This is a genomic window from Arthrobacter sp. NPDC056727, assembly GCF_042790555.1.
Taxonomy (GTDB): Bacteria; Actinomycetota; Actinomycetes; order Actinomycetales; family Micrococcaceae; genus Arthrobacter.
Genome location: NZ_JBHTZA010000035.1, coordinates 1 through 41074 on the forward strand (window position 1 = coordinate 1; position 41074 = coordinate 41074).

36 protein-coding genes are annotated in these 41074 nt (G+C 67.6%); 25 read left to right on the forward strand and 11 right to left on the reverse strand.

Going from position 1 to position 41074, the window contains the following annotated elements; genetic code table 11:
* Positions 1–44: 44 nt before the first annotated feature.
* Complete coding sequence (locus ACFRAH_RS22585; RefSeq protein WP_003798723.1) at positions 45–431, reverse strand: DUF1844 domain-containing protein; 387 nt, start codon at positions 429–431, stop codon at positions 45–47.
* A 383-nt stretch (positions 432–814) separates the two neighbouring features.
* Here ACFRAH_RS22585 and infC point away from each other — a divergent pair, with 383 nt between their 5' ends.
* From infC to ACFRAH_RS22605, 4 genes are all read left to right on the forward strand, one after another.
* Entirely contained in the window at positions 815–1843 is a 1029-nt protein-coding gene (gene infC, locus ACFRAH_RS22590) for a translation initiation factor IF-3 (RefSeq protein WP_377993143.1), read from the forward strand.
* Between the two features lie 116 nt (positions 1844–1959).
* Positions 1960–2154, forward strand: a complete 195-nt coding sequence (rpmI, locus tag ACFRAH_RS22595; protein ID WP_076798109.1) for a 50S ribosomal protein L35 — start codon at positions 1960–1962, stop codon at positions 2152–2154.
* A 117-nt stretch (positions 2155–2271) separates the two neighbouring features.
* Positions 2272–2727, forward strand: coding sequence for a 50S ribosomal protein L20 (rplT, locus tag ACFRAH_RS22600; RefSeq protein WP_314195606.1), 456 nt, complete (start codon positions 2272–2274; stop codon positions 2725–2727).
* A gap of 53 nt (positions 2728–2780) precedes the next feature.
* A complete protein-coding gene (locus ACFRAH_RS22605) occupies positions 2781–3677 on the forward strand; it encodes a TrmH family RNA methyltransferase (protein WP_377993144.1) in 897 nt (298 codons plus the stop codon).
* A 177-nt stretch (positions 3678–3854) separates the two neighbouring features.
* Here the strand turns inward: ACFRAH_RS22605 and ACFRAH_RS22610 are convergent, their stop codons facing one another.
* A complete protein-coding gene (locus tag ACFRAH_RS22610; protein WP_377953849.1) occupies positions 3855–4130 on the reverse strand; it encodes a GlsB/YeaQ/YmgE family stress response membrane protein in 276 nt (91 codons plus the stop codon).
* Positions 4131–4361: 231 nt separating this feature from the next.
* Here ACFRAH_RS22610 and ACFRAH_RS22615 point away from each other — a divergent pair, with 231 nt between their 5' ends.
* Complete coding sequence (locus tag ACFRAH_RS22615; protein ID WP_377993145.1) at positions 4362–5315, forward strand: cation diffusion facilitator family transporter; 954 nt, start codon at positions 4362–4364, stop codon at positions 5313–5315.
* Between the two features lie 90 nt (positions 5316–5405).
* Here the strand turns inward: ACFRAH_RS22615 and ACFRAH_RS22620 are convergent, their stop codons facing one another.
* Positions 5406–6611 (reverse strand): MFS transporter, encoded by a 1206-nt coding sequence (locus ACFRAH_RS22620; RefSeq protein ID WP_377993146.1) that lies wholly within the window; start codon positions 6609–6611, stop codon positions 5406–5408.
* A gap of 127 nt (positions 6612–6738) precedes the next feature.
* On the opposite strand from ACFRAH_RS22620, the gene ACFRAH_RS22625 reads away from it, so the two are divergent.
* The 4 genes from ACFRAH_RS22625 (at position 6739) to ACFRAH_RS22640 (ending at position 9883) form a co-directional block, all read left to right on the forward strand.
* Positions 6739–7197, forward strand: coding sequence for a (deoxy)nucleoside triphosphate pyrophosphohydrolase (locus tag ACFRAH_RS22625; protein ID WP_377993147.1), 459 nt, complete (start codon positions 6739–6741; stop codon positions 7195–7197).
* Between the two features lie 144 nt (positions 7198–7341).
* On the forward strand, positions 7342–8322 hold the full coding sequence (locus ACFRAH_RS22630; RefSeq protein WP_377993148.1) for a methionine ABC transporter ATP-binding protein: 981 nt from the start codon (positions 7342–7344) through the stop codon (positions 8320–8322).
* Entirely contained in the window at positions 8319–9020 is a 702-nt protein-coding gene (locus ACFRAH_RS22635; RefSeq protein WP_377993149.1) for a methionine ABC transporter permease, read from the forward strand. The genes ACFRAH_RS22630 and ACFRAH_RS22635 overlap by 4 nt, the downstream gene beginning before the upstream one ends.
* A 59-nt stretch (positions 9021–9079) precedes the next feature.
* Positions 9080–9883 (forward strand): MetQ/NlpA family ABC transporter substrate-binding protein, encoded by an 804-nt coding sequence (locus ACFRAH_RS22640; protein ID WP_377993150.1) that lies wholly within the window; start codon positions 9080–9082, stop codon positions 9881–9883.
* A 95-nt stretch (positions 9884–9978) separates the two neighbouring features.
* On the opposite strand, the gene ACFRAH_RS22645 is transcribed toward ACFRAH_RS22640, so the two are convergent.
* Positions 9979–11223, reverse strand: a complete 1245-nt coding sequence (locus ACFRAH_RS22645; RefSeq protein WP_377993151.1) for an Rv2578c family radical SAM protein — start codon at positions 11221–11223, stop codon at positions 9979–9981.
* Positions 11224–11304: 81 nt separating this feature from the next.
* On the opposite strand from ACFRAH_RS22645, the gene pcp reads away from it, so the two are divergent.
* A complete protein-coding gene (pcp, locus tag ACFRAH_RS22650) occupies positions 11305–12000 on the forward strand; it encodes a pyroglutamyl-peptidase I (RefSeq protein ID WP_377993152.1) in 696 nt (231 codons plus the stop codon).
* A gap of 20 nt (positions 12001–12020) precedes the next feature.
* Here the strand turns inward: pcp and ACFRAH_RS22655 are convergent, their stop codons facing one another.
* Together ACFRAH_RS22655 and ACFRAH_RS22660 are read right to left on the reverse strand one after the other, a co-directional pair.
* Positions 12021–12683, reverse strand: coding sequence for an SIMPL domain-containing protein (locus ACFRAH_RS22655; protein WP_377993153.1), 663 nt, complete (start codon positions 12681–12683; stop codon positions 12021–12023).
* Positions 12676–13125: a hypothetical protein gene (locus ACFRAH_RS22660; protein WP_377993173.1), complete on the reverse strand. Its 450-nt coding sequence runs from the start codon at positions 13123–13125 to the stop codon at positions 12676–12678. Before ACFRAH_RS22660 ends, ACFRAH_RS22655 begins: the two co-directional genes overlap by 8 nt.
* Positions 13126–13519: 394 nt before the next feature.
* Here ACFRAH_RS22660 and pheS point away from each other — a divergent pair, with 394 nt between their 5' ends.
* Positions 13520–14581 carry a phenylalanine--tRNA ligase subunit alpha gene (gene pheS / locus ACFRAH_RS22665; protein WP_377993154.1) on the forward strand — a complete coding sequence of 354 codons (1062 nt, stop codon included), beginning with the start codon at positions 13520–13522 and terminating at the stop codon, positions 14579–14581.
* A gap of 2 nt (positions 14582–14583) precedes the next feature.
* On the forward strand, positions 14584–17127 hold the full coding sequence (gene pheT / locus ACFRAH_RS22670; protein ID WP_377993155.1) for a phenylalanine--tRNA ligase subunit beta: 2544 nt from the start codon (positions 14584–14586) through the stop codon (positions 17125–17127).
* A 112-nt stretch (positions 17128–17239) separates the two neighbouring features.
* On the opposite strand, the gene ACFRAH_RS22675 is transcribed toward pheT, so the two are convergent.
* The 3 genes from ACFRAH_RS22675 to ACFRAH_RS22685 form a co-directional block, all read right to left on the reverse strand.
* Complete coding sequence (locus tag ACFRAH_RS22675; RefSeq protein WP_377993156.1) at positions 17240–18589, reverse strand: M1 family metallopeptidase; 1350 nt, start codon at positions 18587–18589, stop codon at positions 17240–17242.
* Between the two features lie 47 nt (positions 18590–18636).
* Complete coding sequence (locus ACFRAH_RS22680; RefSeq protein WP_377993174.1) at positions 18637–22578, reverse strand: Pls/PosA family non-ribosomal peptide synthetase; 3942 nt, start codon at positions 22576–22578, stop codon at positions 18637–18639.
* A 149-nt stretch (positions 22579–22727) separates the two neighbouring features.
* The gene (locus tag ACFRAH_RS22685; RefSeq protein WP_377993157.1) at positions 22728–23693 is read right to left on the reverse strand and encodes a quinone oxidoreductase family protein; all 966 of its coding nucleotides are present in this window, start codon (positions 23691–23693) and stop codon (positions 22728–22730) included.
* A gap of 186 nt (positions 23694–23879) precedes the next feature.
* Here ACFRAH_RS22685 and argC point away from each other — a divergent pair, with 186 nt between their 5' ends.
* From argC to ACFRAH_RS22730, 9 genes are all read left to right on the forward strand, one after another.
* On the forward strand, positions 23880–24911 hold the full coding sequence (gene argC / locus ACFRAH_RS22690; protein ID WP_377993158.1) for an N-acetyl-gamma-glutamyl-phosphate reductase: 1032 nt from the start codon (positions 23880–23882) through the stop codon (positions 24909–24911).
* Positions 24908–26074, forward strand: coding sequence for a bifunctional glutamate N-acetyltransferase/amino-acid acetyltransferase ArgJ (argJ, locus tag ACFRAH_RS22695; protein WP_377993159.1), 1167 nt, complete (start codon positions 24908–24910; stop codon positions 26072–26074). The genes argC and argJ overlap by 4 nt, the downstream gene beginning before the upstream one ends.
* 30 nt (positions 26075–26104) lie before the next feature.
* Positions 26105–27064, forward strand: coding sequence for an acetylglutamate kinase (gene argB, locus ACFRAH_RS22700; protein ID WP_377993160.1), 960 nt, complete (start codon positions 26105–26107; stop codon positions 27062–27064).
* Positions 27061–28329 carry an acetylornithine transaminase gene (locus ACFRAH_RS22705; RefSeq protein WP_377993161.1) on the forward strand — a complete coding sequence of 423 codons (1269 nt, stop codon included), beginning with the start codon at positions 27061–27063 and terminating at the stop codon, positions 28327–28329. Before argB ends, ACFRAH_RS22705 begins: the two co-directional genes overlap by 4 nt.
* Positions 28326–29327 (forward strand): ornithine carbamoyltransferase, encoded by a 1002-nt coding sequence (gene argF, locus ACFRAH_RS22710; RefSeq protein ID WP_377993162.1) that lies wholly within the window; start codon positions 28326–28328, stop codon positions 29325–29327. Before ACFRAH_RS22705 ends, argF begins: the two co-directional genes overlap by 4 nt.
* On the forward strand, positions 29327–29863 hold the full coding sequence (locus ACFRAH_RS22715; protein WP_377993163.1) for an arginine repressor: 537 nt from the start codon (positions 29327–29329) through the stop codon (positions 29861–29863). Before argF ends, ACFRAH_RS22715 begins: the two co-directional genes overlap by 1 nt.
* A gap of 77 nt (positions 29864–29940) precedes the next feature.
* Positions 29941–31146 carry an argininosuccinate synthase gene (locus ACFRAH_RS22720; RefSeq protein ID WP_377993164.1) on the forward strand — a complete coding sequence of 402 codons (1206 nt, stop codon included), beginning with the start codon at positions 29941–29943 and terminating at the stop codon, positions 31144–31146.
* Between the two features lie 5 nt (positions 31147–31151).
* Positions 31152–32585: an argininosuccinate lyase gene (gene argH, locus ACFRAH_RS22725; protein ID WP_377993165.1), complete on the forward strand. Its 1434-nt coding sequence runs from the start codon at positions 31152–31154 to the stop codon at positions 32583–32585.
* A gap of 118 nt (positions 32586–32703) precedes the next feature.
* On the forward strand, positions 32704–33450 hold the full coding sequence (locus tag ACFRAH_RS22730; RefSeq protein WP_377993166.1) for a maleylpyruvate isomerase family mycothiol-dependent enzyme: 747 nt from the start codon (positions 32704–32706) through the stop codon (positions 33448–33450).
* 28 nt (positions 33451–33478) lie between these two features.
* Here the strand turns inward: ACFRAH_RS22730 and ACFRAH_RS22735 are convergent, their stop codons facing one another.
* Both ACFRAH_RS22735 and ACFRAH_RS22740 read right to left on the reverse strand, forming a co-directional pair.
* On the reverse strand, positions 33479–33988 hold the full coding sequence (locus ACFRAH_RS22735) for a methylated-DNA--[protein]-cysteine S-methyltransferase (RefSeq protein WP_377993167.1): 510 nt from the start codon (positions 33986–33988) through the stop codon (positions 33479–33481).
* Positions 33985–35616, reverse strand: a complete 1632-nt coding sequence (locus ACFRAH_RS22740; protein ID WP_377993168.1) for a DNA-3-methyladenine glycosylase 2 family protein — start codon at positions 35614–35616, stop codon at positions 33985–33987. Before ACFRAH_RS22740 ends, ACFRAH_RS22735 begins: the two co-directional genes overlap by 4 nt.
* Positions 35617–35726: 110 nt before the next feature.
* On the opposite strand from ACFRAH_RS22740, the gene ACFRAH_RS22745 reads away from it, so the two are divergent.
* The 4 genes from ACFRAH_RS22745 to tyrS all read left to right on the forward strand — a co-directional run bounded on the left by ACFRAH_RS22745 (position 35727) and on the right by tyrS (position 40663).
* A complete protein-coding gene (locus ACFRAH_RS22745) occupies positions 35727–36365 on the forward strand; it encodes a DNA-3-methyladenine glycosylase (protein ID WP_377993169.1) in 639 nt (212 codons plus the stop codon).
* Between the two features lie 9 nt (positions 36366–36374).
* Positions 36375–36932, forward strand: coding sequence for an adenine phosphoribosyltransferase (locus tag ACFRAH_RS22750; protein WP_377993170.1), 558 nt, complete (start codon positions 36375–36377; stop codon positions 36930–36932).
* Between the two features lie 86 nt (positions 36933–37018).
* Complete coding sequence (locus ACFRAH_RS22755; RefSeq protein ID WP_377993171.1) at positions 37019–39247, forward strand: HelD family protein; 2229 nt, start codon at positions 37019–37021, stop codon at positions 39245–39247.
* A 102-nt stretch (positions 39248–39349) separates the two neighbouring features.
* Positions 39350–40663, forward strand: a complete 1314-nt coding sequence (tyrS, locus tag ACFRAH_RS22760; protein ID WP_377993172.1) for a tyrosine--tRNA ligase — start codon at positions 39350–39352, stop codon at positions 40661–40663.
* The last annotated feature ends 411 nt before the right edge of the window (positions 40664–41074 follow it).

Here is a 41074-nt window from a genome sequence, read left to right on the forward strand (position 1 = left end):
GGCCGGCCCCGAGGAGCCGGCCCGCCGCCGTCGTAATTCAATCCTTAGTTCACTGCACCGGTGAACTTCTCACCGGGGCCCTTGCCCGGAGGATCCGGGATGATGGACTCTTCGCGGAAGGCGAGCTGCAGGGACCGCAGGCCGTCGCGCAACGGACCGGCGTGCTGCGAGCCGATCTCCGGGGCGGCTGCCGTGACCAGTCCGGCGAGGGCGGTGATGAGCTTGCGGGCCTCGTCCAGGTCCTTCAGCTCAGCGGCGTTCTCCTCGGCAGCCAGGCCGAGCTTGACGGCGGACGCACTCATGAGGTGCACGGCGGCGGTGGTGATGACCTCGATCGCGGGAACTTCGGAGATGTCGCGGATTTGCTGCGTGACGTCGTCCCCGGCGCCGGGCGCCTGGTAGACGTGTGAATTGCTGTCTGGAGTGCTCATACTGGTAAGCTTGTCACAGACCGACTGGATGTCGTTATTTTGCCGTGTATGAGACCCACTGCCGCGGATGTGCGGTAAGCGGGTATCTTTCTGTAGAATTGATACTCAGTTCGCAAGCGGAGTTCTCTCCCACCCGCGTCAGCCGTTTTCCCTGGAAAGTTCAGGGCAGCAAGGTTGCCGGGTAACGGTCGGGCGGTTCCCCGGACACGAGTCCGGAGAAGTGCGTGCAGTCCCCGCGGGGAGGTGCACATCCGATCTTTGAGGCCTTCGATTGCTCCGGCAATTGGGGGCCTTCTCTATTTTGCCGGTGGAACACCCATCACAAACACAGGAGCTTTAACATTAGCGAGCCAAGAATCAATGAGCGTATCCGCGTCCCTGAGGTGCGGCTGGTCGGTCCTGCCGGCGAACAGGTAGGGATCGTCCGTATCGAGGATGCCCTGCGTCTGGCTGCCGAGTCCGACCTGGATCTCGTTGAAGTTGCACCGCAGGCCAAGCCTCCGGTGTGCAAGCTGATGGACTTCGGCAAGTACAAGTACGAAGCCGCAGTCAAGGCCCGTGAGGCCCGGAAGAACCAGACCAACACGGTTCTGAAGGAAATCCGGTTCCGCCTGAAGATCGACACCCACGACTACGAGACCAAGCGCGGCCACGCCCTGCGGTTCCTCGGAGCCGGGGACAAGGTCAAGGCCATGATCCAGTTCCGCGGCCGTGAGCAGCAGCGCCCCGAAATGGGCCTGCGCCTGCTTCAGCGTTTCGCTGAGGATGTGGCTGAAGTTGGTGTCGTGGAGTCAAGCCCGCGCATCGACGGCCGCAACATGGTCATGGTCATCGGTCCGCTGAAGAACAAGGCCGAGGCTAAGGCCGAAGCCCGCCGTGCGACCCAGCGCGCCGAGGCCAAGGCGCAGAACGAAGCCAAGGCCGCCGGACGCGTTGACGTCTCCGGTAAGGACCAGGCGCCGATGACGCAGTCGCTGGGCGACCTCCTCCCGGAGGGCTTCAAGGTTTCCGAGGACACCGCCGCTGAGGCACCGGAAGTTCCCGCTCAGGAAGCCCCCGCTGCGGAGGCTCCGGCGCAGGAAGCTCCGGTTGCAGAGGCTCCGGCCGCGGAGGCTCCCGTCCAGGAAACTCCGGTCCAGGAGGCTCCAGCGGCTGCAGCACCCGCCGAGGCGCCCGCGCCGAAGGCTGCTGCTCCGAAGGCTGCTGCTCCTGCCGCTGCTGCGGCGGAGCCCGCTGCCGCCAAGGTACCGGCGCCGAAGGCCCAGGCCGAAACGCCTGCCCCGGCAGCGCCGAAGCCTGCGGCTGTGCCTGCACCGCCGAAGCCGGTGGCCAGGCCCGCCGCGCCGAAGCCGGTGGCACGTCCTGCTGCTCCCCGGCCCACGCCGAAGCCGGCAGGCAAGAAGACCAACTAGTTCGAAACTGCGGAAGGCACCACCTTCCGGCAGCCAGCAACCAGCACGCCGTCCCCAGGGCCGGCTGCGCGAAAGACTGCAGACATGTCTGCGGATACGTTAGGAGATCGGTTCCCATGCCGAAGATGAAAACCCACAGTGGTGCTAAGAAGCGCTTCAAGCTGACCGGTACCGGCAAGCTGCGCCGCCAGCAGGCCAACCGCCGCCACTACCTCGAGCACAAGTCCACCCGCCTGACCCGTCGCCTCGCCGGCGACAAGATCGTCTTCAAGGGCGACGCCAAGGTCATCCGGAAGATGCTCGGCATCTAGTTCCAAGCTCTTAGGTTGCGGCCGTCAGGCAGCAGCCACCCACCAATAAAGCCTTCTCAGGCCAGCCGGATCACCGGCGAAAGATGCTTGGGACAAGAATTCTGAAGGAGTACGCACGTGGCACGTGTGAAGCGGGCGGTAAATGCCCACAAGAAGCGCCGGGTTGTCCTCGAACGCGCCAAAGGTTACCGTGGGCAGCGCTCACGCCTGTACCGCAAGGCAAAAGAACAGCTGCTGCACTCGTTTGTGTACAGCTACGGCGACCGCAAGAAGAAGAAGGGCGACTTCCGCCGCCTGTGGATCCAGCGCATCAACGCTGCTTCCCGCGCCAACGGCCTGACCTACAACCGCCTGATCCAGGGCCTGAAGGCCGCTGAGGTTGAGGTTGACCGCCGCATGCTGGCCGAGCTCGCCGTTTCCGACGCCAACGCTTTCGCTGCGCTGGTCCAGGTTGCCAAGGACTCCCTGCCTGCTGACACCTCCGCTCCGGCCGCCAAGGCCGAGGCTGCACCGAAGGCCAAGGCTACCCGCGCACGCGCTGCGAAGAAGCCGGCCGCTGCAGCTGCCGAGTAAGCAGCCAGCTCCCCGTTCAAGGACCGGTGGCAACAGCCACTAAGGTTTCTTATATGAACGAAACCGGGCGCCCGCAAGACTTTCCACTCTCCAATCCCCGAGCAGATCGGGTGAGGGATGTGGCAAAGCTTGCAGGGCGCCCGGTCCGTTTAAAGCGCCGGCAGTTCCTGGCCGAAGGCCCGCAGGCCGTTCGTGAGGCCCTGGTCCTTCACGGCAAGCGGATCGCCGCCGGCCAGCCCGGTGTGGTCCGCGAGGTGTATGCCAGCGAGGCCTGCCTGGACCGTTACCCGGAGTTTGAGGAACTGGCCGCGGGAACCACCGCCCGGCTCGCCACGGACGAAGTCCTGGCCGCCATGGCGGACACCGTCACACCGCAGGGGATCGTCGCGGTCTGCGACTTCGTGGACGTACCCTTGGCGGACGTGCTCGACGCCGGTCCACGGCTGATTGCGGTGCTCTGCCAGGTCCGCGACCCCGGCAACGCCGGCACCGTGCTTCGGGCCGCCGACGCCGCCGGTGCCGACGCTGTGATCCTGACCGGTTCCAGCGTGGACATCTACAACCCCAAGGCGGTCCGCTCTACAGCGGGCTCCCTGTTCCACCTCCCGGTGGTCCTCGGCGCCGACGTCAACGAACTCGTGGCGCTGTGCAAGGCCCGGGGGATTGGCGTGCTCGCCGCGGACGGATACGGAAAGCTGAACCTGGACCGCCTGCAGGACGAGAACGCGGCGCGCCGGCTGGGTGCATCGACCACCGCCTCGGACTACGCCCTGGAGAGCCCGACGGCCTGGCTTTTCGGCAACGAGGCCCAGGGGCTTTCCGACGACGAGCTCGCACTTGCAGACCATCGCGTGGCGGTGCCCGTGTACGGCGCTGCCGAGAGCCTCAACCTGGGAACAGCCGCCACCGTCTGCCTGTACGCAAGTGCGAGGTCCCAGCAGCCCGCGTAGCGCTGGAGTTTTTGTACAGATAATGGCCGCAAAGGGCCCCCTAACCCGCGGTATCTGTACAAAAACTCCATACACACGAAGGAGCGGGTGCCCACTTGAGGTGGGCACCCGCTCCTGTCTGTTTTGTCTGTTATGTGGCCGGGCCGGTTGAGGCCCGGTGCCTATGATCCTGGCCTGTTATGGTGCCCGGGTGGCCCGGTTGCGGCCGGTGATTGCGCCGTAGATGCCTGCGACTACGAGGCCGCCGATGATGGCGAGGATCCAGGTGCCGAGGTCGAAGAACGCCAGGTCACCCTTGCCGAAGAGAAGGCTGCCGATCCAGCCGCCAACGATGGCGCCAACGACGCCCAGAACCAGGCTGGTGACCCAGCCGCCGCCGACCCGTCCGGGCATGACGGCTTTAACGATTGCGCCTACGATCAGGCCGAGAATAATCCAAGCAAGAAATCCCATTGTCTGCTCCTTCATATTCGTCGGGAGCGATTCTTATCAGTCCCGATATGGCTTCAAGCTAACACAGGGCGTGTTTCTTTGTCAGCAGGCTTAGTTTCGGCTTTTTCGTGGCGTCCGAAGGCCTTGTGCGGTGTCTGTCCGGGCCCGGACGGGTACGGTATTTACTAGGCGGCGGCATCTTGCCGCCCTGTCCCATCCGGTGAAATTCCCATGTAAAGAGGTGAGCCTCCCTTGGCTGCAAGTGGCGGTACCAAGGCGATTGTTGCGGCATTGGCCGCCAACCTGACCATCGCCGTCCTGAAGTTCGTTGCGTTCCTGCTGACACGCTCCTCATCGATGCTGGCCGAGGCCATTCACTCAGTGGCGGACTCCGGCAACCAGATTTTGCTGCTGGTCGGCGGGAAGCGGGCCCAGCGGGCTGCCAGCCCCGAGCACCCGTTCGGGTACGGGCGCGAGCGGTACATTTACGCGTTCATTGTTTCCATCGTGCTCTTCAGTGTCGGCGGCCTGTTCGCCCTGTATGAGGCATGGGAAAAAATCCAGCACCCGCACGGGATTGAAGGTGACTTCTGGTGGGTGCCCCTGGCCGTGCTGGTCGGTGCCATCGTTGCTGAAGGATTCTCCTTCCGGACGGCCATCATCGAGGCGAACCACATCCGCGGCAGCCAGGGCTGGATCAGCTTCGTGCGGACCGCCAAGCAGCCCGAGCTTCCGGTGATCCTGCTCGAGGACTTTGGTGCGCTGCTCGGCCTGGTCTTCGCGCTGCTCGGCGTCGGGCTGACCCTGCTGACCGGCGATGGCGTCTGGGACGGGATCGGGACCGGGATGATTGGCCTGCTGCTGGTGGCCATTGCCGTGATCCTCGCGATGGAGACCAAGTCACTGCTGCTGGGGGAGTCGGCAACCAAGGACGACGTCAGCCGCATCCGGCGTGCCATTGAAGCGGACGGAACCGCCATCATCCACCTCAAGACCCTGCACCTGGGCCCGGAGGAGTTGCTCGTGGCCGCCAAGATCAGCGTGGCGGCGGGCGATTCGGGGCTGGATATTGCCAAGGCCATCGACGACGCCGAAGCACGGATCCGTTCGGAAGTTCCCATTGCGCGGGTCATTTACCTGGAGCCCGACATCCGCCGTGCCCAGGTGGCCAGCGGGCCCGCCCTTGCGGGCGACCCGGGAGCCTAGGCTTTTATTTTGAAGAGTTGGGCCGCTGGCGCGGTGCTTTTTTGAGCCGCCGGCCCTGGGTTTCTGAAGCCGCTGGCTCCGTGACTGCTGTTACGGGGCCAGCGGCTTTTTGCGTTCCAGGAGGCCGCTGAGCAGCGCCACCATCAGGCCGAGAATGGCCAGCACTGCACCCACCAGGGCGGGCGCGACGTAGCCCCAGCCCCACGCGATTACGACGCCGCCGAGGAAAGCGCCCAGGGCGTTGGCCACGTTCAGCGCCGCGTGGTTGAGCGAGGACGCCAGCGACGGCGCATCGGGAGACGCGTCCAGGAGCCGGGTCTGCAGGGCGGGGACGAGCATGGACCCGGCGCCGCCCACGACGAACACCATGACGAAGGCTGCCCACGGCCAGTGCACTGCCACGGCGTACACCACCAGCGCTACGGCGATTCCCGGCAGGACCCGGTAGATGGTCCCCATCACGGACTTGTCCGCGATCCTGCCGCCCACGATATTGCCTGCCACCATGCCCAGGCCATACAGGGCCACCACGAGCGGCAGCAGCGCGGTGGGAATTCCGGCGACGGCCGTCATGGTGTGCGAGATGTAGGTGTAGGTGGCGAAGAACCCGCCAAAACCCACGATGCCAATGAGGATTGCCAGCCAGACCTGTGCCCGCCGGAGGGCGCCCAGCTCCCTGCGGATGCTCGCCTCCGCGTGCGCCGGCTGGAAAGGGACGAATTTCCAGATGAGCGCCAGGGTCACAAGGCCCAGACCTCCCACCAGGACGAAGAGCAGCCGCCAGCCAAACGTCTGGCCGAGCCATGTGGCGAAGGGAACGCCCACAACGTTGGCCACGGTGAGGCCCGCCATCACCATGGAAATGGCCCAGCCCCGCCTGGTCGGCGCCACCAGGGAAGCGGCAATCACGGCCGCCACCCCGAAGAACGCGCCATGCGGCAGCCCGGCGGCGAACCGGGAGACCAGCATGCTCGCGTAGTCCGGAGCAATGAACGAGGACAGGTTGGCGACGCTGAAGAACAGCATCAGGCCCAGCGCGAGGTACTTGCGCGGCAGTTTCGCACCGACGGCGGCAAGCACAGGGGCCCCGACGACGACGCCCAGGGCGTATGCCGAGATCAGGTGGCCGGCCTCGGGAGTGCTGATCCGGAGCCCGACCTCGACCTCCTTGAGCAGGCCCATCATGGCGAATTCGGTGACGCCGATCCCGAAGCCGCCCATGGCCAGCGCCAGGATGGCCGGTCCGATGCGAATGGCGGTCTTAGGCGTGCGGGGAGCTTGGACAGTGGAAGTCATGTGCCTGCTTTTCGAAAGGGTGTTACGGAGTCGGCCTCGTTGCCACTGATAAGTACGATTTTAACAAGCCGGTGGCGGGACAGCTATTCCCGACCGGCAGCGACCGGCCGCCTCATAGACTGGACGGGTGACTGAACTGATCAACGTTGTTGGCGGCGCCGTGCTCGACTCGCTGTCCGCTCCCGCCCGGCTTCTGGTGGCACGGCGGACTGCGCCTCCGCAGTTCGCCGGCATGTGGGAATTCCCCGGCGGAAAGGTGGAGGCGGGGGAGGCTCCAGAAAGCGCACTCCACCGGGAGCTCCGCGAGGAACTCGGTGTCGGCGTCGTCCTCGGGCCGGAGCTGGAAGCTCCCGGGCCGGCAGGCTGGCCCCTGAACGACCGGGCGGCGATGCGGGTATGGTTCGCCGAAGTGGCCGACGGCGACCCGCGGCCACTCGAAGACCACGATGAACTCCGCTGGATCAGCATTCGTGATAGTGACGAAGCTCTCAGCCTGCCCTGGATCCCGGCGGACCTGCCGATTGTCCGGGCGCTGCTGGCCAGCGTCGCCGCCTCGAGCAGCGCGGGCACCGTCCACGGGAATTAACGCCGCCCTTCACCGGGTTTTTCGAGCTGTTTGTTCGAATTTGTTGCCTTAAGGGCTGCTGGGCAGAATTACATGCTGGACACCCCCGGGGTGTCTCACTCCTTGGACGACTCCGGGAGATCCGCCCAGCCCTGGAGGAACCGCATGATATCCGTGAGCCGTGTCGTCAAGAGCTACGGTTCCGGGGCCGCACAGGTCCGCGCCCTCGACGACGTGACCATGTCCGTGAAAAAGGGCGAAATCTTCGGTGTCGTGGGTCAAAGCGGCGCGGGCAAGAGCACCCTCATCCGCACCATCAACTCCCTGGAGCAGCCCGATTCCGGCACCGTCCACGTCGGCGGCCGGGACATGACAAAGCTGGCGGGCAAGGAACTGCGGCATGCACGCCATGACATCGGCATGATCTTCCAGCACTTCAACCTGCTCAGCGGACGCACCGTGCGGGCGAATGTGGAGCTCTCGCTGGAGATCGCCGGAGCGGGCCGGGCCCAGCGGCGGACCCGGGCGCTGGAGATCCTTGAACTCGTGGGCCTGCACGGCAAGGCGGACGCTTACCCGGCCCAGCTGTCGGGCGGCCAAAAGCAGCGCGTCGGCATCGCCCGCGCCCTGGCGTCCAGCCCCTCCGTGCTGCTCAGCGACGAAGCCACCTCGGCACTGGACCCGGACACCACGCGCCAGATCCTGGACCTGATCCGCCAGCTGAGCAAGGACCTGGGCCTGACCGTGCTCCTGATCACGCACGAGATGGACGTGGTCAAGCGCATCTGCGATTCCGCTGCGGTCATGAGCCAGGGCAGGATCCTGGAGCAGGGATCCGTCGAGACCCTGCTGACCACGGAGAAGTCCCTGCTTGGCCAGGCGCTCTTCCCGCTGGGCGATATCCCGCAGACCTCCAACGCCGTGGTTGAGGTCACCTTCACCGGAGTGGCCACCGACCGGCCGGTCATAGCCCAGCTGGCACGCGAACACGGCATCGATGTGGGGATCCTGGGGGCCGCCGTGGAGACCATCCACGGCCGACAGACCGGGCGGACCCGGCTGGAACTCCCGGGCGATGAAAGGACCGTGTCGGGCGCCGTCGCCGACCTGCGGTCGCAAGGACTCTACGTGGAGGTAGTCAAATGATTGACCGCAACGACCCCTACTTTTGGGCGGACCTGCTGGACACCATCCTCAAGGGCGCCGGGGAGACCTTTTACACGGTGGGCGTGAGCCTGCTGCTCACGGTTCTTTTTGGCCTGGCTGCCGGCGTGCTGCTGGTCACCACCGAGGCTGACGGCCTGCTGGCCAGGCCCTTCGGCAGCCGTGCCCTCGGCGTCACCGTGAACCGGGTGCTCGACGTCGTAGTGAACATCGGACGGTCCATCCCGTTCATCATCCTGATGATCCTCCTCATTCCCTTTACCCGCCTGCTCACAGGCTCCTTCATCGGTCCCACGGCGGCAATCGTGCCTCTGGCGATCGCCGGCATTCCGTTCTTCGCCAGGCTCGTCGAAATCGGCATCCGCGAGGTACCCAAAGGCCTGGTTGAAGCTGCCCAGTCGCTCGGTGCCACCCGGTGGACGATTCTCACCAAGGTCCTGGTTGCCGAGGCCGTCCCCGCGCTGGCCCTGGGGTTGTCCACCACCGTCGTGGGACTGATTGGCTACTCGGCGATGGTGGGCGCAGTTGGCGGCGGCGGCCTCGGCGATGTGGCCTTCCGCTACGGATACCAGCGCTACAGCCCTGAGTACATGTTCGCGGTCGTCATCCTGCTGATCCTTCTGGTCCAGGTGTTCCAGTCGCTGGGCAACTTTGCCGCCCGCAGGCTGTCCCACCGCTGACGCGGTCCTCACCCCGCCTGTTTTTTATCCCCATCCGCTCCATCCCGAAAGAGTCCAGCATGATCCGATCCACCATCTTCAAGGCCGCAGCGGCCGGAGCCGTTGCCGTCCTGGCCCTTTCCGCATGTGGCAGCCCAAGCGCGTCCAACGCCTCGGAGACCATCAAAGTGGGTGCCCTCGCGGTGCCGGCCGGCGACATGCTCAAGCACGTCCAGAGGGAGCTCGCGCCCAAGGAAGGCCTCACGGTCGAATACAAGGAGTTCAGCGACTACAACACGCCCAACCCTGCCGTGAGCGACGGCGACATCGACGCCAATCTCTTCCAGAACACCACGTTCATGGAGACGTACAACAAGGCATCGGGCAAGAACCTGGTCAGCGTCGGAAAGGTCTACCTGCCTCCGATGGCCCTGTACTCCAACGGAGTGAAGAGCCTGGACGCCCTGCCCGAGGGCGCCTCCGTGGCCATCCCCAATGACCCCACCAACGAGGCCCGCGCACTGAAGCTGCTCGCGTCCAAGGGCCTGATTGAGGTGAAGGAGAACCCCATCACGCTCAAGGACGTGACCGCGAACCCCAAGAACCTGAAGTTTACGGAGATCGAGAACGCCAGCCTTCCGCAGGCACTCAACGACAAGGACGCCGCCATTGTCACGCTCGCTTTCGCCCTGCCGGCCGGCCTGAGCACTGACAAGCAGATCCTGGTGGAGGGCAAAGACAGCGCGTATTACAACGTCCTGGCGGTCAACGCCGACAAGAAAGACGACGCCCGGGTGCAGAAGCTCTACAAAATTCTGACGTCGCACGAGATGAAGGACTTCATCCAGACGGAGTTCAAGGGCCTGGTGATTCCGGCCAGCTAGGGCTCACTGGCTGCGGGTGGCACTGCAGCCAGGACCCCGCGGAGGGAAGGACGGTCACCGTCCTGCCCTCCGCTTTTTCGTGGGTGAGAGTGGGCTCAGAACAGCGTGGGCTGCGACGTCCGCTTCACGCCGTGCTGGCTGTGCTGCCCTGGCCCGGACCGCGGTGACCGAGGCTGCGGCAGGCTTCCCTCGGGATAGGCGGCTTCCTCGCCGCGGGGATCGTCGGGCAGTGTTTTGTCCGGCACTGTTTTGTCCGGCAGTGTTTCATCGGGCAGTGTTCCGTCGGGCAGCGTTGCCCCGAACAGCATTCCTTCTTGCGGGGCAGCGTCGGCCTGCTGGTGGCCGGGTTTGGGATCGTCGACGTCCCGGTGGCTGAACCCGTGCGAACCGGCGAGGCCGTGCCGTGCCTTAAAGAACCGGACCCTGCCGGCCAGCCAGGTGCGGTATTCCTTGGAGGCATACGACCCCGTGCCGTACAGCCTGCGGTAGCGGCCCACCAGTTCCGGATGCCGGGCAGCGATCCACTGCATGAACCATTCCCTGGTGCCGGGCTTGAGATACAGTGCGCCGGCGGTGACGCCGGTGGCGCCCGCGGCTGCCAGCGAGGCGAACAGTGAGTCCAATGCCTCGTCGCTGTCCGAGAGCCACGGCAGGATGGGCATGGCCATCACGCCGCAGGGCAGCCCGGCTTCCCGGAGCCTGGACACGAGCTTGAGCCGGGCCCGCGGGCCTGGTGTGCCGGGCTCGATGGCCTCGGAGAGGTGTTCGTCCGTCATGGCGAGCGAGATCCCGATGCCCACCGGAACCTGTGCCGCGGCATGCTTGAGAAGCGGAATGTCGCGTGCCAGCAAAGTGCCCTTGGTCAGGATGGACAGCGGGGTCCCGGAATCGGCAAGTGCGCCAATGATGCCCGGCATCAGCCGGTACCGGCCCTCGGCGCGCTGGTAGGGGTCCGTGTTGGTGCCCAGCGCCACATGGTGCCGGTTCCAGGAGGGTTTGGCCAGCTCCTTGCGCAGCACCTCGGCCGCATTGATCTTGACCACCACCTGGCTGTCGAAATCAAGCCCGGCGTCGAAGTCCAGGTACGTGTGGGTTTTGCGGGCAAAACAGTAGACGCACGCGTGGCTGCATCCCCGGTAGGGGTTCACGGTCCACTCGAAGGGCATCCGGGAGCCGGCGGGCACCTTGTTGAGCACCGATTTGGCGGTGACCTCATGAAAGGTGACGCCGGCGAACTCGGGAGTGGACACGGACCGTACCAGGCCGGCCAGAGGCAGCAGCGGTGCGGTTCCCGGCATTTCCTGCTGTGCCGGTTTGAGTGCCTGTGCGTCCCATCTCATGCCCTCCATTCGAATGTATGTTCGAAGTTAAGTCAAGGTCCGCGTCGGCGTTTCCCGCGGACCGGCGGCTACGCTGGGTCCATGATTCTGCTCACCGGCTTTGAACCTTTCGGCGGCCAGCCGATGAATCCCTCCTGGGCGGCAGCGTTGGCCGCCCGGGACCTGCTTCGGGCGGCAGGGGTCGCCGTCGACGCGGTCGAACTGCCGTGCGTCTTCGGCGCTGCCGGGAGTGTGCTGCGGAATGCCCTCGATGACCTGGCGCCGGAGCTGGTGGTGTGCGTCGGGCAAGCCGGAGGCCGCGAACGCGTGTCCCTGGAAAGGGTTGCCATCAACTGCGATGACGCCCCGATTCCGGATAACGCCGGGAACCAGCCTGTGGACGTGCCGGTGGTGCCGGGCGGGCCGGCTGCCTATTTCACGTCGTTGCCGGTCAAGGCTGCCCTTCTGGCCGTGGAAAAAGCGGGCGTTCCCGCCGAAGTCTCACAGACGGCGGGAACGTACGTCTGCAACCATACTTTCTATACGCTCATGCACGAGCTCACGTCCCGGCCGGGCGTCCGCGGCGGATTCGTCCACGTGCCCTTCGCTCCGGACCAGGTGGACGCCCCAGATCAGGCACAGCAGGGGAGCGGTGCCCCGTCACTGCCTGTGGCGTCGATGGCAGAGGCGATCGCCGCCGTCGTCCGCGCCTCGCTGGCCGTGCCCGCCGGCGCAACCCGGCCGGCCGGAACCACCGGGCCCGGCGACGTCGCGCTCGCAGCGGGCAGTCTTCACTAGGCCGCCGGCCGTGACGTCCGTCAGCCGGCAGGTGAGCGCAGCTCCCACACCACGGTGACGCCGGTGCTGACGCTGAGATCCCCGGCTTCCACTGTGACGGAGTCGGCGGCGAAGGCCCGCTGCATCCCGCCCAGCGGAACGGGCGCCGACGGCGCGGGCTGCTGCCGCACGGAGACCACCTCACCCAGCTCAGCCCCGGCAAGCCCGGCGAGCTGTGCTGCAGCGGCCCGCGCATCGGCCCATGCGGCCTCACGGGCCAGCGCAAGGACGGCAGCGGTGTCCGCGAAGCCCAGCTGCAACCCGTCCAGTCGGACGTCGTTGCCGCCTGCCTCCACGGCCGCCGCGATGATGGCCGAGCCGGCATCCAGGTCCCGGAGCCGCACGCTGAGCATGGCGGATGCGATATAGCCGGTGACCTGCTGCCCGCGGCCCTCCTGCCAGACGACGTCGGCGCGGACGTTAAGCCCCGACGTCCGGATGTCCCTGTCTTCCACGCCCCGGCTGCGCAGCGCGCCAGCCACGGCGGCGGATGCCTCGCCGGCGGCAGTATAGGCACCACCTGCGTTGTCGCGCCTGCACTCCACGCCGATCGAGAGCGTCAGCATATCCGGGGCGCCCCCGGCGGTTCCGGATCCCGTGACGGTGACCGTCCGGTTTGCCGTCTGGTCCACGGGCTCAGCCATGCCTGTGCCTCCGGTCCATGCGCCGCCCGTCCACCGTATTCCTCCGGTCCAGATAGCCGCCGGCTTCCAGGCCGGCATGCCGCTCGAAAGGATTTCCCGACGCCGGATCGCCGTACCGGAGGGCCGACCACGCTGCGGCTGCGAAATAGAACAGCAGGAAGGGCAGCCCGAGGCACCATGCGTACTGGGTGCTGTGCCGCTCCTCATGGCCCAGGAGCACTGGGCTGGTCATGGCGGCGTCGGCGTCCGCGCGGAAGAGGACCACGTTGCCCACGGTGAAGGCGCCGGCCAGCGGCAGCCGCCAGCCGTAGCCGGTGGCGACGATGAGGCCGCGGGGACCCCGGAATGTCGTGGTGCCGGCCAGTCCGGCAAGCGCCAGCCCCAGCGGGGTGGAAGTGTTCAGCACGTTTGCGAGCTGCCTCAGGCGCTGTCCCTGCGTCAGCGGGGCGGGCGTTGCGGGGCCAATCGTCCTGCGCCTTCCCGTCCCGGAACCATGCGTTCCGCGGCCTTGCATCATGGGGCCATGCTAGCCGCGGGCGTTCCCCCGATACAGGTGCGCGATGCAGGTCCCTGATCCAGGTACCCCAGCAAGCCGCCATGGGAGGCGCTGTCACGTAAGTGGCCGCTGTCAATTGGCCCGGCGCTGTCAATTAGACTGGGAACAGTGCCTGCCGGCCACCCGCCGGCGAGCCTGCCCTGTCTTGGGATGGCGTCTTTGGATGACGTCCTTGGATGACTTCATGGAAATGACGTGCCAGCGACGGACGCGCTGCCGGGGAAACCGGCGCGGCTGCACCGGCCGCTGGCATCACCCGACTCGTAGCTAAGAACAGTAGATGACTGAAACTTTGCCGGGCGCCGACGTCCCGAACCCTCTGGATGAAACCGCCATCAACGCCGCCGTGGATCAGGCCGTCGCCGCCATTGCCGGCGCCTCCACGCTCGATGAACTCAAGGCAGTCCGCTTGGCCCACACCGGCGAGAAATCGCCGCTCAGCCTGGCCAACCGTGAGATCGGACGCCTGCCCAAGGACCAGAAGGCCGCTGCCGGCAAGCTGATGGGTTCATCGCGCGGACGTGTCAACAAAGCGCTCGCGGACCGCACTGCGGAGCTGGAAGCCGAGAACGACGCCCGCATCCTGGTCGAGGAAACCGTGGACGTCACGGCCGCCCCGCGCCGCCGCCGGGCCGGAGCCCGCCATCCGCTGTCCACGTTGCAGGACCGGGTCGCGGACATCTTCGTGGGCATGGGCTGGGAAATCGCCGAAGGCCCCGAGGTGGAATCCGAGTGGTTCAACTTCGACGCCCTGAACTTCAAGCCGGACCACCCGGCCCGCGAAATGCAGGACACCTTCTTCGTGGAGCCGCCCGAGGCCCATCTGCTGATGCGTACGCACACCTCGCCGGTGCAGGTCCGGTCCATGCTGGAACGCGAGGTGCCCATCTACGTGCTGTGCCCCGGCAAGGTGTTCCGCACCGATGAACTCGATGCCACCCACACCCCGGTCTTCCACCAGTTCGAGGGCCTCGCCATCGACAAGAAGCTCAGCATGGCCGACCTCCGCGGAACCCTGGAGCACTTCGCCCGCCAGATGTTCGGCGACGAAGCCCAGATCCGGCTGCGCCCCAATTACTTCCCGTTCACCGAGCCGTCCGCCGAGCTGGACATCTTCCACCCCGGCGCCAAGGGCGGGCCGCGCTGGATCGAATGGGGCGGCTGCGGCATGGTCAACCCCAACGTCCTGCGTGCCGCCGGCATCGACCCGGACGTCTATTCAGGCTTTGCCTTCGGCATGGGCATTGAGCGCACGCTCATGTTCCGCAACGAGGTCGGCGACATGCGCGACATGATCGAAGGCGATGTACGTTTCAGCGAGCACTTCGGGATGGAGATCTAACAGTGCGTATCCCACTTTCCTGGCTGCGTGAATTCGCGCAGGTACCGGCCGGAGCCACGGCCGAAGACGTCATGGCCGAACTGGTCAAGGTCGGTTTTGAAGAAGAGGCGGTCCACCGCCCCACGGACGCGCTCCGCGGACCCGTCGTGGTGGGCCAGGTCCTGAGCCTCGTCAAGGAACCGCAGACCAACGGCAAGACCATCAACTGGTGCCAGGTCCGCGTCGTCCCCGAAGGCCAGGAGCAGACCCTCACCGGCAAGGGCATCGACCCGTCCGGTGTGCAGGGCATCATCTGCGGCGCGCACAACTTCGTCGAGGGCGACAAGGTGGTGGTCACCCTTCCCGGTGCCGTGCTGCCCGGAGACTTCCACATCTCGGCGCGGAAGACCTACGGCCACCTGTCCGCCGGCATGATCGCCTCCGTCCGCGAACTGGGCATCGGCGAGGACCACGACGGCATCCTGGTGCTTTGCCGGATCGGCCTGGATCCCGAGATCGGCACCGACGCCATGGAGCTGCTGGGCCTCTACGACCAGGCCGCCGAAATCAACGTGACCCCGGACCGCGGCTACGCGTTCTCCCTTCGCGGCGTGGCGCGCGAATACGCCCACGCCACCGGCACGGTGTTCACCGATCCCGCGTCCAGGGTCAACGCCCCGGCTTCCCTCTCCGGCGGCTACGGTGTCAAGATCAACGACGACGCCCCCATCTACGGCAAGCCCGGCTGCGACCGCTTCGTGGCACGCACCGTCCGCGGCGTGGACGCCACCAGGCCCACCCCGCCGTGGATGTCCTCCAGGCTTCGATTGGCCGGAATCCGTTCCATCTCGCTGCCGGTGGACATCTCGAACTACGTGATGCTCGAACTCGGCCAGCCGCTGCACTTCTACGACCAGGACAAGCTGTCCGGCGACATCGTGGTGCGCCGGGCCGTGGCGGGGGAGAAGCTGACCACCCTCGACGGCAAGGAGCGTTCGCTCGACGCCGAGGACCTGCTGATCACGGACGCCTCCGGCCCCATCGGCGTCGCCGGTGTCATGGGCGGCGCCTCCACCGAGGTCTCCGACACCACCTCAACGGTCCTGATCGAGGCAGCCCACTTCGAGGAAGTCTCCATCGCCCGCTCCCGCCGGCGCCACAAGCTGCCGTCCGAAGCGTCCAAGCGCTTCGAACGCGGTGTGGACTGGCAGGTCGCGAACATAGCGGCCCAGCGCGCCGTCGATCTCCTCGTGGAGCTGGCCGGCGGTACGGCCGACGAGGCCGGCACCGACGTCGGCACCGCGCCGGACGCTGTGACCATCGCCCTGCCGGCGGAATTCCCCGCCGCCCGGATCGGCATCGACTTCACAGAAGAGCAGATCGTCACGTCCCTTGAGGACCTTGGTGCAGTCCTCGAAAAGACCGACGCCGGCTGGACCGTCACCGCGCCGAGCTGGCGGAACGACCTGGAAACCAAGGAGGACCTCTCCGAGGAAGTGGCCCGCCTGGTGGGCTACGACCAGATCCCGGCGACCCTGCCGGTGGCGCCTCCCGGCCGCGGCCTGACCCGCGTGCAGCAGCAGCGCCGCCGCTTGGTCCAGGCGCTGGCGGACGCCGGCCTGACCGAGGTCCTGGCCTACCCGTTCGTTTCGAAGGCCGCCAACGACACGTTCGGTGTGGCCGAGGAGGGTGCACCCCGGACGGCGGTCAAGCTGGCCAACCCGATCAGCGAGGAGCACGGCTACCTGCGCACGTCGGTGCTGCCGGGCCTGCTGGAGGTCGCCAAGCGCAACCATTCCCGCGGCTTCCGCGACCTCGCCGTCTTCGAGGCCGGCATGGTCTTCCTGCCCGGTGACACGCTGGGCACGCCGTCCATTCCGCCGCTGGGCGTCAAGCCAAGCGATGAGGTGCTTGACGCGCTGTACGACGGCGTTCCGGACCAGCCGCTGCACGTCGCGGCCGTGCTGACCGGCCATGATTCCCCGGCTGCCGCAGGTCACGCGCCGAGGCAGTGGGACTGGGCCGACGCCCTGGACATCGCACGCTTGGCCGGCGACGTCCTTGGTGTGGAGCTTGTGGTCACCCAGGGCCGGCACCAGGCGTTCCACCCGGGCCGCGCCGCGCAGCTTTCGCTGCGCTCCGGCGAGGTCGTGGGGTATGCCGGTGAACTGCACCCGAAGCTCCTGGCCGCGCACGATGTCCCGGCGCGGTCCGTCGCGCTGGAACTGAACGCGGATGCACTGTTCGAGGCTGCGGCCGACGTCGTGGTGGCCCGCCACATCTCCACCTTCCCTGTGGCCACCCAGGACGTGGCCCTCGTCGTGCCCCAGGCCGTCCCCGCCGACGACGTGCTGGCCGCGCTGCGTGAAGGCGCCGGCGAGCTCCTGGAGGACGTCGCCCTGTTCGATGTCTACTCGGGGAAGGGAATCGAGGATGGCAAGAAGTCCCTTGCCTTCGGCCTCCGGTTCCGCGCCACCGACCGGACCCTGACGGCTGACGAGGCGTCGGAGGCGCGGGAGCACGCCGTCGCCGCCGCAGCCGAGCGGTTCGGCGCCGTCCAGCGGTAAGCGTGCAGATGAACCTGTCCAGCGCTAGCTGACCATAAAGAAAGACCACGCCATTGGGCGTGGTCTTTCTTTATGCCGCAAAACCCAAAACCAGGGGCCGCAAAACTATGGCTTACGGCAGCGGCGGCAAAGCCTCTTCGTACAGCCATGGATGCAGCAGCGTCTCCGTGTCCAGCCCCGTAACGCGGTTGGCCGTCAGGATGAACTCGGGCGTCGACACGGAGCTGTGGGCGTGTGTCCGTGTCCATTCCTGCAGCAGCGCGAAGAATGTGAGGTCCCCGCAGCGGCGGCGCAGGGCGTGCAGGGCCAGTGCTCCCCGCTTGTAGACCCTGTCGTCAAACATGAGTTCCGGGCCGGGATCGCCCACCAGGATGTCCTGGGCTTCCGCGTCGAGCCGCCGCCAGGCTGCACGCGCCCGCTCGTGGGCGGGCATCACGCCGGCTTCTTCGGACCAGATCCACTCCGCGTAGCAGGCGAACCCCTCGTGCAGCCAGATGTCGTTCCAGGCGCGGAGCGTCAGCGAGTTCCCGAACCACTGGTGCGCCAGTTCATGTGCGATCAGGCGCTGTGACTCCCACCCGGTGTCAAGATGGTTGCGGCCCAGGATGGAGAGTGACTGGGCCTCGAGCGGAATTTCCAGTTCATCGGCGGTGACCACCACCGTGTATTCGGGGAATGGATAGGGGCCGAAGCGGCTCACGAAGGTGCTCATCATGGCTTCCTGCCGGCCCAGCGCTGTCTCAGCCCGGGCCACCAGGTGCGCCGGTGCCGCGACGAACTGGGGCACGCCGGCCGAGTCCGGCAGCCCCACCAGCCCGTACCGGCCGATCTGGATGGTGGCCAGGTACGTCGCCATCGGTTCGCGCTGCTCATAGACCCAGGTCTGGCGGCTTGACCTCACGGCCTGCCCCACGAGGAGGCCGTTGCAGACAGCCCGGTAACCGGCGTCGGTGGTGACGGCGATGCGGTAGCTGGCTTTGTTCCGGGGGTGGTCGTTGCAGGGGAACCAGGACGGCGCTCCGTTGGGCTGGCCGGCGACCAGGACGCCGTCGGTCAGCTCCTCCCAGCCAACTTCGCCCCACAGCCCACGCCTTGGCTGCGGGTTGCCGTCATAGCGGATCTCCAGGCTGAATTCCGAGCCGGCCTCGAGGGGCTGTTCGCAGTGAACCACCAGCTGTTCCGCCCGTTGGGTGTACTTCCGCACCCGGGCGCCGTTCAGCTGGATCTTCAGGGCGCGGAGGCCGGTCATGTCGAGTACGACGGCGGCCGTGCGGCGCGCTGCCACAGCGGCCAGGACTGCGCGGCCGGTCAGGCGGTTGCTGGCAAGCTTGTAGTCCAGCTCCAGTTCATAGTGCAGGACGCGGTAGGCATCCGTTCCGTGGCCCGGGACGTACGGATCCCCGGTGGCAGGGGCGCCGGCAGAGAGGACGGCGGCCGGGCCGGGCAGTTCTCCGGAGCTCATTCTGCGTATGACTTCCTTTAGCTGTGGTGGCCGCTACTTAAGGCGGGCTATTTGAGTCGCGGTGCGGGAACGGCGGGACCGGTCCACGGGCTGACCGGATTGCCCATCCAGTACGTCCCCGCCGGAACGGTCTCACCCCGCATCACCAGTGACGCCGGACCGACGGTCCCGCCCTTGCCGATCCTCGCCTGCGGCAGAATCACGCCGTGCGGGCCCATCGTCGCCCCGTCTTCGAGACTAACAGTGTCAATGCTCATGATGCGGTCGTGGAAGAGGTGGGTCTGGACAACGCAGCCGCGGTTGACGGTGGAGCTGGCGCCGAGCGTCACGAGGTCCGCCTCGGGAAGCCAGTAACTTTCACACCATGTGCCCCGGCCGATCCTGGCACCGAGGGCACGCAGCCACCAGACGAGGGCCGGGGTGCCGCTGGCGGAGCGGGCAAACCACGGCGCGCTCACCATCTCGATGAACGTGTCCACCACCTCGTTGCGCCAGATGAAGGAGCTCCACAGCGGGTGTTCGCCGGCTTTGATCCTGCCCACCAGCAGCCACTTGGCCGCCACGGAGCAGCCTGCCGCCACCCCGCCCGCGAGGAGGAGGACCATGCCGCCGAGAACAGCCGCTGCGCCGTAGCCCAGGGCGGTGGCGAGCCAGTCGAAAACGAGCAGCACGCCAAGGGCCAGGCCAACCGTCAGGACCACCGGCACAAACCGGCACAGTTCCCACAGGCTCCTGGCCACCTTGAGTTTGGCCGGCGGCTGGAAGGTGCGGGTGCTGTCGGAGGCCACCGCCGTACGCCGGAGCCGGACCGGCGGGCTGCCCAGCCAGGACGTGCCTGACTTGGCCTTGCCCGGCGTCGCCGAGAGGACGGCGACCAGGGAGTTCTTTGGCACGCTGCGCCCGGCCGCGGTCATGCCGGAGTTGCCAAGGAAGGAGCGCTTGCCGATTTTCGCCGGCGCGATCCGCATCCATCCTCCGCCGAGCTCATACGGGGCCACCATGGTGTCGTCGGCGAGGAACGCGCCGTCGCCTACTGTGGTCATGCGCGGCAGCAGCAGGACGGTCGAGGCCTCGACATTCTTGCCGACCTTGGCCCCCAGCAGCCTCAGCCAGACCGGAGTGAACAGGCTGGCGTAGATCGGGAACAGCAGGTCCCGTGCCATGTCCAGCACCCGCTCGGTGGCCCACACCTGCCAGCCGACGCGGCTGCGGACCCGGTAGTAGCCCTCGCTCAGGCCGAGGCCCAGCAACCTGGTGGTGGCCAGGATCAGCAGCATGGTGGCGAGGAACCACGTCAGCGCGGCGAGGGGAAGGGACGCCAGTACCTCCGGCAAGGCACTGAGCAGCGAGTCGTGGCCCCTGATGAACAGGAAAACCACGAGGGCTGCCGCCACGGCTGAAGCGTAGGGAATCAGGGCGAGGATGGCGGACGCGGCAGCAAAGGCCGTGAACCAGAGGCGGCCCAGCAGCGAACTGGCCGGCTGTGCCGCGGGCCAGTCATGCTTCGCCTTGCCCCGCCGTTCGGCCGGGGAACCTGCCACCACCTGGCCGGACTTGACCTTGCCCAGCACGGCGGAGCCGGGTTCCACCTGACCGCCGGCGCCGATGCTGGCGCCGGGCATCAGGGTGCTGCGGGCTCCCACCGTGGCGTCCGCCCCGACGTGGATGTGGCCGATGCGGACAATGTCGCCGTCGATCCACCACCCGGACAGGTCCACCTCGGGTTCGATGTTGCAGCCCCGGCCCAGGGCCAGGAAGCCGGTCACCGGGGGAAGCGAATGTAAGTGGACGTCCCGCCCCACCTTCGCCCCGAGTGCCCGTGCGTAGTAGGGCACCCAGGGAGCACTGGCGAGGCTGACCGCGCCGGCCAGGTCCTGGATCTGTTCGGCCAGCCAGAGGCGGAGGTGCACTTTGCCTGCCCGGGGGTAGGTTCCTGGCACCACGTTCCGAAGCAGGAGGCGGGCCGCGGCAACAGAGATGGCCATCCGCCCCAGCGGGCTGACGAAGACCAGCCAGGACGCGGCCACCCACCACCATGACACGGTGGGGGCTGCGGTGAACCCGGCAAGCGCAAACAGGACGTTGTTGGCCGCCATCAGGTAGGTCAGCCAGCGCATGCCCGCCAGGATGTGCAGCGGTATGCCCATGAGCGTCTGGAAGACCTGCGACTTCAGGGCCGTGGGGCGGACCGGCCGTTCCGGGGCCGGTCCCGCTGAGACGCCGTCGGGCAGCGACTGGCGGGCCGCCTCGATCAGCGCGCCGATGCGCGGGGTGGCGTAGATGTCCGACACGGTGATCGTGGGGTAGCGGACGCGCAGTGCGGAGACGAGCTGCGCCGCGGCCAGCGAACCGCCGCCGTGGGCAAAAAAGTCCGCGTCGAGGCCGGCGACGCTGCTGCCCAGCACCGCCTGCCACTGCCCAACGATCCACTGGGCGTCCTCCGGCAGGTTCAGCGGCGCGGCGTCTGCGGCTGCCGCGCCCGCTCCGGGCAGGGGCCAGGGCAGCGCATGCCGGTTGACTTTCCCGCTCGTTTTCGTGGGCAGGGTGTCGACGACGGTGAGTAGCGGAATGAGCGGAGCCGGAAGTGTGGCGGACAGCAGCTCACGGAACGCGGCAAGGTCCAAGGAAGCATGGTCCGGCGCTCCGTTCAGGACAGCCGGTGCCAGGTAACCCACCAGGACCTGGTTGCCGGCCGCCGTCGTGCGGACAGCGGCGGCGGCGCCCGCAACGCCAGGGAGGGACTGCAGGGCAGCGTCGATCTCACCGAGCTCGATCCGGCGGCCGCCCAGCTTGACCTGTTCGTCGGCACGTCCCATGAAGATCAGGCCGGCGCGCTCAAAGCGGACCAGGTCGCCGGAACGGTAGGCGCGCTCCCACCCCAGCGATGGCATCGGGGCGTATTTCTCCGCATCCTTCTGCGGGTCGAGGTACCGGGCCAGCCCCACGCCGCCGATGATGAGCTCGCCCACCTCGCCCTCGTCCACCGGGATGCCGCCGGCGTCCACCACCGCCAGGTCCCAGCCGTCCAGGGGGAGCCCTATCCTCACCGGTCCAGTGCCGCCCAGCGGAGCGGCGCACGCCACGACTGTTGCCTCGGTGGGCCCGTAGGTGTTCCACACTTCGCGGCCGTCCACGGCAAGGCGCTCGGCCAGTTCCGGCGGGCAGGCCTCGCCGCCGAAGATGAGCAGCCGGACGTTCTCCAGGGCCTCCGCCGGCCACAGCGCCGCGAGCGTGGGAACAGTGGACACCACCGTGATGCCGTGATTGATCAGCCACGGTCCCAGGTCCATGCCGGTGCGGACCAGGGCCCGCGGGGCAGGCACGAGGCAGGCGCCGTGGCGCCAAGCGAGCCACATCTCTTCACACGACGCGTCGAACGCCACCGACAGCCCCGCGAGCACACGGTCCTGCGGCCCCACCGGATCGTCCTGCAGGAAGATGCGGGCCTCCGCGTCCACGAACGCTGCCGAGGAGCGGTGCTGCACCGCCACGCCCTTGGGCTTCCCGGTGGAACCGGACGTGAAGATGACCCAGGCGTCGTCGTCGGGCGCGGCCTGGCGCGGTGCCGGGAAGGGGCGCGCACGCTTGCTGTCCGTGACGATCTCGCCGTTAGCCCGCAGGATGCCGGATACCCGGGCTTCACCGAACACCAGCTTGGCCCGCTCGTCGGGATCGTCCGCGTCCACGGGGACGTAGGCGGCGCCGATCATCAATACAGCCAAGATTGAGATGTAGAGCTCGTTGGTGCCGGAAGGGATCCGCACCCCGATCTTGTCTCCGGCTCCGAGGCCAGCCTGGTGGAGCCGCCGGCCCGCGGCCTTCACCTCCGCCAGGAGCTGGGCGTAGCTCAGCGAGCAGCGGCCGTCGTCGAGCGCCGAAGCATCCGGGAAACGTGCGGCGGTATCGGTGAGGATGTCCACCAGGGTCCGCTCCGGCGGGGCGGCGGCAGTGCCGGTGAGTTGCGGCGCGTGCACTTGGGCCGCGTGCACGTCTGCCGCCGCCGGTCCGGCGTCAGAGGGAACGGTCGTGTCCAGCGTTTTCGGCAGGGGCTCAATCACGGCTGGATTCTCTCCCGGCAAGATGAACGGAAGGTGACATCGTTTCCCCTCCGTTCATCCGGCGCTGCATTGTTACGGGTTTAGGGGAGCAACAGAACTTTGCCGGTGGTGCGCCGGCCCTCGAGGTCCTCGTGTGCCCGGCGGGCCTCAGCCAGCGGATAGGTGGTGCCGATGCGGACGTTGAGGCTGCCGTCGGCCGCGGCACCGAAGATTTCCGTGGAGCGCCAGAGGCGCTCCTGGGGGTTACCGAGGAAGTGGGCCAGCGACGGGCGTGTCAGGGTCAGTGAGCCGCCGGCGTTGAGCCGCTGCGGATCCACCGGCGGGACCGGGCCGGACGCGGCACCGAAGAGCACCAGCGAACCCCGGGTGCGGAGGCTCGCCAGCGAGCCGTCGAACGTATCCTTCCCCACGCCGTCGTACACCACGTTCACGCCGGCGCCGTGGGTCAGGTCCCGGACGGCGCCGGCGAAGCCGTCGTAGCGCAGCACCTCGTCGGCGCCGGCACCCCGTGCCAGGGATTCCTTCTCATCCGTGGACACGGTGGTGATGACGCGGGCGCCGCGGGCCTTCAGCAGCTGGATCAGCAGCAGGCCGACGCCGCCGGCGCCGGCGTGGACCAGCACGTTGTGCCCGGGCTCAACGCGGAACGAGGAGTTGATGAGGTAATGGGCGGTCATGCCCTGGAGAGGGAGTGCCGCGGCGGTCTGATCGTCGACGGCGTCCGGCACGGGCAGCGCCTTCGCGGCGTCCAGCACGATGTACCCGGCGTAGCATGCGGTTCCTTCGGCCGTGGCCACCCGGTTGCCCACGGTGTAGTCCTCCACACCCTCGCCGATCTCCTCGACGACGCCGGCCGCTTCCGATCCCGGCGTGAACGGGTAGGCCACCTTGTAGGTGCCGCTGCGCTGGTAGGTTTCGATGAAGTTGACGCCGGTTGCCGCGACCTTCACCAGCAGCTGGCCGGGGCCGGGGACCGGGCGGTCGATCTCCGTGAAGTCCAGAACGTCCGGTCCGCCCGGCTGCCGGGCGACGATGGCGTGCGTCATGGAATTTCTCCTTTTCCGGGCCGGGACCTCCGGCACCCTTCCTCACTTCATCCTAGGGACCGGGCCGGTACAGGCGAAGTCGGGCGGAACCCGGCGTAAGGAGGCGCGGCTCCTCTATGCTCAGGCGCGGCAACTTTATGCATAAATATCGGTACCTATGCATAGTCTTGCTGTATAGTCGTCTTCATGACTATTTCTGTTGCCGTTTCCGGCGCCAGCGGCTACGCCGGCGGCGAAGTTCTCCGCCTCCTGGCCGGCCATCCGGACGTCACCATCGGAGCCATCACGGCACACAGCAACGCCGGTTCCAGACTAGGCGAACTGCAGCCGCATCTCCATGGCCTGGCCAGCAGGATTCTCGAGGACACCAGCGTGGAGAACCTGTCCGGGCATGACGTCGTGTTCCTTGCCCTCCCGCACGGGGCGTCCGCCGAGATCGCGGCCAAGCTTCCCGAGGGCACGGTGGTGATCGACGCCGGTGCGGACCACCGCCTGGAGGACGCCGCCGCGTGGGAAAGGTTCTACGGCTCGGCGCACGCCGGGACGTGGCCGTACGGCCTGCCTGAACTGCCCGGCCAGCGTGAAAAGCTCAAGGGCGCCAACCGTATCGCGGTTCCGGGCTGCTACCCGACGTCGGCGCTGCTCGCCCTCACGCCGGGCTTCGCCGGCGGACTGCTGGAGGGCAACGACGTGGTCATCGTCTCAGCCTCCGGCACCTCCGGGGCCGGCAAGGCCGCGAAGGTGAACCTGATCGGCTCCGAGGTCATGGGGTCCATGAGCCCCTACGGCGTGGGCGGCGGCCACCGGCACACGCCCGAAATCGAGCAGGGCCTGTCCAACGCCTCCGGCGAGCCGGTGACGGTTTCCTTCACGCCCACCCTCGCGCCCATGAGCCGGGGCATCCTCACCACCGCAACCGCACGGGTCAAGCCCGGCGTCGGCGCGGAGGAACTGCGCCGTGCCTGGGCGGAAGCGTACGACGACGAGCCCTTCGTCCACCTGCTGCCCGAGGGCCAGTGGCCCACCACCAAGTCAGTGCAGGGCTCCAACCATGCCGCCATGCAGCTGGCCTACGACGCACACGTCGGGCGCGTCATTGTCACGTGCGCCATCGACAACCTGACCAAAGGCACCGCCGGTGGAGCGGTGCAGTCCATGAACATTGCCCTTGGCCTGCCGGAAACCGCCGGCCTCAACCTGCAGGGAGTAGCCCCGTGACCGTTACCGCACCCAAGGGATTCCGCGCCTCCGGCGTCACGGCCGGACTCAAAGCCTCCGGCAACCCGGACCTCGCCCTCGTGGTCAACGACGGACCCTCCAAGGCAGCAGCCGCCGTCTTCACCTCCAACCGGGTAGCCGCAGCCCCCGTCCACTGGTCACGCCAGGTGGTCTCGGACGGCCGCGTCGACGCCGTCATCCTCAACTCCGGCGGAGCCAACGCCTGCACCGGCCCGCAGGGCTTCCAGAACACGCACACGACGGCGGAGAAAACGGCCGAGGCGCTGGGCCTGTCCGCCACCGACGTCTTTGTCTGTTCCACCGGTCTGATCGGCGAGCAGCTGCCCATGGACAAGATCGTCCCCGGCATCGACGCCGCGGCAGCTGCCCTGAGCGCCGACGGGGGAGCCGACGCCGCCACGGCGATCATGACCACCGACACGGTGTCCAAGCAGGCGGTCTTCACCGGCGCCGACGCCGAGGGAAATGAATTCACCATCGGCGGCATCGCCAAGGGCGCCGGCATGCTGGCGCCCGGGCTGGCCACCATGCTGGTGGTGCTCACCACGGATGCCGACGTCCAGCCGGAATTGCTCGATCTGGCCCTCCGCGACGCCACGCGCGTCACCTTCGACCGCGCCGACTCCGACGGCTGCATGTCCACCAACGACACCGTGGTGCTGCTGGCTTCGGGCGCCTCCAAGGCCGTTCCGTCCGACGGGGTCTTCGGCCAGGGCCTTACCCAGGTCTGCGCCGAGCTGGCCCGCAAGCTGATCGGTGACGCCGAGGGCGCCAGCCACGATATTGCGATCCGGACGTTCAACGCCGCCACCGAGCGCGACGCCGAGACGGTCAGCCGCGCCGTCGCCCGCTCCAACCTCTTCAAGGCAGCCATCTTCGGCAAGGACCCCAACTGGGGCCGGGTGCTCTCCGCCGTGGGCACGACCGATGCCGTGTTCGAGCCGGACCAGCTCAACGTGTCCATGAACGGCATCCAGATCTGCCAGAACGGCGGCATCGGCCAGGACCGTAAGCTGGTGGACCTGGAACCGCGTGAGGTGACCGTTGAGATCGACCTGCAGGCCGGCGAGGCGGAGGCCACGATCTGGACCAACGACCTCACGCACGACTACGTCCACGAGAACAGCGCCTACTCTAGCTAGATCCGCCGGCAACCCTGGAGAACCAGCCGCATGAACACCCAGACCCGCGAGTCAACGTCCATGAGTGATGCCCAAGACAAGGCAGGCACGCTCATCGAAGCCCTGCCGTGGATCCAGCGCTTCGCCGGAACCACCATGGTGATCAAGTACGGCGGCAACGCCATGGTCAACGACGAACTGCGCCGCGCCTTCGCCGAGGATGTCGTGTTCCTCCACCACGTGGGCATCCACCCCGTGGTGGTCCACGGCGGGGGCCCGCAGATCAACTCCATGCTGGGCAGGCTTGGCATTGAGTCGGAGTTCAAGGGCGGGCTGCGCGTGACCACGCCCGAGGCGATGGACGTGGTGCGGATGGTCCTCACCGGCCAGGTGGGCCGTGAACTGGTGGGCCTGATCAACTCGCACGGGCCGTACGCCGTCGGCATGTCCGGTGAAGACGGCGGCCTGCTGCGTGCCGTCCGCACCGGAACCGTGGTTGACGGCGAGGAGGTGGACCTCGGGCTCGTGGGCGAGGTGGTGGGTGTGGACCCCGCCGGCATCGTGGACATCCTCGACGCCGGCCGGATCCCCGTTGTCTCCACCGTCGCCCCGGAGATCACCGACGCCGGCGACGGTGTGCCCGGCACCGCCCGCTTCCAGCCCACCGGCCAGGTCCTGAACGTCAACGCGGACACCGCGGCCGCGGCTGTGGCCTCGGCACTGGGCGCCTCGAAGCTGGTCATCCTGACCGACGTCGAAGGCCTCTACGCCAACTGGCCGGATAAATCCTCGCTGATCTCCTCGCTGACGGCCTCCGAGCTGCGGGAGATGCTGCCCAGGCTCGAATCCGGCATGATTCCCAAGATGGCCGCCTGCCTGAAGGCCATCGACGAGGGCGTGGAAAGGGCACACATTGTGGACGGCCGGCTGCCGCACTCAATGCTTCTGGAAACATTTACGACGGCGGGAATCGGCACCCAGGTGGTCCCGGACGAGGAGACGAACGCATGAATACCGTGGAAAAGTCATCGGTGACCGATCTGGTCGAAACCAGCGGGCATGCAGGTTCCGAGTGGCTGGCGCGCTACTCGTCGTCGCTGATGGGCGTCTTCGGCACGCCGCAGCGGGTGCTGGTTCGCGGCGCCGGCTGCCTTGTCTGGGACGCTGACGGCAAGGAGTACCTGGACCTCCTCGGCGGCATCGCCGTCAACGCGCTCGGCCACGCCCACCCGTTCGTGACCTCGGTGATCTCCAGCCAGCTGGCCACCCTGGGGCACGTCTCCAACTTCTTCACCAGCCCCACCCAGATCGCCCTGGCCGAGAAGCTCCTGGAACTCAGTGCAGCGCCGGCCGGCTCCAAGGTGTTCTTCACCAACTCCGGCACCGAAGCCAACGAGGCCGCCTTCAAGCTGGCCCGCCGGAACTCAGGTTCTCCCGCCGGTGAGGCCGGCGGCAAGCCCCGCACCCGGATCATCGCGCTGGAGGGCGCATTCCACGGCCGGACCATGGGAGCGCTGGCGCTCACTGCGAAGGAGGCCTACCGCGCCCCCTTCGAGCCCGTGCCCGGGGGAGTGGAGCACATTCCGTTCGGGGACATCGACGCCCTGCGCAACGCGGTCGACGACACCGTGGCAGCCGTTTTCCTGGAGCCCATCCAGGGCGAAGCCGGCGTCCGGCCGCTGCCGGCCGGCTACCTGAAGGCCGCCCGCGAGGTCACCGCAGAGGCCGGTGCCCTGCTGATCCTGGACGAGGTGCAGACCGGCATCGCACGCACGGGCAAGTGGCTGGCCAGCGAGGACGCCGGGATCGTGCCGGACGCCGTCACCCTTGCCAAGGGCCTCGGCGGCGGCTTCCCGATCGGCGCGCTCGTGACGTTCGGCGAGCAGACGTCGTCGCTCCTGTCCGCGGGGCAGCACGGCACCACCTTCGGCGGGAACCCGGTGGCCACCGCCGCTGCACTGGCCACGCTGCACGCCATCGAAAGCCAGCACGTGCTGGACAACGTCCGCACCGTGGGTGAGCACGTCCGGAAGGCGCTGGCCGCCGTCGACGGTGTCACCGAGGTGCGCGGCGAGGGACTGCTGATCGGCTTCGACCTGGACGCCGACGTCGCCCCCGCCGCCGTGACCGCAGCCCTGGACGCCGGCTTCATCATCAACAGCCCCGGCCCGCGCACCATCCGCCTGGCGCCGCCGCTCATCCTGACCACCGAGCAGGCGGACCGTTTCCTGGCCGCCCTTCCGGCCATCCTGCAAACCGCAAAGGACGCACAGTGACTTCCACCATCCGCCATTTCCTGAAGGACACGGACCTCACCCCTGCCGAGCAGGCGGAAGTCCTGGAGCTCGCGGGCCGCATGAAGGCGGCGCCGTACAGCGTCCAGCCGTTCGCCGCGGAAGGCAGCGGCCGCAAGACTGTGGCTGTCATCTTCGACAAGACCTCCACCCGGACCCGGGTCTCCTTTGCCACCGGCGTGGCGGACATGGGCGGCAACGCCCTGATCATCAACCCTGGCGAGGCACAGATCGGCCACAAGGAATCGGTCGAGGACACCGCCAAGGTCCTCGAGCGCATGGTCTCCACCATTGTGTGGCGGACCGGCGCGCACTCCGGCCTCGTTGCCATGGCGGAAAACTCCAAGGTTCCGGTCATCAACGCCCTGTGCGACGACTACCACCCCTGCCAGCTGCTGGCTGACCTGTTGACGGTCAAGGAGCACAAGGGCGAACTCAAGGGCCTCACCATGGCGTACCTCGGCGACGCCGCCAACAACATGGCCAACTCCTATCTGCTGGCCGGCGTCACGGCCGGCATGCACGTCCGCATCGCCGGCCCGGAGGGCTACCTTCCTGCCGCGGCCATTGTGGCCGCCGCCCAGGAACGTGCCGCCGAGACCGGCGGCTCCGTCCTGATCACCACCGACGCGGCGGAGGCACTCAAGGGAGCCGACGTCGTCGCCACCGACACCTGGGTCTCGATGGGCCAGGAAACGGAGAAGGAGGCCCGGCTGCAGCTGTTCCGTGAGTACTCCGTGGACGAGGCCGCGCTGGCGCAGGCCGCCGCTGACGCCGTCGTGCTGCACTGCCTGCCCGCCTACCGCGGCTACGAAATCTCGGCCGGCGTGATTGACGGCCCGCAGTCCATCGTGTGGGACGAGGCGGAGAACCGGCTGCACGCGCAGAAAGGGCTCATGGCCTGGCTCATGCACCGGTCCGGGCTGGCGTTCGTCGACGGTCTTGCTCCCGTTGAAGGCACCGGGGAGAGCACGTTCTAGTGTCCACCAACCCGGCCGCCCCGGGCGCGAGCCCGGCCACCAAGACGGCCCGCCAGGCGCGGATCACAGCGATCCTGACCGGCGAGTCGGTGCGGTCCCAGGCCGAGCTCGCGGCGCTGCTCGCCGACGACGGCGTGCAGGTCACCCAGGCCACGCTGTCGCGTGACCTCGTGGAGCTTGGCGCCGTCCGGGTCCGGGGCAAGTCGGGCGTGTTGGTGTACGCCGTACCCGGTGAAGGCGGGGAGCGGGCGGCCAAGAGCGGGGTCAGCCAGGAAATCCTCGATGCCCGGCTGGCGCGGCTCTGCGGGGAGCTCCTGGTCACGGCCGAGGCATCGGCCAATCTCGTGGTGCTTCGCACACCGCCGGGCGCGGCGAACTTCCTCGCCCTCGCCATCGACCATTCGGTGATGCCATCGATCCTGGGAACCATTGCCGGGGACGATACTGTGCTGCTCGTGGCCCGGGACCCGCTGGGCGGGCCGGACCTGGCCGCCCGGTTTCTGCAGCTCGCCGAGGAAGCCGGCACCGGCCAGTAGCGTCCGGCCGCTTTCTTCCCCGGCAAATTTTGACACAGGCAAACACAACAAAAACAAACAACTAAGGAGCATGTTCCGTGACTGAGCGTATTGTTCTGGCCTACTCAGGTGGCCTGGATACTTCCGTAGCCATCGGCTGGATCGGTGAAGCCACCGGCGCCGAGGTCATCGCCGTGGCGGTCGACGTCGGACAGGGCGGCGAATCGCTGGAGACCATCCGCCAGCGCGCCCTCGGCTGCGGCGCCGTCGAGGCCTACGTGGCCGACGCGTCCGACGAGTTCGCCAACGAATACTGCGTGCCCACGCTGAAGGCCAACGCCCTCTACCAGGGCCACTACCCGCTGGTTTCCGCGATCTCCCGCCCGGTCATCGTCAAGCACCTGGTCAAGGCCGCCCGTGAATTCGGCGCCACCACCGTGGCCCACGGCTGCACCGGCAAGGGCAACGACCAGGTCCGGTTCGAAGTGGGCATCCAGACCCTCGGCCCGGACCTGAAGTGCATCGCGCCGGTCCGCGACCTCGCCCTGACCCGCGACAAGGCCATCGCCTTCGCCGAGGAAAAGGGCCTGCCGATCGAGACCACCAAGAAGAACCCGTACTCGATCGACCAGAACGTCTGGGGCCGCGCCGTCGAAACCGGCTACCTCGAGGACATCTGGAACGCCCCCACCAAGGACATCTACGACTACACCGCCACGCCGGAATTCCCGCCGGCACCGGACGAAGTCACCATCTCCTTCGAAGCCGGTGTTCCGGTAGCGATCGACGGCGTCAAGGTCACCCCGCTGCAGGCGATCAAGGAACTCAACCGCCGCGCCGGCGCCCAGGGCGTGGGCCGCATCGACGTCGTCGAGGACCGCCTGGTGGGCATCAAGTCCCGCGAAATCTACGAGGCACCCGGTGCCATGGCGCTGATCACCGCGCACAAGCACCTCGAGGACGTCACCATCGAGCGCGAGCAGGCCCGCTTCAAGGCCACCGTTGGCCAGCGCTGGGCAGAGCTCGTCTACGACGGCCAGTGGTTCTCCCCGCTGAAGCGCTCCCTGGATGCCTTCATCGAGGACACCCAGCGCTACGTCACCGGCGACATCCGCATGGTGCTGCACGGCGGCCAGGCGATCGTCAACGGACGCCGCTCCGAGACCTCGCTCTACGACTTCGACCTCGCCACCTACGACACCGGCGACACGTTCGACCAGTCCATGGCGCGCGGCTTCATCGAGCTTTGGGGCATGTCCGCCAAGGTTGCCTCCGGCCGCGACATCCGCGTCGCAGGAAAGTAGCCCCGGTGGGGAGCGAAAGCACCAAGTCGGAGGCGACGAATACCGGCGCCCTCTGGGGCGGCCGGTTCGCCGGCGGCCCCGCCGATGCCCTCGCGGCGCTGAGCAAGTCGACGCACTTCGACTGGCGCCTGGCCCGCTACGACATCGCAGGGTCCAAGGCGCACGCCCGCGTGCTGCACAAGGCCGGGCTGCTGGATGGCGCCGAACTTGAAGGCATGCTCGCAGCCCTGGACCAGCTGGACGCGGACGTCGCTTCGGGCGCCTATGTCCCGGCGGAATCCGATGAGGACGTGCACGGTTCACTGGAGCGCGGCCTGATCGAGCGCGCCGGAACGCAGCTGGGCGGCAAGCTCCGGGCCGGGCGTTCGCGCAACGACCAGGTGGCCACGCTGGGCCGCATGTTCCTGCGTGACCACGCCCGGATCATCGCCCGCGGCGTGTTGGCCACCATCGACGCGCTGGTGGAGCAGGCCAAAGCCCACCCCGGCGTGGCAATGCCCGGCCGCACCCACCTGCAGCACGCCCAGCCCGTCCTGCTCAGCCACCATCTCCTGGCCCACGCCTGGGCCCTGCTGCGCGATGTGCAGCGGCTCCAGGACTGGGACAAGCGGGCCGGCGTGTCGCCGTACGGCTCGGGGGCGCTGGCCGGTTCCTCGCTGGGCCTGGACCCCGAGGCTGTTGCCGCGGACCTGGGCTTCTACTCGGCCGTCCACAACTCGATCGACGGCACCGCGTCCCGCGATGTCTTCGCCGAGTTCGCCTGGGTGTCCGCGATGATCGGTGTGGACCTGTCCCGGATCTCGGAGGAAGTTATCTTCTGGGCCACCAAGGAATTCTCCTTTGTCACGCTGCACGATTCCTACTCCACGGGGTCGTCCATCATGCCGCAGAAGAAGAACCCGGACGTGGCGGAACTGGCCCGCGGCAAGGCCGGCCGCCTGATCGGCGACCTCACCGGCCTGCTGGCAACCCTGAAGGGGCTGCCGCTCGCGTACAACCGCGACCTGCAGGAGGACAAGGAACCGGTGTTCGACGCCGCCGACACGCTGGAGCTGCTGCTGCCGGCAGTCTCGGGCATGATCGCCACGCTGAAGTTCAATGCCGACCGGATGCAGTCGCTGGCCCCGCAGGGCTTCGCGCTGGCCACGGACATCGCCGAGTGGCTGGTCCGGCAGGGCGTGCCCTTCCGCGAGGCGCACGAACTGTCCGGCGCGGCCGTCAAGCAGGCTGAAAGCCGCGACGTGGAACTGTGGGACCTGACGGACGGGGAGTATGCCGCCATTTCGGAGCACCTCACCCCGGAGGTCCGCAGCGTCCTGAGCACGGAAGGGTCCCTCAGCAGCCGGAACTCGCAGGGCGGCACGGCACCGGCCGCCGTCGAACGCCAGCTTGCAGCGCTGGAAGGCGAGCTCAACGGCGTCCGCGAGTACGCGGGGTAGTCCCACGTTCGCGAGGTGGCACTTGGTGGCGATGTTTTTCGGAAACACTGCCGCTAAGTGCCACCTCGCCGCGTTAACGGGCGGGCCCACGCCGGCGGGGACCGTTTAGGATGGCGGCATGACGGCAATCACACCTGACACCCTGCGGGCCGAACTCCACAAAGCCGCCGACGTCGTGACCTCCCTGGCAGCGAAACTCACCGAGGCTGACGTCCCGGCTCCCTCGGCCCTTCCGGGATGGACCCGCGGGCATGTCCTCGCGCACATCGCCGGCATCTCGAACGCGATGGCACGGCAGCTCGAATACGCCGCGCGCGGGGAGACGGTGGAACTGTACGACGGCGGCTATGACGGCCGCACGAAAGCTATCGAAATGAGCGCGGGGCATGCCTTGGCCCAGCACCGCGCCGACGTGGACTCGGCGCTGGAGCGGGCGCTGCGGGCCTTCGATGCGCTGGACGCGCATAGTGGCGCGGGCGGCTGGCACGCGCCCATTTCGTACCGCGGGGGAGTGGTGCTGGACGGCGGCTTTGCGCTGTGGCGCGAGCTGGTGATCCACACCTCGGACCTCAACACCGGCCGCGGCCCGGAAACGTGGAGCAGGCCGTTCTGCGAGCACCTGTTCAGCTTCCTGGCCGCCCGCGTGCCCGATGGCCAAAAGCTGGTGCTGCAGCCGCTCGGCCTGCCTCCGGTGACGATCGGACACGGCGGCCGCTCCACCGTCGTCAGCGGAATGGTCACCGACATCGCCGCCTGGCTCGCCGGACGGGAACCGTCGCTGGGCAGCCTGCGCGCCTCGGCCGCTGCCGACAGCGTCGACCTGCCGGAACTGCTGCCCTGGCCTTCCGGGGTGCCCGCCAGGTAGGCAAAGGGCTGTACCCAGCCGGCTCAGCTCAACCGGCGGAGAGCCCCTGCTTTTCGCGGGCCAGCAGGCTTTCCTTGATCCGCAGCCCCCAGCGGAAGCCGCCCATCGTGCCGTCCGTGCGGACCACCCGGTGGCACGGAACGAACAGCGCAGCGGCGTTGAAGGCGCAGGCACTGGCGGCGGCCCGGACCGCCTTGGCGTTGCCGGACAGCTCCGCGTATTCGGTGTAGGTCACCGGCGCCCCCGGACTGACGGTACGGAGCACATCCCAGGCATGGGCGCGGAAAGGGCCTGACTTCTGCAGGACGGGCACGCTCATGGCAGGCGCCGGATCGCCTGCGTAGAAGGCCTCCACGGCCGCGGAGATCGGGCCGAGGTGCTCTACTTCTTCGTACGCGTCCGGCAGCAATTGCGGATGGATCTGGCCCGTCAGGTCGTGGGCGTCGGCAGTCCATCCCGAGGCGAGGACCACGCCGTCGCGGGCGATGATGGTGAACGGTCCGTCTGGCGTCGTCATGGTGAGGAGCTGGGCTTTCATTGCACTGTTTCTTTCATGGCGCTGTCACTTTCACTTTTCATTGTTTGCGCCCTGCGGGCGGCGGAAGTTCTCGGCACGGCGGCGGCCGCACGCCAGAGGTGCATCGTGGCGTACGAACGCCACGGGCTGACTTCACGGAAGTCCGACGACGGCGCGGCGCCGCCTCCGCGTGCACCGGTCACCGGGCCCGCGTCGCCGGGATCACCGAAACCGGCGGAATCACTGAATTCAGCAGCCAGCGCCCGGATTCCATTGTGAACCGCGGCGTCGTTGGCGAGGAAGACATCCGGTGCCCCGATAACCCGCATGGCAACGTATCCCACGGTCCACGGCCCGACGCCGGGCAACGGCAGCAGCTTGGCGGACAGGGTGGGCAGATCGTCCCCGTAGCCATAGTCCAACTTTCCTTCAGCCAGTGCCGTGGCCGCGGCCAGCAGAGACTCTATCCTGCGCTGGGGGCCGCGGAGCAGTTCTGCTCCGGCTTCAGCGATCTGCGCGGGTGACGGGAACAGCCGTGAAAGCCCGTCGCCCGCGGCCGTGCTGGTACTGCCGGCAGCGGCCAGCTGCGTGAGGGCCGTGCGGGCTGCGGCCACGGTGATCTGCTGTCCCACCATGGCCCGGATCAGCAGTTCCTGCGGATCCAGCGCCCCTGGCAGGCGGATCCCCGGGGCAGCCGCGACGGACGCAGAAAGCCGGGGGTCGGCGCCAAGCGCGCCGTCGATGGCGACCGGATCCGCGTCGAGGTCGAACAGCCTGCGGACCCTGCTCAGCAGGGCCGGCAGGTCCCTCAGGTCCACCGCGCCGATGGTGAGCACCAGCGGCCGCCGGTGCGGTCCGCCGTCGTACTCCATTGTTTTACCAGCTACGGTGCCATTACCTGCCCCCGCATACTCCACGCTGAACCGCGCGTCCCCGTGCGGCAGCCGCAGCGTCCGGGAATACGACGATGCGGTTCCGGCCTCGATCCCCGGAATGGCACGGACGGACAGGAAGCTGAACACGCCCGGGTCGAACGGCTCGCGGTAGGGGAGAGCCAGCGTGAGCGAGGTGCTCGCGGGGGCCGGCGGATGGTGCCGGGCAGTGCCGCGCAGGGCTGTCGGCGTCATGTCGAACACCTCGGCAATGGTCTCGTTGAACTGGCGGACGCTGCTGAAACCCGCGGCGAAGGCAACGTCCGCGAGCTTCATCGTGGTGGACACCAGCAGCGTGCGCGCGGTCTGTGCCCTGCTGGCCCGGGCCAGGGACAGGGGACCGGCGCCGAGTTCGTGGCTGAGGATCCGGTTCAGCTGGCGGGACGAATAGCCCAGCCGTGCGGCCAGTCCCTCAACGCCGTCGCGGTTGATCACACCGTCGTTGATCAGGCGCATGGCGCGGCCGGCAATATCGGAGCGGAGGTTCCAGGCCGGTGTGCCCGGCACGGCCTCAGGCAGGCAGCGCTTGCACGCCCGGTAGCCGGCCTCGTGGGCGGCGGCAGAGGTTTCGTAGAAGGTAACGTTCTCCGCCTTGGGCGTCCGCGCCGGGCAGGAGGGCCGGCAATAGATGCCCGTGGTCCGCACCGCCGTATAGAACTGCCCGTCGAAGCGGGTGTCCCGCGCGTCGATGGCGCGGTAGCGCTGCCAGAAGTCCATGACTCCATCCTGCCAGCCGACGGAGGACGCTGCTAGCGGAAATCGGACATAGCCGTGGAGTCGCTTTTGCGCCGAAGCGGCCCTTGCCGGTGCTTCGGTAAAGTCGGGGCATGACCAGCAGCGGCCCTGTGCGGCAGTTCCTGTCCGGCGACGCGCGGGAAATCGCCCCGCAGCTTCTTGGCGCCGTCCTGACGCATGCCAGCGACGAAGGTTCGGTCGGCGTCCGGATCACAGAACTCGAGGCCTACATGGGACCCGTCGATTCACTGCACCCTGATCCTGGTTCCCACACGTACCGCGGGCCCACGCGCCGGAACGCCCCCATGTTCGGCCCGGCCGGCCACCTCTACGTCTACTTCACGTATGGCATGCATTACTGCGCCAACATCGTCTGCGGCCCGGCCGGCCACGCTTCCGCCGTGCTGCTGCGCGCGGGTGAAATCGTCGAGGGGCGGGAACTGGCGCTGGCGCGGCGGCCGACGTCGAAAGCGCCGAAGGACCTGGCCAGCGGACCCGCCCGGCTGGCCACGGCACTCGGGCTGACCACCGACGACAGCGGGCGGGACGCCCTGAGTTCCCCTTTCGGCCTGGTGCTGCCACACACACCTGCCGCCCACGTCAGCACCGGGCCCCGCGTCGGCGTTGCCGGGCACGGCGGCACGCACGACTATCCGTGGCGGTTCTGGCTGACGGGCGACCCCACCGTGTCCCGTTACAAGGCGGCGAAGGCGCGTCCGCCGCGGGCGTAGGCTTGACGCGTGAACCACAGCGAACCATCCACTGCGCCCAGGTCCCGTCCCGTTGATGAACTCATCGCCGGCCTCTGCGCTACCGTTCAGGACTATCCCAAGCCCGGCATCACCTTCAAGGACCTGACCCCCGTCTTCGCCGACGGCCCCGCGTTCCGGGCCGTTGTTGACGCACTCGTTGACCCTTTCAAAGGGCAGTTCGACGCCGTCGCCGGCGTCGAGGCGCGGGGCTTCCTGCTCGCCTCTGCCGCGGCCTACGCCACGGGCACCGGTGTTGTGACGGTTCGGAAGGCCGGAAAGCTGCCGCGCGAGGTGTATTCGGAGGACTATGCACTGGAATACGGCACGTCCACGCTGGAGCTTCACAAGACGGACCTGGCCCGCGGCAGCCGGGTGCTGATTCTCGACGACGTCCTCGCCACCGGCGGCACCCTCGGCGCTGCGGCACGCCTGTTTGAACGCTGCGGCGTCCACGTGTCCGGCGTGGGCGTGGTGATGGAACTCGGCGAGCTGCGCGGGCGCTCCGCTCTGGCCGGGCACCGCGTGCGGTCGCTGCTGCGCCTCTGAGATAACCTCTTTAAGCAGCTCAACAGCCGCCACGCCAGCCGAAATGGTTATAGAATGGACGGTCTGTCTTTTGCGATAGGGGAACGATGCACGACGCCGATTTGGCCCACGAACGGGACTATGTAGCCGGTCTGTATGCCCGGCTTGATGAGCTGCGCGAGGAAAAGCGCGCCCAGCTGGCGCAGGTGCGCCGCGCGGGAGCTGTCGGCACCATGCAGAACGTCTCCGAACGTGACGCCTTCGCGGCCCTGTACGAGGACCGCCTCGCCCAGCTTGACGCCGTCGACGACCGCCTGGTGTTCGGCCGGCTGGACCTGGACTCCGGCGAGGCGCAGTACATCGGCCGCATCGGACTCACCACCGAGGACCTCGTCCGGCTCATGGTCGACTGGCGTGCGCCGGAGGCCGGCCACTTCTACCAGGCCACCGCCTTCGACCGCCAGGGTGTCCGCCGGCGCCGCCACCTGATCCTGCAGGGCCGCGAGGTCAAGGCCATCGAGGACGACGTCCTGGATGCCGACATGCTCTCGGACGCCGACTCCCTGCAGGGTGAGGGAGCCCTGCTGGCCGCCCTGAACTCCAAGCGCACGGGCCGCATGTCGGACATCGTGGGCACTATCCAGTCCGAGCAGGACCGCATCATCCGATCCTCCATCTCCGGTGCCCTCGTGGTCCAGGGCGGCCCGGGCACCGGCAAGACCGCCGTGGCGCTGCACCGTGCCGCCTACCTCCTGTACACCCACCGTGACCGGCTCAAGTCCGCCGGCGTGCTGCTGGTGGGCCCGTCGTCGTCCTTCATGAAGTACATCGAACGCGTCCTGCCGTCGCTGGGTGAAACCGGCGTGGTCATGGCCAGCCTTGGCAGGCTCATGCCGGGCGTCAACGCGGTGCCGGAGCAGGAAGCCGACGTGGCTGCCATCAAGGGCCGGCTGGACATGGCCGAGGTCATCGCCAACGCGGTGGCCAACCGGCAGCGCATTCCGGCCGAAAACCGGATCCTGGAAGTGGACGGCCGCAAGCTGACCCTCACGCCGCGGCAGGTCCGGCGCGCCCGTGAACGCGCACGCTCCACCGGCAAGCCGCACAACGAGGCCCGCGTGACGTTCGTCAAGATCCTGCTCCGCGAGCTGACCGAGCAGATGACCGAACTCGTCGAGGCCGGCAACATCGGCAACAATGCCGACCGCTCCTATCTCGCCGAGGACGTCCGGACAGCCCGCGATGTGCGCATCGCGCTGAACCTGTGCTGGATGCCGATGACGCCCGAGAAGCTCGTGGGTGAACTCCTCAGCAAGCCCGCCCTCCTCGAAGCCTGCACCCCCGGGCTGACCGCCCGGGAGCGCGAGCTCCTGCTCCGGGCTCCGGATGCGCCGTGGACAGAGGCGGACGTTCCCCTGCTCGACGAAGCAGCCGAACTCCTCGGTGAACTGGATCCCGCTGCAGGCCGCGGCCTCGCCCAGCAGGAGCAGGACCGTGCCCGCGCCCTGGCCAACGCCCGGCAGACCCTGGTCAACATGGAATCGGCCGGCGTCGATGTCCTGATGTCCGCCGAGGAACTCGTTGAACAGAACGAGGAACGCGAAGCCCGGCTGACGGCCGCTGAGCGCGCCACCAGCGACCGCACCTGGGCCTTCGGTCACATCGTTGTCGATGAGGCGCAGGAACTGTCGCCGATGCAGTGGCGGCTCCTGGTCCGCCGCTGCCCGCTCAAGTCGTTCACCATTGTGGGGGACATCGCCCAGACCAGTTCCGTGGCCGGAGCGAAGTCGTGGCAGGGAGCCCTCGCCCCGATGTTCGGCGACCGCTGGCAGTTGGAGGAGCTGACGGTGAACTACCGTACGCCGTCGCAAATCGCCGAGGCAGCGGCCCGCATGGCCAACGCCGCCGGCCTCGTGGTCTCCGCCCCGAAGGCAGTCCGGGAAGGCCGCTGGTCGCCCATCATCGACCGCGTGGACAAAGGCAGCCTGGTACGCCGGCTGGTGGAGGTCCTTCCCGGTGAGCTGGAGGCGCTCGACGGCGGCCTGCTCGCCGTGATTGCCGACGGCGACCTGCTGCGGGAGGCCACGGCAGTCCTGCGCGCCGAGTACGGTTCCCGGCTGGGCACGGGCGCCGGCAGCTATGAACAGGACGTGGTGGTCATCAGCCCCCGCGAAGCCAAGGGACTTGAGTTCGACGGCGTCGTGGTCCTGGAGCCGAGCGCCATGCTGAACCACGAACATGGCAGGGTCGGCGATCTGTACGTCGCCATGACCCGCCCCACGCAGCGGCTTCGGCTGATCGCGGCCGCGGGCGTTCCTGCGGGCATCGAGCGCTGACACCGCCTGGCCGGCCCGGCCGTTCCCGGCCGGGCCGGTTGCGGCCGGCCAGCCTGCTTCATGCGGGCTCCGCGTGGCGCCGGTACTGCTAACTTAGAAGGCGTGTCACAACTAAACGACCTCGAATCCCAGCAGAACGACCCCAGCTTCGCCAACATCTGGCAGGAGCTCAAATGGCGCGGCCTCGTCCACGTATCCACCGACGAGGTGGAACTGGAGAAGCTGCTCGCCGGGGAACCGGTCACGTATTACTGCGGATTCGATCCCACGGCGCCAAGCCTCCACCTGGGGAACCTGGTCCAGCTCCTCCTCATGAGGCGCCTCCAGCTGGCCGGCCACAAGCCCCTCGGCCTCGTGGGCGGCTCAACCGGCCTGATCGGCGATCCCCGTCCGACGGCGGAACGCACCCTGAACACAAAAGACACCGTTTCTGAGTGGGTGGGCTACCTGCAGGCGCAGGTCCGCCGCTTCCTCAGCTTCGACGGCGCCAACGCCGCCCGGATGGTCAACAACCTCGACTGGACCGCGCCGCTGAGCGCGATCGATTTCCTCCGCGAGGTCGGCAAGCACTTCCGTGTGGGCACCATGCTGCGCAAGGACGCCGTGGCCTCACGCCTCAGCTCCGAGGAAGGCATCAGCTACACGGAGTTCAGCTACCAGATCCTGCAGGGCATGGACTACCTGCAGCTCTACCGCGACTACGGCTGCATGCTGCAGACCGGCGGATCCGACCAGTGGGGCAACCTCACCAGCGGCACCGAACTCATCCGCAAAGTGGAGGGCAAGACGGTCCACGCACTGGGCACTCCGCTCATCACCAACGCCGACGGCACCAAGTTCGGCAAGAGCGAAGGCAACGCCATCTGGCTGGACGCTGCCATGGTCAGCCCGTACACCTTCTACCAGTTCTGGCTGAACACCGCGGATGCCGACGTTGTGGACCGGCTGAAGGTGTTCACCTTCCTGACCCGTTCCGAGATCGACGAACTGGGTGCGTCGGTCGCCGAGCGTCCCTTTGCCCGCGAGGGACAGCGGAAGCTCGCCTACGAAGTGACCTCCCTGGTCCACGGCGTCGAAGCCACTGAAAAGGTCATTGCCGCCTCCGCTGCAGTCTTCGGCAACGGCGACCTGTCTGTGCTGGACGAGCAGACGCTTGCCGCGGCAACCGCGGAACTGCCGTCCGCTTCGGTGGATGGGACCGGCCTGGGCATCATCGACCTGCTGGTGGCATCGGGGCTGTCGGACAGCAAGTCCGCAGCGCGGCGGGTCATCGGGGAGGGCGGCGCCTATGTCAACAACGCCAAGGTCTCCGATCCGGACGCGGTAATCTCTCCGGCCCAGCTGCTGCACGGCAAGTACCTGCTGCTGCGCCGCGGCAAGAAGAACCTGGCCACGGTCCAGGTAACGGGCGCCTAGCACCGGAACTCACCAAATGCACGCTTCTCCGCGGCCGATTTGCACGGCCGTGGGGGAGCGTGTATTGTCTTTTGAGTCGCCGCCGCTGAGCGGGGACAAACCCCCTTTACTGAGAAGCAATTCTTCAACTGCAAAGCACGAATGAAGAAAAGCTTCCGTTAGTGCTGGGCGGATTCATTCATTGAAGTGAATATCGGGTGAATAACCCGGATTTGCAAAGTGAAAATGAATGAAATAAGATGGAAACATCGCAGCGAAGAAAAGCGAAACACAAATTCGGATTACTGAATCGGAATTGTTTCGCAAAGTATTCGAATGTGTCTGTTGTTTGAGAACTCAATAGTGTGCCAAGTTTATTGATACCGATTTTTTGTTGAATTGGTTGAATTGCCGGGCCGTGCCGCCTCCGTG

Excerpts from the sequence above, each read along its gene's own strand:
- ACFRAH_RS22585 (WP_003798723.1), bottom strand. The coding sequence starts at position 431 with ATGAGCACTCCAGACAGCAATTCACACGTCTACCAGGCGCCCGGCGCC.
- rpmI (WP_076798109.1), top strand. The coding sequence starts at position 1,960 with ATGCCGAAGATGAAAACCCACAGTGGTGCTAAGAAGCGCTTCAAGCTG.
- ACFRAH_RS22605 (WP_377993144.1), top strand. The coding sequence starts at position 2,781 with ATGAACGAAACCGGGCGCCCGCAAGACTTTCCACTCTCCAATCCCCGA.
- ACFRAH_RS22610 (WP_377953849.1), bottom strand. The coding sequence starts at position 4,130 with ATGGGATTTCTTGCTTGGATTATTCTCGGCCTGATCGTAGGCGCAATC.
- ACFRAH_RS22620 (WP_377993146.1), bottom strand. The coding sequence starts at position 6,611 with ATGACTTCCACTGTCCAAGCTCCCCGCACGCCTAAGACCGCCATTCGC.
- ACFRAH_RS22630 (WP_377993148.1), top strand. The coding sequence starts at position 7,342 with ATGATATCCGTGAGCCGTGTCGTCAAGAGCTACGGTTCCGGGGCCGCA.
- ACFRAH_RS22635 (WP_377993149.1), top strand. The coding sequence starts at position 8,319 with ATGATTGACCGCAACGACCCCTACTTTTGGGCGGACCTGCTGGACACC.
- ACFRAH_RS22640 (WP_377993150.1), top strand. The coding sequence starts at position 9,080 with ATGATCCGATCCACCATCTTCAAGGCCGCAGCGGCCGGAGCCGTTGCC.
- ACFRAH_RS22645 (WP_377993151.1), bottom strand. The coding sequence starts at position 11,223 with ATGAGATGGGACGCACAGGCACTCAAACCGGCACAGCAGGAAATGCCG.
- pcp (WP_377993152.1), top strand. The coding sequence starts at position 11,305 with ATGATTCTGCTCACCGGCTTTGAACCTTTCGGCGGCCAGCCGATGAAT.
- ACFRAH_RS22655 (WP_377993153.1), bottom strand. The coding sequence starts at position 12,683 with ATGGCTGAGCCCGTGGACCAGACGGCAAACCGGACGGTCACCGTCACG.
- pheS (WP_377993154.1), top strand. The coding sequence starts at position 13,520 with ATGACTGAAACTTTGCCGGGCGCCGACGTCCCGAACCCTCTGGATGAA.
- ACFRAH_RS22675 (WP_377993156.1), bottom strand. The coding sequence starts at position 18,589 with ATGAGCTCCGGAGAACTGCCCGGCCCGGCCGCCGTCCTCTCTGCCGGC.
- ACFRAH_RS22685 (WP_377993157.1), bottom strand. The coding sequence starts at position 23,693 with ATGACGCACGCCATCGTCGCCCGGCAGCCGGGCGGACCGGACGTTCTG.
- argC (WP_377993158.1), top strand. The coding sequence starts at position 23,880 with ATGACTATTTCTGTTGCCGTTTCCGGCGCCAGCGGCTACGCCGGCGGC.
- argB (WP_377993160.1), top strand. The coding sequence starts at position 26,105 with ATGAACACCCAGACCCGCGAGTCAACGTCCATGAGTGATGCCCAAGAC.
- ACFRAH_RS22705 (WP_377993161.1), top strand. The coding sequence starts at position 27,061 with ATGAATACCGTGGAAAAGTCATCGGTGACCGATCTGGTCGAAACCAGC.
- ACFRAH_RS22730 (WP_377993166.1), top strand. The coding sequence starts at position 32,704 with ATGACGGCAATCACACCTGACACCCTGCGGGCCGAACTCCACAAAGCC.
- ACFRAH_RS22735 (WP_377993167.1), bottom strand. The coding sequence starts at position 33,988 with ATGAAAGCCCAGCTCCTCACCATGACGACGCCAGACGGACCGTTCACC.
- ACFRAH_RS22740 (WP_377993168.1), bottom strand. The coding sequence starts at position 35,616 with ATGGACTTCTGGCAGCGCTACCGCGCCATCGACGCGCGGGACACCCGC.
- ACFRAH_RS22745 (WP_377993169.1), top strand. The coding sequence starts at position 35,727 with ATGACCAGCAGCGGCCCTGTGCGGCAGTTCCTGTCCGGCGACGCGCGG.
- ACFRAH_RS22755 (WP_377993171.1), top strand. The coding sequence starts at position 37,019 with ATGCACGACGCCGATTTGGCCCACGAACGGGACTATGTAGCCGGTCTG.